Below are 57,671 nucleotides of genomic sequence, written 5' to 3' on the forward strand. Positions count from 1 at the left end.
AACCCCACCGACCAAACCAATTCCGCAACAGCCCGGTGGGGCCGGTGAATTGTGCACGTTCGGCGGAGACGGGGAGCGGCTACAGCTTGACCAGGTCGTAGTCGCCGAGCCGGTCGATCAGCACGTGCAGCTGATCCTGGGAGGACCCCAGGGTGTGCTCGATGGCGGTGAGCCGGGCCGCGTAGTGCCCGACCGGGTACTCCCAGGTCACGCCGATCCCACCGTGCAACTGGATGGCCTCCTGGGCGATGTGGCGCCCGGACCGGCCGATCTGCAGCTTGGCCCGGGCCGCGATAACCGGGTCGAGGTTGTCGTCGGCGATCGACATCGCGGCGTACATGCTCATGCTGCGGGCCAACTCCAGCGACACGTACATGTCGGCGGCACGCTGGGTCAGGGTCTGGAAGGTGTTGAGCGTGACGCCGAACTGCTTGCGGGTCTTGAGGTATTCGGTGGTCAGCCGCAGTGCCTCCTCCATCGCCCCGACCGCCTCGGCGCACAGCGCCGACGAGATGCGGACCAGGGTGCGCTCGATGACGGCGCTCGCGTCACCACCGGTGCCCAGCGGCTCGGCCGGAGTGTCGGCCAGGTCGATCTCGGCACCGCGCAGCCCGTCGAACATCCGGAACGGCCGACGGGTCACCGCGGCGGCGTCGACCAGGAACAGGCCGGTGCCGCCGTCGGGCAGTGCGGCGCTGACCACCAGGGTGTCGGCGCAATCCCCGGCCGGCACCGGGTTCTTCTTGCCGCTGAGCAGCCATGAATCACCCTGCTGCACGGCCGAAGTCGACACCGTGGCCGTGGTGCCGCGCATGCCCGGCTCGGTGTGTGCGAATGCCAGCAGCCGATCGCCGGCCACCACCTCGTCGAGCAGTTCCCGCTGTGCGTCGCTGCCGGCCTCGACGATCGCCGCACCCGGGCCGAGGGCGGCGTGCACCACCGGCTCCGGCGCCAGCTGACGGCCGATCTCGGTGAGCACCACCATGACCTCGATCTGGCCGCCCACCTCGGGCTCCAAGCCGAGCCCGAGAATCCCGGTGTCGGCCAACTGCTTCCACATCTCCCGATCCCAGCCGGGGTCGGTCTCGATCACCCGGTTGCGGGTTTCGGTGTCGTACCCGGCCAGCATCGCGCGGGTGGTGTCGCGCAGCAGAACCTGTTCGTCGCTCAGTTGAAAGTCCATGGCTGCCTCACAATCCCAGAATCGTCGAGGAGATGATGTTGCGCTGCACTTCGTTGCTGCCGCCGTAGATCGACGTCTTGCGGTAGTTCAGGTAGTGCGGGGCGGCGGCTTGAGCCCACCGCGGGGAGGCGAGGTCGTCGCCCGCCTCGAACGGCAGCGCGTCCGGGCCGGCGACCTCGACGAGCAGTTCGGTGGCCGCCTGCTGCAGTTGGCTGCCGCGCAGCTTGAGCACCGACGACGCCGGGTTGGGCTTGCCGTCGGCGGAACCGGCCGCCACCCGAGCCTGGGTGAGTTCCAGTGCCAGCAACTCGTTTTCGGCTTCCACCAGCCGGGCGGCGAACAGTGGATCGGTCAGCAGGCCGCTGTCGGCCGCGCGCGCCTTCACCTCGGCCAGGGCGACCTTGGTGCGGGTCACCCCGGCGATCCCGGTGCGTTCGTTGCCGAGCAGGAACTTCGCGTACGCCCAGCCGTGGTTCTCCTGTCCGACCAGTTGATCGGCGGGCACCCGCACGTCGGAGAAGAACACCTCGTTGACCTCGTAGCCGCCGTCGATCAGCTTGATCGGCCGCATCGTCACCCCGGGGGTGTCGACGCGGAACAGCAGAAACGAGATGCCGGCCTGCTTCTTCGGCGCCTGCGGATCGGTGCGCACCAGGCAGAAGATCCAGTCGGCGAACTGGCCCAGCGTCGTCCAGGTCTTCTGCCCGTTGACCACGTAGCTGTCGCCGTCGCGCACCGCGGTACAGCGCAGGCTCGCCAGGTCGGAGCCGGCGTCCGGCTCGGAGAAGCCCTGGCACCACCAGATGTCCAGGTTCGCGGTGGCCGGCAGGAACCGTTCCTTGAGTGCTTGCGAGCCGAATTCGGCGATCACCGGCCCGACCATCTTGACGTTGAAGTTCAGCGGCTCGGGGACACAGGCCAACTGCAACTCGTCCAGCCAGATCTGGTGCTGGATCGTCGTCCAGTCCTTGCCGCCCCACTCGACCGGCCAGCCCGGCACCGCCAGCCCGTGGGCGTTGAGGATCCGCTGGGCGGTGATGACGTCGTCGGGCCAGTTCAGTTCGGCGCGGCGCGCCCGGTCCCGGATCTCGGCCGGAATCTCGGTGGTGAAAAAGGTGCGCAGTTCGTCGCGGAATGCGGATTCTTCGTCGGTGAGTGCCAGTTGCACGGCGGACTCCTGGTATCGGGGTGGACACGCAAGCTGGTATGCACCCTAATCTGCCTCGCGCCGGTGTGGAGCGGGACCACCTTTTGTAAGGTGGCCTACATGAAAAGGTCGCTGGCGGCACTGTCGGCGTGCGCCGCGCTGCTCGCCGGGTGTGTCACCCAGCCGCCGCAGGCCACCGCTCCCGCCGGCACCCCGTCGCAGTCACCGGCGCCCAAACCGGTCGCGCACGTCGGGCAGACCCTGGATCTGATGCGGATCGGCGGGCAGAAGATCGCGGTGACGCTGACCGAGGTCGTTTCCCCGGCCACCGTCCCCAACGACTGGGGCGCCCCCGGTAAGACCTATGTCGCCACCAAGCTGCGGATCGAGAACACCGGCACGACGACGATCGTCGGCAACAGCAACAGCGACGTGTCGGTGATCGGCTCCAACAACGAGACCTACCAGGCGGATTTCGCCACCGCCGTCGAGTGCCAGGACTTCACCTACGGCTGGTTCCTGCTGGCTGCGGGTTCCTCGGCCTCCGGGTGCGTGGTGTTCGCGCTGCCGCCGGGGGTGTCGGCGACGAAGGTCCGGTATTCGCCGTCGTCGGGGATCTCCCGCGACGTGGGGGAGTGGCTGAACCCCTGACCGGTGGGTTCACAGTCTGCAGTTGATCCACAGACCCGGCCCCGTAAGGGCTTTCGGTGGCGGGCTGCGACGGCCCCGGTGCCTACGTTCGGCCCATGTCAACAGAACTGCCCGGGGAACGGCTGCAGCGGCGGCTCGGTCTGCTCTCCCGCGACGACGACGCCGCCGACCCGCACACCGGCCCGGACACCGCCGAAGAGGATCCGAATTCGCTGCTGCCGAAGTGGCTGCCCGACGCCGCGGACGGTGACGGCTTTCTGAGCCGGGTGCGCGCCGACCCCGGTCGGGCCGGCGGGATCGCCCTGGCCGGGATCGCGGTGATCGCCGTGCTGGTCACGGTGTTCACCGTGGTGCGGGACCGGCCGGAGCCGGTGATGTCCGCGAAATTGCCTGCGGTGGAGATGGTTTCGACCTCTAGCCCGCGCACCGACACCGACCCGCCCGGCGCCGACCAGGTGGTGGTCAGTGTGGTGGGGTTGGTGCACAAGCCGGGCCTGACCACACTGGCGCCGGGAGCCCGGATCGCCGACGCGCTGACCGCCGCCGGCGGGCCGCTGGACGGCGCCGACACCATCGGGCTGAACCTGGCCCGCCCGCTCATCGACGGGGAGCAGATCGTCGTCGGGATCGCCCCGCCGTCGGGGCGGCCACCCGCCCTGGGCAGTTCGGTGAGCGCCGGTACCCCGGAACCGGACACCCCTCGGACCAGCAGCCCACCGAGCCCGGCTAAACCCGGTGCGAAACCGGGTGCACCGGTCAACCTCAACACCGCGACCGTCGACCAGCTTGATGCGCTGCCCGGGGTCGGACCGGTGACCGCGGCGGCGATCGTGGCGTGGCGCGATAAGCACGGCCGGTTCGCCAGCGTCGACCAGCTCGGCGACGTCGACGGGATCGGACCCGGGCGGCTGGAGAAACTGCGGGCCCTGGTCCGCGTCTGATCGTGACGCAGCAACCAGCGCCCGCGGGACTGCAGCCGGCGGCCCGCCTCGACATCCGACTGGTGCCGGCGGCGCTGACCGGATGGGCGGTGGCCGCCGCCGGGATCGTCTGGCCGATCGGCGGGGTGCTGGCGCTGCTGTGCGCGCTGGCGGCTGCGGCGGCGGGACTGGTGTGCTGGTGCGGGCGACGGCTGCACCGGCCCGTGCTGCGACTGGCCGGCACCGTGGCGGCCGCGGCGGCGGTGACCGGCGCGGGATTCGGCTGGGCCGTGGCGCTGCGGACCCATGCGATCGCCGCCCACCCGATCACCGCGGCGTTCGGCGCCACGACCGAGGTGACGGTCACCCCCACCGAGAGCGCGCTGCAGTCCGGCGCCCGGCGGGTGCTGTTCCGCGCCACCGTGCAGCGGTTCGACGGCCGGGCGACCTCCGGCCGGGTGGTGGTCTTCGCCGCCGGCAGCGACTTCGACGACGTCATGGTCGGCCAGCCGCTGACCTTCCCCGCCCGCATCGCCCGGCCCACCCGACACGACCTGACCGTGGCCACCCTCACCGCGGCCGGGCACCCGGTGCGCGGCCCGGCCGGGCCGGTGGCGCGTACCGCGCATCGGGTGCGCGTGCGGTTCGCCGCCGTGGCCGGGCAGGTGCTCCCCGTCGAACAGGCCCGGCTGCTGCCGGCGCTGGTGCTCGGCGACACCGCCGCGGTCAGCGCGGCCACCGGCCGGGAGTTCAAGGCGTCCGGCCTGACGCATCTGATGGCGGTCTCCGGTGCCAACGTGACCATCGTCTGCGGCGCGGTGCTGTTCGCCGCACGGCTGATCGGGCCGCGGGCCGCCGCGGTGCTGGCGGCGGTGGCCCTGGTGGCGTTCGTGATCGTCGTGCAGCCGACGGCCAGTGTGCTGCGGGCGGCGGTGATGGGCGCGATCGCACTGCTGGGGGTGCTGTCGGCGCGGCGCCGCCAGGCGATCCCGAGCCTCGCCGGCAGTGTCCTGGTGCTGCTGGTGCTGGCGCCGCACCTGGCCGTCGACGTCGGGTTCGGGCTGTCGGTGATCGCCACCGCGGCGCTGGTGCTGATCGCACCGGTGTGGTCGGCGCGGCTGGTGGCGCGGGGCTGGCCGAAGCCGCTGGCGGCCGCGGTCTGCGTGGCGTGGGCGGCGAACCTGGTCACCGCCCCGCTGATCGCCGGGATCTCCGGGCGGGTCAGCCTGGTCAGCACGCTGGCCAACCTGGCGGTGACGGCGGTGATCGCCCCGATCACGATTCTGGGCAGCGCCGCGGCGGTGCTGTGCGGATGGTGGCCGGCGGGCGCGCAACTGCTGATCCGGTTCACCGGGCCGGAACTGTGGTGGGTCGACGCGGTCGCGCACTGGACCGGTGGGACACCGGCGGCCACCGTGCCGGTTCCGGCCGGGCTGCCCGGCGTGCTGGGGGTGAGCGGCGCCGCGGTGCTGATCGTGCTGGCGTGGCGGTTCAGGTGGGGCCGCCGGGTGCTGGCGGTGCTGGGTGCGTGCCTGCTGGCCTGGTCGCTCGCCGAGGTGTTGACCGGGTGGGCGGGTGTCGGCACTGCGTGACACGATTGCCGGGTGAGCCAACCGGTGTCGCCGCTGCACCTGATCCTCGGCGATGAGGAACTGCTGGTCGAACGCGCGGTCGCCGACGTGCTCCGGGCGGTGCGCGGCCAGGCCGCCACCCCCGACATCCCGGTGGATCGGCTGCGGGCCGGTGAGGTCGCGGCCGGTGAACTGGCCGAGCTGCTCAGCCCGTCACTGTTCGCCGACGAACGGGTGGTGGTGCTCGAAGCGGCCGCTGAGGCTGGCAAGGATGCGGTCGCGCTGATCGGTTCGACCGCCGCCGACATCCCGGAGGGCACCGTGCTGGTGGTGGTGCACTCCGGCGGCGGGCGGGCCAAGGCGCTGGCCGGACAGCTGGAGAAGCTCGGCGCGCAGGTGCACCGCTGCGCCAAGATCACCAAGGCCGCGGAGCGCACCGACTTCGTCCGCGCCGAATTCCGTCGCGCCAAGATCAAGGTCGACGACGCCACCGTCACCGCGCTGCTCGACGCCGTCGGCTCCGACATCCGGGAGTTGGCGGCGGCCTGCTCACAGCTGGTCGCCGACACCGACGGGCACGTCGACGCCGCCGCGGTGCGCCGCTATCACAGCGGCAAAGCCGAGGTGAAGGGCTACGACATCGCCGACAAGGCGGTCGCCGGTGACGTCGCCGGCGCCACCGAGGCGCTGCGTTGGGCGATGATCCGCGGTGAGCCGCACGTGGTGCTCGCCGACGCGCTGGCCGAGGCGGTGCACGCCATCGCCCTGGTCAAGCCGCAGTCCGGTGACCCCTACCGGCTGGCCGGTGAGCTGGGCATGCCGCCGTGGCGGGTGCAGCGGGTGCAGAAGCAGGCCCGGCACTGGTCGCGGGACGGCATCGCCGACGCGGTGCGGGTGGTGGCCGCGCTCAACGCCGACGTGAAGGGGATGGCCGCCGACGCCGGCTACGCGCTGGAGTCCGCGGTGCGCAAAGTCGCCGAACTCGCCGACCACTGAGGTCAACCGACACGAAAGCCCCCGTTCCTGGGAACGGGGGCCGGTGTGCGCGGTCGCGCGAGATCAGATCCGGTTGAGGGCCTGCGCCAGCGCCGACTTCTTGTTGGCGGCCTGGTTCTTGTGGATCACGCCCTTGCTGGCGGCCTTGTCCAGCTTGCGGCTGGTCGACACCAGCAGCTCGCCGGCCTTGTCCTTGTCACCGGACTCGGCGGCCTCGCGGAAGGCGCGGATCGCGGTGCGCACCGCCGACTTCACCGACTGGTTGCGCAGCCGAGCGCGCTCGTTGGTCCGGTTGCGCTTCACCTGCGACTTGATGTTGGCCACGGAGTAATTCCTTCGTAAAACTTATGAGTTGGGTTCAACCGCCAGTACAGCGGGCAACGGCTGTTCAGGCTACCAGTTGCCGCGGCAACTCCCAAAAAGGTGTAGCCGGCGACGCGGCGATACGACCGTAGCAATCGGCGCCGATCACCGTCGACCTCGACGAGGATGTGCTGGCCGCGGTGCGTGAAGTCGCCGCCGTCTGACCGCCGGTTCCCCGATCAGCGCCCACAGCCAGGGGAATCGCCGTAACCTGGTGTGAAGCAGATCACTACCGTGGAGGCTCCGATGCGGATCGCGGACGTATTGCGGAACAAAGGCGCGGCGGTGGTGACCATCCACCCGGAGGCCACCGTCGCAGAACTCATCGCCGGACTGACCGAGCACAACATCGGCGCCATGGTGGTGACCGGACCGGACGGCGTCGCCGGGGTCGCCTCCGAGCGGGACGTGGTGCGCCAGTTGCACGCGCACGGCGCCAGCGTGCTGGCCCGGCCGGTGTCGGCGATCATGACCCGGCTGGTCGCCACCTGCACCAAGGCCGACTCCGCCGACGACGTCAGTGTGCTGATGACCGAGCACCGGGTGCGCCACGTGCCGGTGCTGGAGAACGGCCGGCTGGCCGGGATCGTCAGCATCGGCGACATCGTCAAGTCCCGCATGGAGGAGTTGCAGGCCGAGCACGCCCAGCTGCGCGACTACATCGCCCAGGGCTGACCGGCTTCAACTCCACGAGTAGTCGCGGCGCAGCCGAGCGGCCACCGTGTCGAACACCGGACGCGCCAGGACGGCGCCTTCGCGGCGGATCGACTCCTCGGGCACGTCGAGGATCCGGTCCAGACGCACCCAACTGGCCCGGTGCTCCCCGTCCCAGTCGCCAGAGCCGATGCCCACCCAGTTGGTGTCGTCGGCGTGCCGGTCCTGGCTGGACAGCATCAGCCCGAGCAGGGTGGTGTGGTCGCGCCCGACGACCAGCACCGGCCGGTCCTTGCCCTGGTTCGGGTCGTCCTCGTAGGCCACCCAGGTCCAGACGACCTCGCCCGGGTCGGCCCGGCCGTTGAGGTCGGGGGCGTAGACGAGCCGACGGGCCCGGTGCGCGGTCGGGACGCTGCTGCGGGTCACCGGCCGGCCGGCCGGGATCTCCGGTGACGACGGGCCGGCGGCACCGGCCAGCACCTCCAGGCCGATCTTGATGCCCTGTTCGATGCCCTGCTGAATGCGCTGCTGCACGAACGGAACCTGTTCGAGTTGGCGGAGCAACCGGGGCGCGTCGTTGAACACCAGGTTCTCCGCGAACCGCTGCACCGATCGCCATCGGGGCTTGCGCGGGGACGCCATTTACGCAGCATAGCCAGCGATTCCGGGTGCCGCCGGTGCGTCGTCGGACACCCGGACGCAGCGTCGTCCAGCTGAGCGAGGAACCGACAGGAGGCTGACAGGAAGATAAGCATTGCCTCGAGTTAACGACGAGCGTAGTGTTCTGAATCACTCATTAACATCGAGGTTTTCGAAGCGGGGGGAGTCGGCGGGGGCCGACCCGAGGCGGAAACCCACTGCTCGGAGTGTTCTCCGGCATGAGTCAGGGGGTGCCTATTAAGTCATCGCGATTCGACACAGCACAGGTCAATCAAGATTTCGCTACTTAAGGGGCTGAAGTTATGACTGCACAACACGGGCGACGGGGAGTCGCCGCTCTCACCGGACTGACCGCCGCCGCACTCGGCGTGGTCGGGGTCGCCGACCACGTGGACGCGGACGCGCAGCAGCAGGACGTTGCGCTGATGACGTCGTGGGTTGCGCCGAACCCGGGGTACGACGACGCGCACACCGCGCTGATCCATGCGCAGGTCGGCCAGGACAACAGCCTGTTCAACCATGACGTCGCGATGCAGGAGAACATCTACTACTGGGTCGGTCAGCAGCTCAACATGGACCCCAGCAAGGTGCTGTTCTCGGGTGATGCGACCGACCCGCAGGACAGCATCTTCAACGGGGCGTTTTCCCGGTTCACTGAGGCACAGCTGGTCAGCCAGGCGATGACGCAGGTCCAGCTTGATCACATGCTGGGGCTGAACCAGACGCTGGGGGCCGGCGGGTATGAGACGCAGATCGCCGACTCGCTGTACACCAACCTGAGCGGCGCCGGGATTCCGGCCACCGGCGGGCTGCACGACGCGATCGAAGCGCTGAACATCGGTGCCACCGGGGCTGTCGATCCGACGAGCTTCAGTGCCTTCAGCGGCGCTCTGTCGGATCTGCAGGGCGCCCTGATGTCGTCCGCCTGGTCCGACCTGCTCGGGATGTTCTCGATCAGCGATGCGGCGCCGTAGTCGAGTGCTCTAACCCCCATCGGGACGAGCCGGGTGCCTAGCGCCCGGCTCCTTCTGTGGCCGAGATGGTCAGCCCGAAGGTGCGGGGCTTGGCCCCGGTTGACGGACACGGGATTTGTGGTTAGACGGCTACGGGCAGCGTGACTGAACCGGGCTGGCCCGACCGGCCGGCGTCCTGCCGTCGGGCGTTGTCGGCGGGCGCTCGACCCCGGTTGGACGCGCACCGAACGTGCCATCCGCCGACTGGGTCGCAGAGTGGGGGTGGACACATTCATGTGAACTTTCTTGCGTTCGACTTGAAGAAAAGATATTTCAATCGATCATGCATTAACTTGAATGTTCGATGTCAAATTGCTGGCAATGGTGATCGTGCTGCGAATGGCCTGTTCGGCCGGTGGGGTGCGTGCGGATCTGGCGGGGGAGTTCATTCCGCTACGTCGGATCTGAAATGTCTGAGACGTGTGGACACGGTGACGCCAGGGGTGCGGGAGGCGCTGGGCTGGTTTGTCCCTCATGTCGCCGCCTGTTGTCGCATCGCCCCGGTCGGAATTAAGGGACTCCGACACTTGGCATGAGAGCCCGCGCAGGTCAACGAACCGTTGACGGCACCTCATGGTGCTGACCGTCGGCGCGCAGAGCGTTCTTTATTGACAACTAGCTGAATACATTCTGGAAGCGCGCTGAATATGGGAAATCATCCTGAGTTTTGTGTGCGCGGAGGTGTCAACTGCCTGCTGGAGCGTGATGATCGCCACTGGCTGACGGTAAAAGTCCATGAAATAGACGGATCGCATGGACGACGCATGAGTTTTTCGCTTGCCGGAGATTTAACGAATCGTTAGTCTCGCTCAGGCTTTCGGCAACACGCTTGGGGGCACACCGGCGGCGGGGAATCGGCAGCCGGTCAACATCGTGAAAGGCATGAACATGGATATTCGTAAGATCGGTGTCGTCGGCACCTTCGCCGCCGGCGCAGCCCTGGCCTTGGCGCCCCTGGCGGCCGCGGACACCCCCGCCGCGCCTGACCTGAGCAGCCTGGTCTCGGCCGAGCAGCAGTCGATGAACTTCCTCTTCGAAGCGAACACCGCGATTGCGGGCGACTCGAAGGACGTCGTCGCGGCCTCGGCCACAAACCCGTTCGACACGATCAACGCGGCAGACATCGACACGGTCCAGGGCACCACGGTGGCTGATGGCACCACCAGTACCGTCCCGACCACCTTCGACTACCTCACCTACGGTGTCGACCCGGTCAATGCCGGCCTGGCCGGTGACCCCGGCTCCTACAACGACCTCAACGGCGCGCTGGTTCAGTTCGATGACGCGCTGAACACCGAGCTGTACGGCCTGGAGAACAACAACATGCTGGACGCCGGTGTGCTGACCGACCTGTTCGGTTCGGACAAGTCGATCGACGCCGCCCTGTACGACTCGACCGGCGCTTTCAACTCCGTTTCGGACACGGCGGACGCGTTCCTCCACAACGGCATGGGCGACCTGGCCGGCTTCTTCGACCTCGGTGCGCTGTAACACCAGCCGGAGAGCGTGACGAAACCCCCGGAGGCGTGCCTCCGGGGGTTTTGTGTTGAAGTCGTCGCTTCTGGAACCTCCTTGCCCGACCGGCGGGAGGTTCCCAGCGCTCTCGCTGTGTCGATGGTGTGGTTTGAAGGTGTTTGACAGGGACGTGGACCGTGACGATCGTCACTCGTCAACGGCAAAACCCCACGAAAAGGACTGCTTCTGCGACTACCACATAAGAGTGGCATTTGTGGCAGATTCACCGATTCGTTATGTTCATTCAGGGTTTCAGCAGGATACTGGGGGGCAATCGACAGCGGGAATCCGTCAGTCGGTCAACATCTGAGAGGCATGAACATGGACATTCGCAAGATCGGCGTCGTCGGCGCCTTCGCCGCCGGTGCAGCACTGGCCCTGGCGCCTTTGGCGGCAGCTGAGACTGAGACTCCCGCCTTCGACTGGGCCCCAGTGCTCAACAGTCAGATCCAGTCGATGAACTGGCTCTTCGCCACCGGTGCCTCCCTCGGAGGCTTCGGCAGCGACGACTTCGTGCAGGTGGGCACCGGCAAAGTTGCCGACGGCGGCGAGGCGTTCGACACCATCCTCAAGTCCACCATCCTGGGTGACGACGACAACACCAACAACCTGTTCGGGTCCTTCCTGGGTGGCGTGAATTGGGAGGATCAGTTCGGCTCGACCATCGGTTCGTTCCACGTGTTCAACGGAGCACTGGTGCAGTTCACCGACGCCAGCAATGTGCTGCTGTACGCGTTGGTGAACGACGGTGCTCAGATCGACGCTGCGGACGCGAGCAACTACCTGTTCGGGAACGCGGGCGGGACGATGGGTTGGGATGCCGCGCTGAGCGGTGACTCTGTCTGGGCTGACGCGTCCAACTTTATGGAGAACGGCATCAACGACATGATGGGCTACTGGGGCTTGGACTCGATCGACTTCTCGTAGGTCCAAGCCACGACGAACCCCCGGAGGCTCCGCCTCCGGGGGTTTCTTTTCATGTTGCTGTAAGTTTGCTGTGATCATCGGTCCGATAACGGTAAATTATTCACTTGCATGGTTGTGCGGCTGGTTTTTCCAACCGTGACCAGCGTGATCGCTGCTCATGTCCATCGCATCAGACTGCGTCAAATGTCCACGGAAAAATTATGTGAACGTAGCCTTGTGCCGTGTGTCAGCCGAGCGTAGTGTTCTGAATCACAGTTTCATGTGGGCTTCCGAGCCGCAGCGGCCGAGCTATTCGGCCCACGGTCAACCTGTCGGGGGGCGGGTGGGTCCGACGGCACCACGCAGTGGGCGCGGTGCCGCCGGATTCCCCGATCGACACCGCTGAACCGTCGCGACGCCGGAGGGTCCGCCCGGTGGGCAGGGGGTTCGTCACATCGCACAGTTCATCGCCGTACGGCGCATCACCAGCGATCACCACAACCCTGACTAAGGACCTCGATCATGGACGGTTTGCAGAACACCACACAGCGACGCCGCCGGTTGGCCGGTATGGGCGTCATCACCGGAGCCGCGGCAGCCGCGGGCGCATTCGCCGTGCTGTCGGCAGGGGCCGCGTACGCTGGGCCGGACACGACGATCCCGTTCGACCCGTTTACCGGGTCGAACGCCATCGTCCCCGGTGGGGCGCAGACCCCGGTGGCGGTGAGTGGGATGGACGGCTTCCCGCCGCCGGCGCAGAACTTCATGTACGACCAGGGCGGCAGCTACCTGCTGCCCGTGTATGAAATGGGCAAGAACGGGGCGCTGACATACGAGGGTGGTACCGAGTCGGTTTCGGCGGTCCCTACCCCCACCAATACTGATGACCACCTGCTATGGGACCAGACCAACGGCGGTGGCTCCTCCACGAACCTGCAGGTCTTCGACCCGAACACCGATACCACCTGGGACACCTGGAATTCCGGCAGCGGGATCGTCAACCAGTTCTTCAACAGCCCGGAGTTGATGTCCAGCGGAAGCCCGGGGCCGGAAGCGGTCATCGACAATTTCCTCTTCGAGAACTCCAGCGGCGACGTCCTGGGCGGGTTCAGCTGGAACAGCGCGCTCGGCGAGTTGGACTTCCTGGGCGCGAATAGTGTCGTCGAGGGGACGATCCCGTTCGATCTGTCCCTCTGAGACAGCGGGGGTGCGCCGGGGGCGCCGAGTTCGGCGCAGCGTGATTGGGCTGATCAGGTGTGGTCTGGATACCCTGGTATGCACCGCGCACCGGCGCACCACCCGTCGTCCCAGGAGATTCCCATCAGCAGTTTCGCCGACCAGACCTTCACCGCGCCGGCGCAGATTCGGAACTTCTGCATCATCGCCCATATCGACCACGGCAAATCGACCCTGGCCGACCGGATGCTGCAGCTCACCGGCGTCGTCGACGACCGTTCGATGCGCGCCCAGTATCTCGACCGGATGGACATCGAACGCGAGCGCGGCATCACGATCAAGGCACAGAACGTCCGGCTGCCCTGGAAGGTCGGTGACGAGGAGTTCGTCCTGCACCTGATCGACACCCCCGGCCACGTCGACTTCACCTACGAGGTGTCCCGCGCGCTAGAGGCCTGCGAGGGCGCGATCCTGCTGGTCGACGCCGCGCAGGGCATCGAAGCGCAGACGCTGGCCAACCTGTACCTGGCGTTGGACCGGGATCTGACGATCATCCCGGTGCTCAACAAGATCGACCTGCCGGCGGCCGATCCGGAGCGCTACGCCGCCGAACTCGCCCACATCATCGGCTGCGAGGCCTCCGATGTGCTGCGGGTCTCCGGCAAGACCGGGGAAGGCGTGGCCGAACTGCTCGACGAGGTGATCCGGCAGGTGCCGCCCCCTGTCGGTGACCCCGACGCCCCCACCCGGGCGATGATCTTCGACTCGGTCTACGACATCTACCGCGGCGTGGTCACCTACGTCCGCGTCGTCGACGGCAAGATCACCCCCCGCGAGAAGATCGCGATGATGTCCACCGGCGCCACGCACGAACTGCTCGAGGTCGGCATCGTCTCCCCGGAGCCCAAGGCCAGCAAGGGACTCGGCGTCGGCGAGGTCGGCTACCTGATCACCGGGGTGAAGGACGTCCGCCAATCCAAGGTCGGCGACACCGTCACCACCGCCCGCAAGGGCGCCACCGAAGCGCTGACCGGTTACCGCGAACCCAAGCCGATGGTCTACTCCGGGCTGTACCCCGTCGACGGCTCGGACTACCCGAACCTGCGTGAGGCGCTGGACAAGCTGCAACTCAACGACGCCGCCCTGACCTACGAGCCGGAGACGTCGGTGGCGCTGGGCTTCGGGTTCCGCTGCGGCTTCCTGGGGCTGCTGCACATGGAGATCACCCGGGAGCGCCTGGAGCGCGAGTTCAACCTGGACCTGATCTCCACCGCGCCCAACGTGGTGTACCGGGTGATCAAGGAGGGTAAGGGCGGCGTCGAGGACGAGATCGTCGTCACCAACCCGTCGGACTGGCCAGAAGGCAAGGTCCGCACCGTTTTTGAGCCCGTCGTCAAGACCACCGTGATCTCGCCGAGCGAATTCGTCGGCACCATCATGGAGCTCTGCCAGTCCCGTCGCGGTGAGCTCGGCGGCATGGACTACCTCTCCGAGGAGCGCGTCGAACTGCGATACACGATGCCGATGGGCGAGATCATCTTCGACTTCTTCGACTCGCTGAAATCCCGGACCCGCGGCTACGCCAGCCTCGACTACGAGGAGGCCGGTGAGCAGGAGGCCGACCTGGTCAAGGTCGACATCCTGCTGCAGGGCGAGGCCGTCGACGCGTTCAGCGCGATCGTGCACAAAGACAGCGCCTCGGCGTATGGCAACAAGATGACCACCAAACTCAAGGAGTTGATCCCGCGCCAGCAGTTCGAGGTGCCGGTGCAGGCCGCAATCGGCTCGAAAATCATTGCGCGGGAGAATATTCGGGCGATCCGCAAGGATGTGCTGTCCAAGTGCTACGGCGGTGACATCACCCGTAAGCGCAAACTGCTGGAGAAGCAGAAGGAGGGCAAGAAGCGGATGAAGACCATCGGGCGGGTCGAGGTTCCGCAGGAGGCGTTCGTCGCGGCGCTGTCCACAGATGCGGTCGGGGATAAGGCCAAGAAGTGAGCCGGCGCGGCGCCCGTATCGGTGCCCTGCTGGTGCTGTCGCTGCTGCCGGTGGCCGCGCTGACCGGGTGCACCCGCGTCGTCACCGGCAAGGTCCGGCCGGCCCCCGGCCTGGCCCCGACACCGGTCACCGGCACCGCGGTCCGCCAGGTGCTGCTCGACGACGCCGAGCTGACCAGCCTGCTGCACAGGCCGTTCCTCAGCGACCCGAACCTGGCGCCGCGCTTCGGCGGCGTCGACAAGCTGCCCAACGGCTGGGCGTCGGCGGGACCGAAATCCTGCATCGGCACCGCGGTGGGCGGCCAGCGGGTCGTCTACGACGGCAGTGACGTGCAGGACGTCGCCCATGAGTTCTGGAACGTCGCCCGCTCCGACCCCTCGTCGATGACCGGTGTCGCCGAGGGTGTGATGGCGTTGCCCACCGCCGCCGACGCAGAGGCGCTCTTCACGAAGTTCGCCGACCAGTGGAGCCACTGCGACGGGGTGACGGTGATCCGCCACGACGGCTACAACAGCGACGCCAGCGGTGAGATCACCGCAGCCTCCGACGACGGTTCGGTGCTCACCGCGACCGTGCAGACCACCGTCGACGGCGACCCGGGCCTGATGGTCACCCGGGCTCTGAGCGTGCAGGTGAACTGCGTGGTCGACGTCGACGTCTACTGGCTCACCGGCGTTTTCGAGCCGGGCGCTCCGGCCGGGGACACCACCGCGGTCGACATCGCCCGGGCCATGAACGAGAAGGTCCGCGGTATCACCGGCTGAGCAATGCGTGACACGTCACTACGGCAGGTCGGTGAAGATCGCCGCCGGAGCGCCGTACTCGCGGCTCCAGCCGTCCCAGGCGACATCGGTCGGACCGACCCTGCTCGCCGTCAGATCCCAGGCATCGCCGTTCTGATGCAGGAGCGCGGCGTACATCTTCGACTTCCCGCCGTTCGCGGCCGCCACCGCGAACGGCGTTCCGCTGTAGTCGATCAACTGCCCGTCGGGCTGAAGGATCTGCGCCCAGAGGAACGCCCAGCCCTGGGAAACCCTGAGGGCCTTGACGTTCGGCTTCGCCGGCTTGCCGAGCTGACCGGTCAGGTCGGCGCCGGCGGCCCGCAGGATGGCCGTGCCCTCCGGGGACGACGGGTCGGGCGAGCTGACCGGGTCGGCAGAGGCGAAGGAGGAAGTCAGCACACTGGCGCACAGGGCCAGCGGAGCGATGAACCAAGGTCGCATGTCATACCCTCCAGCCGGGATCGGATTTTCAACGCTGATGCGCCGGACGAACGTCGGCGTCCGTCACCCCCGCTACATCGGCGCGTTCGCCGGCTGGAACACCCCGGTGGAGTCCGCCTCCTCCTCGGCGCGGATCACGTGCACCACGGCGTTGATCAGTGCCAGGTGGGTGAACGCCTGCGGGAAGTTGCCCAGGTGGCGTCCGGTGCGCGGCTCGATCTCCTCGGCGTAGAGGTGCAGCGGGCTGGCGAACGACAGCAGCCGCTCGCACAGGTGCTTGGCCTGGCTGACCTCACCGATCTCCACCAGCGCCGACACCAGCCAGAACGAGCAGATCGTGAACGCGCCCTCCGCACCGGTCAGCCCGTCGTCGGTCTCGTCGGTGCGATAGCGCAGCACCAGGCCGTCCTCGGTGAGTTCCTCGGCGATCGCCAGCACCGTCGCGCGCACCCGCGGGTCGTCCGGCGGCAGGAACCGGGTGAGCACCGCCAGCAGCAGCGAGGCGTCCAGCGCGGTGCTGTCGTAGCTCTGGGTCAGCACCCCGCGGGTGTCCACCCCGTTGGCCAGCACGTCGGCCTTGATCTCCTCGGCGATCACCCGCCACTGCCGTGCGTAGGAGATCTCGCCCTGCAACTCGGCGAGCTTGGAACCGCGGTCCAGCGCCACCCAGCACATGATCTTCGACGAGGTGAAGTGCTGCGGCTCGCCGCGCACCTCCCAGATGCCGCGGTCGGGTTCGCGCCAGTGCTCGATCGCCTCGTCGACCTGCTTCTTCAGCACCGGCCACAGCGTCTCGGGGATCTGCTCACGTGACTTGGCGTGCAGATACACCGAGTCGAGCATGGTGCCCCAGATGTCGTGCTGCTGCTGGTGGTAGGCGCCGTTGCCGATCCGCACCGGACGGGCGTTGTCGTAGCCGGAGAGGTGGTCGAGCTCCTCCTCCTTGAGCTCGCGCTCCCCGCCGACGGCGTACATCACCTGCAGCGGCAGCTGCTCGTCGTTGTTGGCGCCGGACACGTCGGCGATGAACGAGAAGAAGTCGTCGGCCTCCCGGTCCAGGCCCAGCGTGTACAGGCCCCACAGTGCGAACGTCGAGTCCCGCACCCAGGCGTAGCGGTAGTCCCAGTTGCGTTCGCCCTGCGGTGTCTCCGGCAGCGAGGTGGTGGACGCGGCCAGCAGCGCACCGGTCGGCGAGTAGGTCAGCCCCTTCAGCGTCAGCGCGCTGCGCTGCAGGTACACCCGCCACGGGTGGTCGGGGAAATTCCCGACGTTGATCCACTGCCGCCAGCACTCGGCGGTGTTCCACATCTTGGAGGAGGCTTCCTCGAAGGTCTGCGGCGGCGGCGTCTTCGACCAGCTCAGCGCCACATAGACGTTGTCGCCCTCACTGAGCCGGGTGCGGGCCCGCGCCTCCCGGCCCTCCAGACCGAGCCGCATGTTCGTCGTCAACCGCAGCGTCGGGAAGGCATCCGGGTTCTGCCGGGCGCGGGCGACGGCCTCGCTGTACCCGGTCGACGAGTACTCCCAACTGGCGCTGTTGCGGTGGTAGTCGAACGCCGGCTCGCAGTTCATGGTCAGTTCGACGGTGCCGCTGACGCACTTGACCGTGCGCAGCAGGATGTGTTCGGCATCCCAGTCGGTGGGAGTGCGGCGATGGGTGTGCGAGCGGGTGTCGACGTCGTGCCATTTGCCCATCACCAGGGCGTCGCGCACGATCACCCAGCCGGTGTGGGTCTGCCAGGTGGTCTCCATGATCTGGCCGCCCGGCAGGTAGCGCCGCGCCGCCGGCACCGACACCCCGTAGGGCCCGAGCCGGAAGTGGCCGGCGCTGCGGTCCAGGATCGACCCGAACACGCTGGGGGAGTCTGGTCGGGGCAGGCACATCCACTCCACCGACCCGGCCGCCGAGATCAGGCAGGTGTTCTCGCAGTCCGACAGGAACGCATAGTCGGCGATCGGCGGGAACGGGTTGCTGAACTGTCCGGCCGCCGCGGCATAGGGCACCGGCGCGGTGACGGTCAGTGCCGGCGCGGCCGGCTTCTGCAGGCTTGTCTCCAGCGCGTCTTCCACGTCTTTTGAGGCTTCCTGTTCGGTCTTCTCGGACGCCCGGTCCGGTTGGGTGTGCAGGACCATCCCGACATCATCGCCGGTCCCGCGACTCGCAGTCCAATTGACCCGCCGCTTCTTGGCTTCCGGTTGCCCTCCGCATGCGTTCCTGTGCGGCGACCCGCTTCGCCCGGCTTCGCCGAGCTTGCGATCACCGCTAAGGTAAGCCGGGTGGATGGCTTCCTGAGCTGGTGGGACGGCGTGGAGCTGTGGCTTTCCGGGCTCGGCTTCGTAGTGCAGACCGCGGTGGTGATGCCGGTGGTGCTGGCCGTGGCCTTCGTGCTCGCCATGGTGTTCGACGCCGTGCTGGGCCAGGGCATCCGCGCGCTGCACCGGGTGCGCCACGACGACGGGGCCCGGTAGATGCCCCGCTCGCAGGTCACGCTGATCCTGGTCGCCCTGCTGGCCCTGGTGATCGTCAGCTGGCTGCTGACGCGCTGAGCGGTCCAGCTTCGGCTCTCCTTCGTCGAGCCTCGCTAACCGCTGGATCACATGAGCGGTCCAGCTTCGGCTCTCCTTCGTCGAACCTCGCTAACCGCTGGATCACATGAGCGGTCCAGCTTCGGCTCTCCTTCGTCGAACCTCGCTAACCGCTCTGTTAGGCTTCCCCGCATGTTCGCAGCCCACGGTGATTCGCCGCGCCAGTTCGTGGCGTGCCCCGTGCTGTGCTGTTGTCGCTGACGACTCGCCCCGTCGGCGCTCTGGAGTCGCTGTATCCGATCTAGCGGATACCGAACCATTGAGTGATCGCTCCTGTGTACCGACGGATACCCCCGCCATCTCGGTTCCCACGGAAAGGTCATCCATGCCGAAACGTCTCGCCCGCGACGCCCTGTCGCTGGCCCTGATCCCGGCCCTGGCCCTGCTCGCCGGGTGCGGCGGCGGCCCCAGCGACGTGGTCGGCGGTGACGGCAAGTCCGGCGCACACACCACGCTGACGCTGGTGGCCTACGCGGTGCCGGAACCCGGCTGGAGCAAAGTGATCCCGGCGTTCTACGACACCGAGGCCGGCGAGGATGTCGAGATCGTCACCTCCTACGGTGCCTCCGGCGACCAGTCACGCGGTGTGGCCAACGGCAAACCCGCCGACCTGGTGAACTTCTCGGTGGAGCCCGACATCACCCGGCTGGTGAAAGCCGGCAAGGTCCCCGAGGACTGGAACACCGATGTGACGCACGGCATCCCGTTCGGTTCGGTGGTCAGCCTGGTGGTGCGCCAGGGCAACCCCAAGCACATCAAGGACTGGGACGACCTGCTGACGCCGGGCGTCGAGGTGATCAGCCCGAGTCCGCTGAGCTCGGGTTCGGCGAAATGGAATCTGTTGGCGCCGTACGCCGCCAAGAGCGACGGCGGCAAGAACCCGCAGGCCGGACTGGATTTCGTCGAGAAGCTCGTCACCGACCACGTCAAGCTGCGCCCCGGGTCGGGCCGGGAGGCCACCGACGTCTTCCTGCAGGGCAGCGGCGATGTGCTGATCAGCTATGAGAACGAGGCGATCGCGATCGAGCGGAAGGGCAAGCCGACCGAGCACGTCAACCCGCCGCAGACCTTCAAGATCGAGAATCCGCTGGCGGTGCTGACCAGCGGCAACCATCTCGACACCGCGACCGCCTTCAAGAACTTCCAGTACACCCCGGTCGCCCAGCGGCTGTGGGCGCAGGCCGGCTTCCGCCCGGTCGACCCCGGGGTGGCGGCGGAGTTCCGCAGCGCGTTCCCGGAACCGCAGAAGCTCTGGCAGGTAGCCGATCTCGGCGGTTGGGAGACCGTCGACCCGCAGCTGTTCGACAAGAACAGCGGCAGCATCACCAAGATCTACACCGAGGCCACCGGATGACCGCCGTCGTTGTCACCGAAGCGACCCGGCCCAGCGAAGGCGGGCCGGTGGGGGAGCCGAAGTTCCGCAGCGACGGCATCGGCCTGCGGGTGGGCGCCGCGGTGGTGTGGCTGTCGCTGATCGTGCTGGCGCCGCTGGCCGCGATCGCCTGGCAGGCGACCGGTGGCGGCTGGCAGGCGTTCCGGTTGGCGGTCACCTCCCACGCCGCGCTGGAGTCCTTCCGGGTGACGCTGACGATCTCGGCGGGCGTCACCGTGGTCAACCTGGTGTTCGGGCTGCTGATCGCCTGGGTGCTGGTGCGCGATGACTTCCCGGGCAAACGGTTCGTCGACGTGATCATCGACCTGCCGTTCGCGCTGCCGACCATCGTCGCCAGCCTGGTGATGCTGGCGCTGTACGGGCCGGCCAGCCCGGTGCACCTGCACCTGCAGCACACCGCCTGGGGTGTGGGCCTGGCGCTGGCGTTCGTCACGCTGCCGTTCGTGGTGCGGGCCGTGCAACCGGTGCTGCTGGAGATCGACCGCGACGTCGAGGAGGCCGCGGCCTCGCTCGGCGCCTCCGGGGTGACGATCCTCCGGACCGTGGTGCTGCCGTCGCTGCTGCCTGCGCTGCTCACCGGGGCGGGCCTGGCGTTCTCCCGGGCGATCGGCGAGTTCGGTTCGGTGGTGCTGATCGGTGGGGCGGTGCCGGGTAAGACCGAGGTGTCCTCGCAGTGGATCCGCACCCTGATCGAGAACGACGACCGGACCGGTGCCGCGGCGATCTCGATTGTGCTGCTGGGTATTTCGTTCCTGGTGCTGCTGGCGCTGCGGGCGGTGGGAGCCCGGGTGACCCGACGACAGGAGCGTTCGGCATGACCCCGACGCGCACAGTCCGCTGCCTGACCCGGTTCCTGGCCCTGGGTTACATCACGCTGCTGCTGGTGGTTCCGGTGTCGCTGATCCTGTGGCGCAGCTTCGCACCGGGCCTCGGGCAGTTCTTCGCCTACATCAGCACCCCGGCGGCGATCTCCGCGCTGCAACTGTCGCTGCTGGTGGTGGCGATCGTGGTGCCGCTCAACGTGATCTTCGGTATTCCGATCGCACTGGTGCTGGCGCGCAACCGATTCCGTGGCAAGGGTGTGCTGCAGGCGATCATCGACCTGCCGTTCGCGGTCTCACCGGTGATCGTCGGTGTCGCACTGGTGGTGCTGTGGGGCTCGGCCGGGCTGCTCGGCTTCGTCGAGAACGACTGGGGCATCAAGGTCATCTTCGGGCTGCCCGGGATCGTGCTGGCCAGCATCTTCGTCACGCTGCCGTTCGTGATCCGCGAGGTGGAACCGGTGCTGCACGAACTGGGCACCGACATGGAGGAGGCCGCGGCGACACTGGGATCGACCTGGTGGCAGACGTTCTGGCGAATCACGCTGCCGTCGATCCGGTGGGGCCTGACCTACGGCGTGGTGCTGACGGTGGCGCGCACCCTGGGCGAATACGGGGCCGTGCTGATCGTGTCGTCGAACCTGCCGGGGAAATCGCAGACGCTGACGCTGCTGGTCTCCGACCGGTACAACCGCGGCGCCGAATACGGCGCCTATGCCCTGGCCACACTGCTGATGGCGGTGTCGGTGCTGGTGCTCATCGTTCAGGTGGTGCTCGATATGCGACGGGCGAACAAGGGAGCTTCCTCATGACCAACTCGGGTGCGAACGCGATCACGGTGCGCGGCGCCAACAAACGCTACGGCGACTTCGTCGCGCTGGACAACGTCGACTTCGCGGTGCCGTCGGGTTCGCTGACCGCGCTGCTCGGCCCCAGCGGATCGGGCAAGTCGACGCTGCTGCGTGCCATCGCCGGCCTCGACCACCCGGACAGCGGGACCGTGATCATCAACGGCCACGACGTGACCGGGGTGCCGCCCCAGCGGCGCGGGATCGGCTTCGTCTTCCAGCACTACGCGGCGTTCAAGCACATGACGGTCCGCGACAACGTCGCCTACGGGCTGAAGATCCGCAAGCGGCCCAAGTCCGAGGTGAAGGAGAAGGTCGACAATCTGCTGGAAGTGGTGGGCCTGGCGGGTTTTCAGACCCGCTACCCCAACCAGCTCTCCGGCGGGCAGCGCCAGCGCATGGCGCTGGCGCGCGCGCTGGCGGTGGACCCGCAGGTGCTGCTGCTCGACGAGCCGTTCGGGGCGCTGGACGCCAAGGTGCGCGAAGACCTGCGCGCGTGGCTGCGCCGGCTGCACGACGAGGTGCACGTCACCACCGTGCTGGTCACCCATGACCAGGCCGAGGCACTGGACGTCGCCGACCGGATCGCGGTGCTCAACGCCGGCCGCATCGAGCAGCTGGGCACCCCGACCGAGGTGTACGACGAGCCGGCGAACGCGTTCGTGATGTCGTTTCTGGGGGCGGTGTCCTCGCTGAACGGGGTGCTGGTGCGCCCGCACGACATCCGGGTGGGGCGCAACCCCGACCTGGCGGTCAGCGGTATCGACGGCAGCGCCGAAACCCCGGCGGTGCTGCGGGCCGTCGTCGACCGAGTGGTGGCGCTGGGCTTCGAGGTTCGCGTCGAACTGACCAACGCGGCCACCGGCGGGACGTTCACCGCGCAGATCACCCGCGGCGACGCCGAAGCGCTGCGGCTGGTCGAGGGCGACACGGTCTACGTGCGGGCCACCCGGGTCCCGCCGCTGGCCAGTGATTCGGCACCGGCCGCGTCGGATGCGGTGGGGGAGTCCGCGCTGGCGTAGCCCGATCGGTCGCGCCGATGTCGGTTAATCGGGGCCATCGCCATAAAACCGGACCCAGTTATCGAAAGAGTTTCTCGCCCTGGGATCTCCGGTTCTCAGAGTCAGTCCCAGCAGGCGAAAAGGTGTGGTTAGTTCGACGTCGCTGTCGAGTTGGATTTGGTAGCCGACTGTCGCGGAATCCTCGGGTTTGACCCGGTGCGGGCGGTGAACCCAGCGGGAGGGGGCGCCGCGGCGCAACATTTCGCCGAGATACCAGGAGGCCCCGTCGACGAAGTCGGCGTTGGCCGGGTTGTTGAAATCCTCGAGGGTCGGTGTGGTGTGGCGCATCAGGTCGGTGAGGGTGTCGATGGACTCGGGGCTGAAGTCCCAGGTGCCCGGGTAGCGGGTGGCCCAGGAGGGGAAGTCGTGCTCGCGGTCGGCCAGCCAGGCTTCCAGGGCGGGTGATGGCGGCGGGGTGTCGAAGATGTCGATGCCCGGGACCCCACGCGGTGGGCGGCTGGGTGCCTTGCCCTGCCATGCGGCATGGATTCGTGTGCACGGGCCGTCGGACGCGGACCGTTCGGCGACGGTGGCCAGCAGCAGATGCAGGGGGGAGACCGGCTTAAGTCCCAGGTTGGAGCCGGGGAGGACGACCGGGATTCCGGGATGTGCGCCCGGGGGGTGGTTCTCCCACGTCCACGATGTGTTGGTGATCCGCTCGGTCAACGCCGCATCGCCCAGCGTGGGTTGGGCGCGCTGGGCGAAGCCGGGTTGATCATCCCAGTGCCAGGCGCCGGTGCTGAGTTGTATGAGCGTCAGTCCGATGTAGGCGATCAGTGCTTGTGCCAGTTGCCGATCGGAGTCATCGAGTAGGTCTTCGGGAGCGTTGAACAGGCGCAATGTCAGTGTCTCGACCGCGCGCAGTGAGGCCGGCGAGTAGTCCAACGTCAACCCGGAACCATGTGCGGAGTCGATCAACCCGCCCACCGCGGGGATAGCCCCGTCCTCCCAATACCCGGTCAGCCGTTGCCGATCCACCACCGCTCCCGCCCTCGACGACAGAGGGACACCCTATCCGTAGCTGGAGTCCACTTGGCCTGGTGGAACGACTAAGCCTGAGGTGCATGCATACGAATTCCGCCCGAACTGTCAATGTGCTGTCAATATTGCTGTGACATTGCTGGTAGGGTGTCCGGATAGGTGTGCCGGGAAGTCTGGTCGGCGTGAGTTGCCCCATGGACCAGAAGTTACCGCTATCGGCAGTTGTCGGATGTCGGCACAGCCAGCAGAGGAGTTGCACAGCAATGGATTTCGGGCTGCTGCCCCCTGAAGTGAATTCCGGCCGGATGTACGCCGGCCCCGGTTCGACGCCGCTGATCACCGCCGCGTCGGCCTGGGACGGGCTGGCGGCCGAACTCGGCTCGTCCGCCGCGGCGTACCAGTCGGTGCTCGCCGAACTGGAAGCAGAATGGACCGGCCCGTCGTCCGGCGTGATGGCGGCCTCCGCCAGCCGCTACGTGACCTGGCTGCAGGGCACCGCGGGGCTGGCCGAGCAGACCGCCGGGCGGGCTCGCAGCGCGGCCGCGGCTTACGAGTCGGCGTTCGCGGCGATGATCCCACCACCGGCGATCGAGGCCAACCGCAGTGTGCTGGCGGCGCTGGTCGCGGGGAACGTGCTGGGGCAGAACACCCCGGCCATCGCGGCCACCGAGGCCGCCTACGCGGCGATGTGGGCGCAGGACGCCCTGGCGATGTACGGCTACGCGGCCGCCTCGGTCGGCACCACCGCACTGACCCCGTTCGCACCGCCGCCGCAGACCACCAACCCGGCCGGGGGCGCCGATCAAGCCGGAGCCGTGGGTCAGGCCGGCGCCAACCAGGCGCAGAAGCTCACGACGGCGCTGTCCTCGGCCATGCAGGGCCTGGCCGGGCCGGGCACGGCGGGGTCGGCGGCGGTCGAACCGATGACCGGGGCGCTGTCGGCGGCCGCTGCGGACCCGGCCCTGTCCATCGCCTACGCCGGCCTGATGGCAACCCTGTTCGGGGTGTTCGTCATCGACACCGCCGGCTCGTTCGGGATCGACTCGGCGGGTTCGTTCGGCATCGACTTCATCGGTCTCGACGTGCCCGCCCTGCTCGCCGGCGGCCCGCAACTGGCCGCTGCGCTGCCGGCTGCCGGGCTGGGGTCGGCGCCGGTGGCGGCCGCCGTCGGGCAGGCCGCCCCGCTGGGCGGGCTGTCGGTGCCGCCGGCCTGGACTGCCAAGGCGCCGCCGCCGGTCCAGTTCGCCAGCACCACAACCGCGCTGGCCGGCGCGGGGGACGGGGCGGGCGACTTCACCGGCGACGGGCCCGGCATCTCGTTCGGTGAACTGGCGACCGTTGGTGCGGCGGCCGGCATGCTGTCGACCGCGGTCCGGGGCCGGGCCGGCAAGGGCGGGTCGCCGCGCCGCCGGGTCCCCGGGCAGGTGCGGGGGGCGGTCACCGGCATCGCGCCCGAACTGCGGGAGCTCGCCGAACTGCACCGCACCGGAATCCTGACCGAAGCCGAATTCGCCGAACAGAAACGACTCCTGCTCGGCCATTGACCCCGCTGCCGCTGGCACCGTGGTCGATGGTCGGGACTATCAAAGGAGTTGAACAGCAGTGGATTTCGGTATGAATCCGCCAGAGGTCAACTCGGCGCGGATGTACTCCGGCCCGGGCGCGGGCCCGATGCTCGCCGCTGCGACCGCCTGGGCCGGGCTGGCCGTCGATCTGGAGCTGTCGGCGAACGGCTGGCAGTCGGTACTCGGTGACCTCGCGGTCGACTGGGTGGGCCCGTCGGCGCTGGCGATGTCGGCTGCGGCCGCGCCCTACGTCGCCTGGATGCACGGCGCCGCCGCGGTGGCCGAGCAGACCGCCGTGCAGGCCCACGCCGCGGTCACCGCGTTCGAAACCGCCTTCGCCATGACCGTCCCGCCGCCGGTGGTGGCCGCCAACCGCAGCCTGCTGCTGGCGCTGATCGCGACCAACTTCTTCGGCCAGAACACCCCGGCTATCGCCGCGACCGAGACGGCGTACGCGGCGATGTGGGCGCAGGACGCCACCGCCATGTACGGCTACGCCGGAGCCGCGGCCGGCGCCACCGCACTGCCGCCGTTCACCCCGCCGGGGCAGACCGCCGATGCGGCCGGGTCGATCGAGGAACTCGCCGAGGTCGGCCGCAGCATCGGCACCTCGGGTGCGACCACCGCCCAGCAGATGCTGGCGAAGCTGACCGCGCAGGCCGGCAGCGGCTCGGCAGCCGGCCCGAGCGCGGAGCTGCCCACCAGTGCGCTCATCGAACTGGGTTTGATTCCGTTGCATCTGGGCCTGAGTCTGTTCGGCGCCGTGGTGATCGACGGGCTCGGTGTGGTCGCCATCGACCTGCCCGGTGCGGTCGGGGCGACGCTGCTCAAGGAGATCGCCGCTGCCGGCGCCAGCATCCCGTCGGTGCTGGCCACGGTCACCACACCGAGTGCGACGCCGATCGCGGTGACCGTGGGTCAGGCGGTCCCGCTGTCCGGACTGTCGGTGCCCGGTTCGTGGACGACCGCGACCGGTGTCGAGCGTCCGGTCACCAATTCGAGCGCCGATCGGGACGACACCGGGGAGCACGCCGACATGGTCGTCCCGGCACTGGCGGGGATGGCCGGGCTCCGTGCGCTGTCCGGGCTGGGGGAGACCCGGCGCGATGCGGCGCCGGCCGCTGGGAGGCGGCTCAAAACGCCTCGGGTTGAACGTGATTCGGAGATCGACATCGCCACTGAACTGCGTGAGCTGATGGACCTGCACGGTTCGGGTGTCTTGACCGACACCGAATTCGCCAAGGAGCGCGAGCGGATCTTCGCCGAGTGAGCGCCCCGGGTCAGAGTTCGGCCAGGGTGTTGACCCGCCGCCGGACCTGGAAGGCGTCGATGATTTCCACCACCCCGATGGCGATCAGCCACCCCCCGGTCATCAGCGTCAGGAATGCGATCGAGTCGAACGGATAGCTGATCAGCACACTGCCGCCGACCGCGATGACGATGCCGGAGAAGATCTGCCAGCCGCGTGCCGGCATGACCGGCGAGGACAGCGCCGCGATCAGCAGCGTGACACCGCGGAACACCCAACCGATTCCAATCCAGATCGCGAGCAGCAGAATCGATTCCAGTTTGTCGCGGAAGCAGAACATCCCCAGGATCATCGACACGATCCCGCTGACGAAGGCGAGCACCCGCAGTGCGGCACTGAGATGGGTGCCGAAGGCGGTGAGTAGCTGCATGATTCCGGACACCACCAGGTAGGCGCCGAACAGGGCGCCGGCCACCACCAGGGTCTTGCCCGGCCACGCCAGGATGGCGACGCCGAAGACGATGGTCAGTGCGCCGAGCACAAGCAGTGCCTGCCAGGCGTTTCGGGCGAACTGGTGCAGCGGGCCCTCGAATTCAGCCGGTGCTGTGGTAGTCATGTGTCCGGACGCTACGCCGGCGGCCCCGCGGTCGGACGTTTGTTTGCCAACTTGTTTCGCAACGTTGACACGATCGCGCTGTCAGGCAGCCAGTTCCGCTGCTACCGCCGCTTCGAACCGGTCCAGCACGGTCGCCGCCACCAGTCGGTGCGCGCCGAGCGGCTCGGCCATCGGGATCCCTTCCCGGCGTGCGTAATCTGCGACTCCGTCGGTGATCCGGCCGTGCGCCAGAAACCACGGGGCGATTACCAGGCGAGTGGCGCCGCGCTCCCGCAGCCGCTGCACGGCCTGCGGCATCGACGGCGACGGTCCGGTGGCGAATGCGACCTCCACACCGGCCCAACGGGTTCCGTGGGCCAGTCGCCCCGCGATCCGTGAAGTCCGGGCGTTGGCTTCGACATTCGACGAGCCCACCGCCACGGCGACCACGCCCAGGTCAGGGTCGAAGCGCGAGGCCCCGGTGGCGGCCAGTCGCTCTCCGAGCACACCCACCAGCCGGTCGTCTTCGCCGAGCGCTGCGGTTTGGCGCACCCGCGCACCCGATTCGGCGACCAACGCCGGAATGTCGGTGCGGGCGTGATACGCGCTGGCCAGCAGGAACGGCACGACGGTGATGTCACCGGTCAGCCCGCCCAGCACATCGACCAGGTTGGGGGTGCTGTGCTCGCAGAACGCCACGTGCACATCGAGTTCCGGGGCGACCCGGCGCAGATGCCCGGCGATCGCCCGCGTGTTGGCGGCCGAGCGCGGATCCCTGCTGCCGTGCGCGGCCAGGACCAGGGTGCTCACGAGGGAACGTGCAGTCCGCACTCGGTGTGGGTGCTGCCCGCCCAGCGGCCGCTGCGCTTGTCGGCGCCCGGCTCCGGCTTGGAGGTGCACGGCTGGCAGCCGATCGAGTAGTAACCCTCCTCGACCAGCGGGTTGACCAGGATGCCGTTCGCCGCGATGTAGGCGTCCATCTCGTCGTCGCTCCACGCGGCGATCGGGTTCACCTTCACCAGACCGAACTGCTCGTCGTAGCTGATCAACGGGGCCTTGGCGCGGGTCCACGACTCCACCCGGCGGATTCCGGTCGCCCACGCCGAGTAGCCCTGCAGCGCCTTGCGCAGCGGCTCGACCTTGCGCAGTCGGCCTTGCAAGGCGGCGTTGCGGGCGCACAGATTCGCGCCGTGTTCGGCTTCGTGCTCGGCAACGGTCTGTTCGGCGCTGATGGTGACCAGTCGCACGTCGTACATCATGGCCACCGCATCGCGGGTGCCGATCGTCTCCGGGAAGTGATAGCCGGTGTCCAGGAACAGGATGTCCACTCCGGGACGGACTTTCGCGGCCAGATCCACCAGCACCGCGTCCTGCATGTTCGACGCCGCCGCCCACTCACCGGCGAACGTGGCGTCGGTCCACGCCAGCAGTTCGGTGGCGGTGGCGCCGTCGAGTTCGGCGGCGCCGCGTTCGGCGAGCTCGCGCAGCTGTTCCTCGGTGCGGCTTCTCATCGCAGGGCTTCTTCGTCGGCGCGGACGGTCCACTGCGCGAAGCGCTCACCGGGCTCGCGGCCCAGGATGAAGTTGCGCACCACCCGCTCGATGTAGTCGACCATCTCGTCGTTGGTCACCTTGTGCTGGCGCAGCTTCCGGCCGAAGCCGCTGTCCTCGCCGAGGCTGCCGCCCAGGTGCACCTGGAAGCCGGGCACCGAGTTGCCGTCGCCGTCGTCGACCATCTGGCCCTTGAAGCCGATGTCGGCCACCTGCACTCGGGCGCAGGAGTTCGGGCAGCCGTTGATGTTGATCGTCACCGGCACGTCCAGCAGTGCGTTGAGGTCGTCCAGCCGCGCCTCCAACTCCGGCACCAGGGTCTGCGCGCGCACCCGGGTCTCGGTGAACGCCAGCTTGCAGAACTCCAGGCCGGTGCACGCCATCACGTTGCGCCGCCACGCCGACGGCCGCGCCGACAGCCCCAGTTCGTCCAGGTCGGTGATCAACTGCTCGACCTGGTCGTCGGGCACGTCCAGGATGATCAGCTTCTGGTACGGGGTGAGCCGGGCCCGGTCCGAACCGACCCGCTCCATCAGGTCGGCGACCTTGGTCAGGATCTCGCCGTTGACCCGCCCGGAGATCGCGGCCAGCCCGATCGCGTTGAGGCCGTTCTTGGTCTTCTGCACCCCGACGTGGTCGATGGTGGCGGTGGGCTTCTCCGGCGCCGGGCCGTCGATCAGCTTGCGGCCCAGGAACTCGTCCTCCAGCACCTGCCGGAACTTCTCGGGCCCCCAGTCCTTGAGCAGGAACTTCAGCCGGGCCTTGGACCGCAGCCGGCGGTAGCCGTAGTCGCGGAACAGCCGGGTGACGGCCTCCCAGACCTCGGGCACCTCGTCCAGCGGCACCCAGGCGCCCAGGCGCTGCGCCAGCATCGGGTTGGTGGACAGCCCGCCGCCGACCCACAGGTCCAGGCCGGGGCCGTGCTCGGGGTGCACCACCCCGATGAACGAGATGTCGTTGACCTCGTGGGCGACGTCCTGCAGGCCCGACACCGCGGTCTTGTACTTGCGCGGCAGGTTGGCGTAGTCGGGATTGCCGATGTAGCGGCGGACGATCTCGTCCAGCGCGGACGACGGGTCGATCACCTCGTCGAGGGACTCGCCGGCCAGCGGGGAGCCGAGCATGCCACGCGGGCAGTCGCCGCAGGCCTCCATCGTCTGCAGGCCGACCGTCGCCAGCTTGTCCCAGATCTCCGGGACCTTCTCGATCTCGATCCAGTGGTACTGGATGTTCTGCCGGTCGGTGATGTCGGCAGTGCCGCGGGCGTAGTCGATGGAGATCTGCCCCAGCGTGCGCACCGCCTCGGCGGAGAGCGCCTTGCCGTCGCAGCGCACCCGCATCATGAAGTACTTGGCTTCGAGCAGGTCGGCGTTCTCGTCGCCGGTGAAGCTGCCGTCGTAGCCCTGCTCACGCTGGGTGTACAGGCCCATCCAGCGGAACCGGCCGCGCAGGTCGTCGGCGCTGATCGCGTCGAACCCCTGCTTGGAGTAGACGTCGAGGATCCGGGCTTTGACGTTCAGGGCCGGGTCGTCGAGCTTGAACTGCTCGTTGGCGTTCTGCGGCTCGGTCTCGCCGAGCGCCCACTGCGCCTCGCTGCGCTTCGGGCGACTGGACTTCGCCGGGGCGGGCGGGGTGACAGTCATACGGTTCTCCTTCACAAAGGAGCTGGCTGGACCACGCAATCAACCGGGGGGTGTCCGGCTGCGCAGATCCTCACAGCCAGCTGGGAAAGTGCAGTTGGGTGGGCCTACGTCAACAAGGCAGACAGCAACAGCTGCAGACACGCTTGAGATCGATATGCCGCCGGGCAACAAGAGCGACACCGGATTCGGTGCAGTGGGCGGCAGTCACCCGGCAATTATGCCATGGATACCCAAAATCTTCCTTACCGGGGCGAAGTTGTGATCAGCGTGCGTGAAACTCGATTCGGGCTCGTCGGGGAGGCGGTCGGGCCGAGCCGACGGCGGAGCACAGTCGCCGCGGGGGACGACTGATCGGAAGGCGGGTGTGGCCGTGAGTGTGGTGGATTACGCGTGGGAGACGGCATGGGAGCCGCTGCCCCCGCCCGTTCCCGAACCGCAGCCGCGGATCAACGGGCGGGCGGTGATCCGGCGGTGGCTGGCGGTGCTGACACTGCTCGCCGCGGTGGGGTGCGGCGGTTGGGTGGCCGTGCAGCATTACGAGACCCATCTCGCCGGGGAGCAGGCGCTGGCGGCCGCGGAGGCATACGTGTTGCGGCTGACCGACATCGACGCCGACAACGTCGACGCGAACCTCGCCGGTATCGCCGACGGTTCGACCGGGGAGTTCCAGGGCAGGCACGCGCGATCCGGTGCCCGGCTGCGGCAGGCGCTGGTCGACAGCAAGGCCAGTGCCCGCGGACACGTCACCGAGGCGGTGATCAAATCCGCCACCCGAAATCAGGTGGTGGTGGTGCTGCTGGTCAACCAGGCGGTGCGCAACGCGGACAACCCGCAGCCGGTGATCGACCGCAGCCGGATCCGGATGACGATGGACCACGTCGGTGGGCGCTGGCTGGCGAGCAGGGTGGAACTGCTATGAGGAACCTCACAGTGCTGACGACCGCCGTGCTGGTGTTCGGGGTCGCGGATCTGGCCGGCGCGGCCAGCGCCGACCCGATCAACTGGCAGGCGATCGCCAAATGCGAATCCGGCGGGAACTGGGCGGCCGACACCGGCAACGGTGACTACGGCGGCCTGCAGATCAGCGAGGCGACCTGGGCGGCCAACGGCGGGGTCGGCCTGCCGTCGCAGGCCAGCGAACAGCAGCAGATCGCGGTCGCACAGCAGATCATGTCCAAACAGGGTCCCGGCGCCTGGCCGTCCTGCGCCTCCCGCGGCGCCGACGGCGGCGGTGGCCCCGCCGGTGCGGTGACCGGCGCCCCGGTCGGATCGCTGACCCACTACCTCAACCTGCTGATCGAGGACGCCGAAGGCGCGGGCACCCAGGCGTACTGACCGGCCCCGGCGTGGGCGGCGTGGGATGATCGGGCCTCATGACGCTCACCCCGACCGCTGTCGACCTGCCCGACTTGGAGTTGCGGGCCGGCGGGCAGTTCGGGCTGTACATCCATGTGCCGTTCTGCTTCACCCGCTGCGGCTACTGCGACTTCAACACCTACACCCCTGCCGAACTGGGCGGCACCAACCCCGACAGCTGGGTCGCGGCGGTGACCGTCGAACTGGAACTGGCCGCGGCGCGGCTGGGGGCACCGACGGTGAGCACGGTGTTTTTGGGTGGCGGAACACCGTCGCTGCTCGGTGAGACGCGGCTGGTCCGGGTGATGGACGCGGTGCGGGCCAACTTCACCCTGGCACCCGATGCGGAGATCACGACCGAGTCCAACCCCGAATCGACATCGCCGGAGTTCTTCGAGGTGATCCGGGCGGCCGGCTTCACCAGGGTGTCGCTGGGCATGCAGTCGGTGTCACCGAAGGTGCTGGCGGTGCTTGAGCGGATCCACTCGCCGGGGCGGCCGGTGGCCGCGGCACGCGAGGCGCGCGCAGCCGGATTCGAGCACCTGAACATCGACCTGATCTACGGCACCCCCGGCGAGACCGACGACGATCTCGCCCGCTCGGTGGACGCTGCCCTGGAAGCCGGCGTCGACCACGTCTCGGCGTACGGGCTGATCGTGGAGCCCGGCACCGCGCTGGCCCGCCGGGTGCGCAAAGGGGAGCTGCCCGCGCCGGATCCCGATGTGCTGGCGCACCGCTACGAACTGGTTGACGCGGCACTGCGGGCGGCCGGGATGGACTGGTATGAGGTGTCGAACTGGAGCCGTCCCGGTGGGCAGTGCCGGCACAACCTGGGTTACTGGGGTGGCGGGCAGTGGTGGGGTGCCGGGCCGGGGGCGCATGGCTACATCGGTGACCTACGGCTGTGGAATATCAAGCACCCGAACGCCTATTCGGAATTGCTCGGAAAGCGACTGCTGCCGGTGACCGGCTTCGAGAAGTTGTCCGACGCCGACCGGCACACCGAGGACGTGATGCTGCGGCTGCGGATGCGCGACGGCCTGCCGCTGTCGCTGCTCGACGCGGGTGAGCGTGAGCGGGCCGAGGTCGCCGTCGCCGACGGGCTGGTGTTCTCCGACGGTGCCCGCCTGGTGCTCACCGATCACGGCCGGCTGCTGGCCGACGCGGTGGTCCGCTCGGTGCTGGGATAGCCGGCTGACCCGTCCGGTCAGCCGCTGAACCAGCCGCGGGCGCCGTCCCAGCTGCCGCAGACGTTGCCGATGCAGCCGTGACCGAAACCGCCCTGGCCGGGCAGGAATCCGCCGCAGCCCTGCCAGCCGCGGTCATTGCCGCAGCCGCCGCCACCGCCGTTCCCGTCCGGGCCGCCGGCGCCGTGCGGCTGGGCGATGACCGCCTGGTTCGGCGCGGCCATCAGTGTCATGCCGGTCGGTGCGACGGTGATCGCCGCGGCCGCACCGGCTACGAACAGTGCTCCAACGAACTTTCTTAAGGTCGTCATAAGACCATGCTCGGTAGCCGCCGGTACGGCTGCCAACCCTCGTGTGCGTACCGATATCGAATCGTGAACGGCCGTAACACGATCGACAGATCGACGCGACCTGCTAGCGGCCGCCGCCGATGTCGCGCTGCACCCGGTGGATCCCCGAACGCCAGGCGAGTAGCCCGCTCCGCTGACGCGTGGAACGACCCGGATGATCAACAGCAGATGAGGATTTAATCCTGGTACGAAATCCGCAGTTGCATATCTGTCGAAGTACGATACTCTGACCTTCGACGACGTGATATCTCGTCATGTCGAGCTGTAGTCGACAACGGTTGCAGCTGGGAAAACGGGACATATAGCCGTGTCTCGCCGCCGCTGGCCGGGGGCCGGATGGCGACGAGACACGGGCCGCGGTGTTGTCCGATGCGCGCCGCGACAATCCGCATGTGCGGAGAAATAACTTCTTCACCCGGTGCTGTGCGGCGCCGGGGCCGAGACGAGTTGACGAAGGGCAGGAAGTGATGGGTGAACGGGCGCACGGCGCGGGCGGTCGGGTGTTGGATTTCCTCGGCCGGCAGGAGTGGCTGGACCGGCCCAGTTATCGGCTGGAGAACGTGCTGAGCTTCGGATTCAACGCATTCGGGGGTGCGCGCAACAAGGTCACCAACGCGCTGAACGGTGTGTGGCTGGGGCATCCGGTGCATCCGCCACTGGCGTCGCTGACCAGTGGTGCGATCGGGACGACGGTGGCCCTGGACGCCCTGAGCCTGCTGCCCGGGAAGTCCTCGACCCTCGACGCGTCCCGGTTCGCCGAACATGCACTGGGCCTGGGAATCCTGGCCAACTTCGCGTCCGCGGCCACCGGCGTCACCGACTGGCAGCACACCCACGAACAGGACCGCCGGATCGGGATGGTGCACGGCGTGCTGAACCTCGTCGCGACCGGCCTGTACATCCAGTCCTGGCGGGACCGCCGCCGGGGCCGCCGACTGCGCGGGATCGTGACCAGTGCGATCGGCTACGGCATCACCAGTGGCAGCGGCTTTTTGGGTGGTGCGCTGGTCTTCGGATCGGGAATCGGCATGGACCAGTCCGGTGACCGGCTGCGCATCCACGACTGGACACCGGTGCTGCCGGCGGCGGAGTTGCCGGCCGATCAGAAGCTCAAGCGGGTCGACGTCGACGGTGTGGGTGTGGTGCTGTGCCGCGACGGTGACACCGTGTCGGCGTTCGCCGGCCTGTGCCCGCACCTGGCCGCGCCGATGGAGGACGGCTGGCTCGACCGCGGCCGGGTCGTCTGCCCGTGGCACGGCTCGCAGTTCGACGTGCAGACCGGCGCGGTGGTACGCGGCCCGGCCGCCGCGCCGCTGCCCTGCTACCAGACGCGGGTGCGGGACGGCCAGGTCGAGTTGCGCGACGGTGCGCCGACGCCGCTCGGGGTGGCCCGGGAGAAGTACCTGGCCCCGAAATCGCCGAATTCCGTTGAGATTTCAGAGCAGGAGGAGATCGCCTGATGAGTGACGCCTACCAGGTCCTGCGGGACCACCACGACGTGCTGCGCGGACTGGGGACCCGGTTCAAAGCCGCGCCGGTCGGGTCCGTCGAACGCCAGAAGATCCTCGATGAGCTGCTGCAGGAGTTCAACATCCACATGCGCATCGAGGACGACATCTACTACCCGGCGCTGGCGGCGGCCAGCAAGCTGATCGCGGTCGCGCACGCCGAGCACCGGCAGATCTACGACCAGTTGGCGGTCGCGTTGCGGACCCCGGCGCACTCGCCGCACCATGTGGCCGAGTGGGATTCCTTTCTCACCGTGCTCGAAGCGCACGCCGACGAGGAGGAACGCGACCTGATCCCCCCGCCGGCCCCGGTCGATCTGACCGCCACCGAACTGGAGGACCTGGGCGCCCGAATGGCTGCGGAGATGGTGCGGCTGCGAAACTCCAAGCTGGAGCGGATGCACGTGAAGGCGCGTGCTGCGCTGCTCGGGGTGTTCTGAGCGGACGCTACCGCTAGGGGGTGCCGCCGATGCCGCGCTTCACCCGGTGGGTCACCGAACGCCAGGCGGTCGGCGAGTAGTGCGTGGTGACGTCGCCGTGCCGCTCACTGCGGTGCACGGTGAGCACCCCCGAGTCGGCGATGACCAGCCGGTCGGACCCGGTGACGTGAATCTCCTCGCCGTCGAGCATGCGAATCACGAACACGATGGGAGTCCTTTCAGTGCACGATGCCGGAAAGTTGTCGGTGAGCGTACTGCGGCACCGACCGTGAAAGGTAGCCGATGGTGGGCGAGTGCGTGAACGACGCACCAACATTCGGTGACCGGACGGGGTGCGACCACACCGGGTCGCGGTGCGTTCATAGGTTAGGCTACATTTACTAACCGTGCTGAGGGGTGGCGTCGAAACAGTCTCGGGGAATGCGGTGTCGGTCCCACTGCCCGCGGATATCGCGCCGGCAGACGTTGCGGCGGCGCTGGCCGCGGCGCTAGGGGAGCGTGAGGAGCATCTGCTCTACGAACGCTGCGGAACCTGGACGCTGGCCTGCGGGGTGCGCGCGGCGATCGAGTTGGACAGTGACGAACTGCGCGTCGTACGCGACGGGGTGGTGCAGCGGCAGAACTGGGTGGGCGGGGCCGCTGCGGCGCTCGGCGAGGCGGTCGACCGATTGTTGCTGGAGACCGACCAGCTGTTCGGCTGGGTCGCCTTCGAATTCGGCGCCTACCGCGTCGGATTGGCTGACCGGCTGCCCGTCGGAACCGTGCTGGCCCGGGTGTTCTGGCCGCGCATGCGGATGGTCGTCACCGCCGATCGGGTCGAGCTGACCGGCGCCGATGAACACCACGTCGCGTTGCTGAACCGGCTGCTGGCCGACGGTCTGCCATCGTGCGCCGCGCCCCGGCCGGTGCCGGTCGACGCCGACCACACCGACTACCGGGCGCGGGTGGCGACAGCGATCGCCGAGATCGCCGCCGGACGCTACCGCAAGGTGATCCTGTCCCGGGCCGTCGATGTGCCGTTTGCCCTCGACTTCCCGGCGACCTACCGGCTGGGCCGCCGGCACAACACACCGGTGCGCTCGTTCCTGTTGCGGCTGGGCGGAATCCGGGCGCTCGGGTTCAGCCCCGAACTGGTCGCCGAGGTGCGCGCCGACGGCACGGTGATCACCGAGCCGCTGGCCGGGACCCGGGCGCGCACCGGGGACGCCGCCGTCGACCGGGCCGCCCGGGTGGACCTCGAGTCCGACGACAAGGAGATCGTCGAGCACGCGATCTCGGTGCGCACCTCGATGGCCGAGGTCACCGAGATCGCCGAACCGGGCACCGCGGCGGTGGCCGACTTCATGGGCGTGCGGGAGCGCGGCAGCGTGCAGCACCTGGGTTCGACCGTCTGCGGCCGACTGGACGCGGCCCGCGACCGGATGGACGCGCTGGAGGCGCTGTTCCCCGCGGTCACCGCGTCGGGCATTCCCAAGGCCGCCGGGATCGACGCCATCATGCGGCTCGACGAGTCGCCGCGGGGACTGTATTCCGGTGCGGTCGTGACGTTCTCCGCCGACGGGGGCCTGGACGCCGCGCTGACACTGCGGGCGGCCTATGAGTGCGACGGCCGCACCTGGCTGCGGGCCGGCGCCGGCGTTGTCGCCGCGTCGCGCCCGGACCGGGAGTTCGAGGAGACCTGCGAGAAGCTGGCCACGCTGGCGCCGTACCTGGTGCCGCGACACGTCGCGCCGCCGCTGTGATACCCGCCAGGGTATGATAGGGGCCTCGTGGAGAGGATCTGATGTGGTAGGCAACGAAGACAGCGTCAAGGCCGTCGTGAACCGGCTGCGCCGTGCGCACGGTCAGCTCGCCGGGGTCATCTCGATGATCGAGAGCGGCCGCGACTGCAAGGACGTGGTCACCCAGCTGGCCGCGGTCTCACGAGCGCTGGACCGGGCGGGCTTCAAGATCGTGGCCAGCGGGCTGCGGGAGTGCCTGAGCGGCGAGTCCAGCGACGGCGGCAAGCCGATCTCCGAAGACGAGCTGGAGAAGCTCTTCCTCGCGCTGGCCTGACCCCGGCTATCGGCCGTAGAGGATCCGGCGCACGATCTCCTTCTTGTCGACCTTGCCGAACGCCGTGACCGGTAGCGCCGGCAGCGGCGCCAGCGCGTCGCAGCGGGTGTGCGTGGCGGCCCCGCGCTGCTCCAGATGCCGGTTCAACTCGGCTATCGTCACCGGCTCCGCCCGGAAAACCACAGCGGCACAGATCTTTTCACCCAGATGCGGATCCGGCAGCGCGACCGCGGCCACCGCCGCGACACCGGGGTGGGTGCGCAGATGGTCCTCGAGGTCCGCGGCCGCCACGCTCTCACCGCCGCGGTGGATGACGTCTTTGACCCGGCCGGTGACCTCCAGGTAACCGCCGTCGAGCAGGCGCACCCGATCCCCGGACCGGAAGAAGCCGTCGGCGGTGAACGACCGCTGGTTGACGGCGTCGTCGTTGAAATAACCGTTCAGGGTGTACGGGCCGCGCACCAGCAGTTCGCCCTCCGCCCCGGGCGGCACGTCGGCGCCGGACTCGTCGACCACCCGCACCTCGTCGGCGTCGCAGAGCGGCCGGCCCTGGGTGGTCTCCAGCACCTCGGCCGCGTCGTCGAGCCGGGTGAAGTTGAGCAGGCCCTCGGCCATGCCGAACACCTGCTGCAGGCCCGGGGTGAGGGCGGTGCGGACCAACCGGGCGTCCTCGGGAGCCAGTTTGGCCCCGCCGACCTGCAGCAGTCGCAGCGTCCGCGGTGTCACCGGCTCCCAGTCGCAGGCCTGCGCCCACAGCCGGGCCAGCGTCGGCACCAGCGCGGTGACCGTGATGCCGTGCCGGTCGATGACGCCGAACGCGGCGTCCGGGCTGGGGTCGGCGGTGAACACGGTGGTGGCGCCGACGCTGATCGCCCCGAGCAGACCGGGGCAGGCCAGCGGGAAGTTGTGCGCGGCCGGCAGCGCCACCAGATACACGTCGTCCCCGGTCAGCCGGCACAGCCGGGCGCTGGCGGTGGCGTTGTAGACGTAATCGTCGTGGGTGCGGGGGATCAGCTTGGGCAGGCCGGTCGTGCCGCCGGACGCCAGCAGCAGCGCCGGCGATCGCGGGTCGACGGCCACCTGCGGCGGCTCGCCGGGCGGCAGCGGCTCGTCGTCGATCACCGTGTGCCGCAGCCCCAGTGGTTCGACGCCGGTGTCGGCGACGATCCCGACGGCCCCGCTGACCTCAGCGAAATGGCTCAGTTCGGCGGACCGGTGCCCCGGCAGGCAGAGCACCGGGACGGCGCCGGCGCGCAGCAGGCCGAACAGCGCCACCGCGAACCGGCAGGAATTCGGCAGCTGCAGCAGCATCCGATCGCCGGGTGCGACGCCGAGCGCGGCGTACCCGCCGGCCGCCCGGTCGACGCGCGCGTCGAACTCGGCGTAACTCAGGGTTTCGGCGGCGTCGATGACGGCGGCGTGGCTGGGGCGGGTCTGGGCGGTCCGGTGCAGCAACTCGTCGAGGCTGTGACCGGCCCAGTAGCCGGCCGCCCGGTAGCGCTCCGCCCGGTCGGCCGGGAACGGCACGAAGCCGGTGACGACGGACATTCGGCACATCCTCTCGGTTCCCACGGGTGCTCCGACCCCGGTGCGGAGCCGTCGTGTAGCGTACACAAAGTTAGGGCAGCCTGGGCTAATCGGGGAGGTGCGGTTGTGGGTGCTGGCCACCGCGTTTCCCGTCCGCTGAACACAACGGTTGCGGCTTCGTGAGCCCGACTTTGGCGGTCGTGGGGGCCGGCGCCAAAGCGGTGGCGGTCGCAGCGAAAGCGGCCGCGCTGCGTGAGCTGGGCGTCGAGACCGTCGACGTCGTCGCCGTCGAGCGCAGCGGCGTGGCGGCGAACTGGCGTGCCGAAGGCGGCTGGACCGACGGGCGGCAGCGGCTGGGGACCAGTCCGGAGAAAGATGTCGGCTTCCCCTACCGATCGACGCTGGCGCCCGGGCGCAACGCCGAACTGGACGCCGCCATGATGCGGTTCAGCTGGCAGTCATATCTGGTGGCGAGCGGTCAGTTCGTCGGGTGGATCGACCGGGGCCGCCCGGCACCCGCCCACGACACCTGGGCGCAATACCTGTGCTGGGTCGCCGATCTCGCCGGCCTGCGAGTCGTGTCCGGGGAGCTGACCGGGGCCTCGATCGACGGCGCGCGCTGGCTGCTCGACGTCAGGGACTCCCGGCTGGCGGCCGACCAGTTGATGATCACCGGCCCGGGTCAGCCGGAGCGGTCCATGCTCTCCGGCGACCCGCGGGTGCTGTCGATCGCGCAGTTCTGGCGGGCCGCCTCGGCCTCCGAGCGGATCGCCGCCGAGAGTGTCGCGGTGATCGGCGGCGGAGAGACCGCGGCATCGATGCTCAACGAGCTTTTCCACCACCGGGTTTCGACGATCACCGCGATCGCCCCGCAGGCCACGCTGTTCACCCGCGGTGAGGGCTACTTCGAGAACTCACTGTTCTCCGACCCGACGAACTGGCGGGGCCTGACCCGCCCGGAGCGGCGGGACTGCATCGCCCGGTGCGACCGCGGCGTGTTCTCCGCGCGGGTGCAGGAGTCGCTGCTGGCCGACGAGCGGATCGAACATCTGCGCGGCCGGGTCGCCGACGTGACCGATCGTGACGGCCGGGTCTGGGTCACCCTGCGCACCGACCGGCACGGCGAGTGCGTGCCGAGCGAGCACGGATTCGACCTGGTGATCGACGGGTCCGGCGCGGACCCGCTGTGGTTCCTGAGCCTGCTGGACGGCGACGCGACCCGGACGCTGGAGTCGGCGGTGGGCGGGCCGCTCACCGGTGAACGCCTGGAGGAGGCGATCGACTACGACCTGGCGGTCGGCGGCGTCGCACCGAAACTGTTCCTGCCCAACCTGTCCGGGCTCAACGAGGGACCGGGCTTCCCGAACCTGAGCTGCCTGGGGCTGCTGTCCGACCGCATCCTGGGGGCCGGGGCAACGGACCAGGATGCCCCGATCGAGAGAAGCCATGAGTACCAATCCGTTTGACGACGACAGTGGCGTCTTCCACGTCCTGGTGAACGACGAGGGCCAGCACAGCCTCTGGCCGGAGTTCGCCGAGGTGCCGGCCGGCTGGCGGGTGGTGTTCGGCCCCGGCGGCCGGGCGAGCTGCCTGGCCTACGTCGACGAGAACTGGACCGACATGCGCCCGGCGAGCCTGCGGGAGGCGATGACCGGCGACTGACGCGGTTGCGTCAGGTCGTCATGCCGCCGTCGACGGGGAAGTACGTGTTGGTGTAGAAGCCCTCGGCGTCACCGGCGAAGAACGCGACGGCGCGCGCGACGTCCTCGGGCCTGGCGATCCGGCCGACCGGCGTCATCGCGCCGATGTGCGCGGTGACATCGCCGAAGTTGGCGGTCCGGTCGGTCTGCACCATGCCGGGGGCGACGACGTTCGAGGTGATGCCGTGCCGGCCCATCTCGACCGCGACATACTGGGCGAACGCCGCGATGGCCGCGCGGGAACTGCCGTGGTGGGCCACCCCGGGAGACGGTCGGCGACTCGACGCCGACCCGACGTAGACGATGCGGCCGCGTCCGCGCTCGATCATCGTGGGCAGCACCGCCTTGGTGCTGAAGAACGCACACTTCATGTCCGCATCGAGATTGCCGCCGAGATCAGCCCAGGTCATCTCGATGATGGGGATGGGCCGAAACAGTGGTCCGGCGTTGCTGACCAGGATGTCGATGCCGCCGTAGGTCGAGATCGCCGCGTCGGCAAGGGCCGCCGCGCCCTCCTCGGTGCCGGCATCGGCGTGCACGACGACGGCCTCGCCGCCGGCCGCGGTGATCTGATCGCGGACCTTCCCGGCGGCGTCGGCGTTGTTGAGGTAGTTCAGCACCAGTCGCGCACCGCGACCGGCTAACTCCAGGGCGGTCGCGGCGCCGATGCCGCGTCCAGAACCGGTGACGATCGCCGACAGGCCTTGCAGGGGGGCATGATCCGACATGGGCATTGATTCCTTCGTCGAGGGCTTCCGAAACCCAAGATTAGCGGATCTAAGAACAATGCGGACGCCGGGCGTCAGCCGCCGGCCGACGCCCTGATCCGGCCCAGTACGTCCGCGATCGACGCACCGCCGAGCAGATCGGCCACCGCGAGGTCGTGATCCAGTTCGGCCTTGACCCGCCGATGAAACTCCAGCGCCTGCAACGAGTCCAGACCGATCGCCACCATCGGCAGACCGGTGTCGATGTCGGCGACGTTCTCGACTCCGATGGCACCGGCGAGCAGGTGCAGCAGGCGATCTTCGAGATCACCACCGGTGAGCATCGGGGGAGCCGGTGATGCTGCGGGCAGGTCGGCGTCGCCGTCGGGGTCGAGGTCCGCCAGCAGCAGGCCGTACCCGTAGGCACTCAACACCGGCCGAGCGCGCGTCAGATCGAACGCGGCGACCACCGTGTTGCGTCGCAACCGATTCAGCCCCACCGCCAGTGCATCGCGGGGCGGCATCGGCAGGATCCCGGTCGCGGTCAGCTTGGCGAAGCCCGCCGGGGACAGGTCCAGCGTCGACCACTGCCCCCACTGCACCGAGACGCAGTCCACGCCGTCGGCCCGCAGGTGATCGGCGAGCGCGTCGAGCATCCGGTTGGCCGCCGCGTACAGGACCTGCCCGCGGCCGCCGATCGTCGCCGCCAGCGATGAGCACAGCAGCACCCGGCAGTGCCCGGTCCGCGGCACCGTGTCGATGATGTGCTGGGCTGCAACGACCTTCGTCTGCAGCATCGCGGCCGCATCCGGGGCGGTAATCGCAGCGGAGTCCAGATCCCGGTAGGCCATCGCCGCGTGCACGATCAGATCCACCGGGGCGTCCCGGCAGCGGTCGGCCAATTCAGCGGTCGCGGCCGGGTCGGTGATGTCGCAGGCCACTACGTCGACCGCCGTCTTGGTTGCGGCCCGGAGGCGCTCGACGCGCTCACCGGCGGCACCGGATCGGTTCACCAGCGTGAGGCGCCGGGCGCCGAGCCGGGCGAAGTGCTCGGCGAACTCCAGGCCGAGATTGCCGGTGCCGCCCAGGATCAGCGCGTGATCCGGCGGAGGAGCCGCACCGCCTTCGGTTTCCGCGGGCGGCTCGACGATCCGTTTGACGTGTAGCGCGCCGTCGCGCAGCGCCAACTCCGATTCGCCGGCGGTGTGCAGGGCCGCGATCACCGCGGTCGGGTCGATCGGACCGATCGGCAGATCCAGATGCCGGAACGCCACCCGGGGATGTTCGGCGCCGACGCTGCGGAACCCGGCGGCGATACCGGCTGCTCCCGCGCACGGCGCAGTGTTCTCACCGACCGGTTCACCACCGACGGTCACCAGCCAGCAGTCGGTGACTGCGGCGGTCAGCGCATCCGCCCAGGGCCGGTCGACGAAGAACCTCGCCACCGCGTCGGTGTCGGCATCCGCCGGGACGAATACCACCAGCGTCGGGTAATCCCCACTGCCGGATTCGATTCGGCGGGCGGTGGCACCCAGATCCGCGGCCGCGTCACACAGGCCGTCGGCCAGGTCGGCGCAGCGCCCGGTCCAGTCGAGCAGCCCGAGCGAGCGCGGCGGGGTCAGCGATCGGCGGGTCAGCCGGTCCCAGCGTTCGATCAGCAGCCGGGGTGTCCCGGATTCCGGTTGGCGGTTCTGTTGGGCTGGTTGGGCCGGGCCGCTGTCGTAGGGCAGCCACAGTGGCATCCGGCTCATCGCGCTGGTGGGGAAGTCCGGGAGCGGCCGCGTCGGCACCCCAGCGGGTTCGCCTGCCAGCAGCTCCCACCGGTACGCCGGATTGCGCAGTGCCACCCGGATCAGGTTGCGGCTGAACGCCGACAGATCGGCCGCCGTGCGCTCCGAGGTGCCGACCACCAGGCCGTCGACGCCGGCCGCGGCCAGGTTCTCCTCGACGGCCAACTGCAGGGTGGGGTGTTCGGAGAGCTCCACCAGCGTCGACACCCGATCCGCGGCAGCGGCCGCGACCGCCCGGTCGAAGCGAACGGTGTTGCGCAGGTTCGCAAGCCAATACTGTGCGGCGGACAATTCGGGATCGGCCGGGCCACCCAGGGTACCGCCGAACCAGCTGATCCCGGTGTCGGCGAACCTCGGCTGCTCCAGCGACGCGGACAGCAACCCCAGCACCCGGTCACCGATCCGGTCGATCCAGCTGGTGTGCGCCGGATAGCCGACCCGCAGCAACCGGGCGAACGTTCCGGCGGCGGTGAACGAATCCACCACGGCGGCAACCGTGTCGCGATCGCCGGAGATGCCGGTCAGCCCCGGCGAGTTCACCACGGACACCTCCGCCCACCCCGGCTGCCCGGCCAGTGCGGCGGTGCAGCGATCCTGATCGGCCGCGATCACGGCCATCGCGAAGTCGTCGGTGGCCGCGGCGTCGACCGCCGCAGCCCGCACCATGACGGCCCGCGCGGCGTCGTCGAGGGTGACCGCACCGGCGACGTAGGCGGCGGCGATCTCACCCTGACTGTGCCCGATCACCGCCGCCGGCGCGATGCCGCAGTCGCGCCACATCGCCGCCAGCGCCGCCATCTGGATGAACAGCGCCGGCTGCACCAGTCCGGCGCGGCCGGTGTCCGGGCAGTCGTCGTCGAGCAGATAGCGCAGCGGGGCCGCCGGGAACGCCGCCGCGCAACGATCCGCCTCGGCCCGGTAGGCCGGCACCGTGTCGTAGTACAGCCGGCCCATCCCCGGACGCTGCCCACCCTGGCCGGGGAACACCAACCCCACCCGCCCGGCGGTGGCGACGGCGAAGTGCACCCCGGGGTGATCGCGGCCGTCGACCACCGCCTGCCAAGCCGTGAGCAGTTCGGCACGGTCGCGGACCAGCGCCACCGTGCGGTGCCGCCGGACGTCACGGGTGCGAAACAGCATGGCGGCAACGGCATCCGGGGTCACACCCGGATGCTCGGTCAGGTAGTGGAGCAGCGCCGCGACGTCGGCCCGCAGCAGGTCAGGGCTGGCGGCCGAGACCAGCACCGGGACGGTGCCGTCCGGCAGTCGGTGGCTCACGGTCGCACCTCCGGCATGGCGATGATCGCGTGGGCGTTGGCGCCGCCGGCCCCGAACGACGACACCGCCCCGTAGTGCATGCCGTCCACAGCCGGGAAGGGCTGCGTGGTGTCGGCCAACCGCAGACCGGTGCGGGCCCAGTCCACCTCGGTGGTGGGCCGGTCGGCGAACAGGGTGGGTGGGATGCGGCCGTGCCGGCCGGACAGCAGCAGTTTGGCCAGGCCGAGGATGCCGGCGGCGGCCTGGGCGTGCCCGGCGTTGGATTTGATCGAACCGATCCTCGCGGTGCTGCCGGCGGCGCCGTAGGTTCCGGCCAGCGCCAACAACTCCACCGGGTCGCCCATCGGCGTTGCCGTGCCGTGGCCTTCGATCATCCCGATGTCCGCGCCGTCGACACCGGCCGCGGACAGGGTCTTCTCGATCAGCTTCCGCTGCGCCTGCAGGCGGGGAACCAGGATCGGCTGGCCGGCGCCGTTGTGGTTGGTGCGCACCGCCCGGATCTCGCCGAGCACGTCGTGGCCGAGTCGGGTTGCCCGCGAACGCCGTTCGATCAGCACCAGCGCGGCGCCCTCACCCCACACGGTTCCGGTGGCGCAGTCGGAGTAGGCCCGGCAGTGCCCGTCGGTCGACAGGCCGTTGAGCCGGGAGAACTCGTAAAACGCTGCCGGCGAACCCATCACGCAGGTGCCGCCGGCCAACGCCCACTCCACCTCGTCGGACGCCACGGCGTTGCAGGCCAGTTGCAGCGCGGTCAGCGACGACGCGCACGCGGTGTCGACACTGATCGACGGCCCGGTCAGGCCGAGGCTGTGTGAGATGCGGCCCGCGGCGCCCAACTGGCCGAGGCTGGTGATCCGGTGCCCGGTGTGCTCGTCGGCCACCGCCACCCGCGGCCCGTACTCCATCGGCGAGATGCCGATGAACACACCGGCTTCGGCGCCGCTGACCGTGGCCGGGTTGATCCCGGAGCTCTCCAGGACCTTCCACGCCAGTCGCATCGCGACCCGCTGCTGCGGCTGGATCACCAGCGCCTCACGCACCGTGATCCCGAACAGGCCGGGGTCGAATGAGGCTGCGTCATCAAGGAATCCACCGGCGTCGCAGACCCGCCCCCAACCGTCCATCCGGTCCAGCGTCAGCAGGTCGTCCAGCGGCCAGCCGCGGTCGCGGGGGAGCGGGCCGATCAGCTCCCGGGATTCGGTGAGCGCGGTCCACAGCGCCGCCGGGGTGTCGATGCCGCCGGGAGCCTCCACGGCCAGCCCCGCGATGACGACCGGATCGGTCACGCGGGCTGCCCGCACGACATCAGCAACTCCGCCACCGCGGACTGGTGGTCGCGCAGGAAGAAGTGACCGCCGTCGAACACGGTGATGTCGACGCTGGGCGAGTGGCCGTTCCAGCCGTACAGGTCGGCCAGGGTGACGTAGGGGTCGGCATCGCCGCCGAGCACCCGGATCGGGGCGGCCACCGTGACGCCGTCGGCGCAGCTGTAGGCGTCGAACGCGGCGTAGTCGGCGCGGATCGCCGGCAGCGCCAGCCGCATCAGGTCGGGGTTGGCGAACACCGCGCTATCGGTGCCCTCCAGGCCGGCCAGGTGAGCGAGGATCTCGTCGTCGCCGGTCGGGTGCGGGGGTTTGGCGGCGACCCGCGACGGCGCGACGGCCGCCGAGACGGTCAGCCCGCGCACCGGGAGGCCGGCGGCGTCGGCGAGCCGGGTGAACTCGAACGCGACCAGGCCGCCCATGCTGTGCCCGAACGTCACCAGCGGGGTGCCGGTGTTGTGCTCGGAGGTCTGGAAGTCCGCGAAAGCGCCGGCGGCCAGCTCCGCCAGCGACGTGCACGCCGGCTCGGCCGCCCGGTCCTGGCGGCCCGGGTACTGGACGACCAGAACGGTGAAGTGCGCGCTGAGCGCTTTGGCGAAGTCCCGGTACGCCGAGGCGCCCGCCCCGGCGTGCGGGAAGACCAGCAGGGTGGGCAGACCGTCAGCCGCGGGGCGGTGGAACCGCCGGACCCAGCTCACCACCCGCGCCATCCCCGACCTTCCTCCGACACAACCCCGTTGAACTTAGCGAAGGCTAACATTACTCGCGATCGCGGATCAGCAGCGCTGCGCGCTTGTGCGGGAGCTCGAGGATCCCGGCGCGGTGGAATCCGGCCAACTCCGCCGTCTTGATCAGCCGTTCGTTGCCGGCGTCGGGCTCACCGACCACCCGGGTGGCCAGCGGGTCGGCGTCCAGCTGCCAGCCGGCGACCGCCCGCAGCAGGTCGGCGGCGAGCCGGCGCCCGCGGCACTCGGCCGGCCCGACCAGGAAGTGCACGCCCGCGTCGTGCGGGCGGGCGGCGTAGTGCTGCGCCAGCGGGTCGAGGTCGGCGCGGTACAGCTCCCAGTAGCTGATCGGAACCTCGTTCAGCGCGCCGACGTACGGCGTGGAGTGGGTGGTGTCCTGCTGTTCACGCAGGTAGGCCTCGATCTGGTCGCGTGGCCACGCCTTGTGCCAGAACTGCGCCACCTCGGGGTCGTTCATCCACGCGTGCAGCAGATCGAGGTCCTGCGCGATGTCGAGCGCCCGCAACGTGAACGCCCCGGACAGGCCCGGGAGGTCCAGCGTCAGCCGACGCTCCTGCAGGTCCTGCGTGTCCATCCCGGCTGCCTCCCGACCCGATCGAAACCGATGGTTAGCCTAGCCTATGCTAAGCGGCGTGGATTCCCGGGCCGTGCACGATCGCCGTCGCGAACTGCTGCGTCGCCGTCTCGCCGAGCGGGGCCTGGTCGACGTGGATCCGACCGCGCAGGAGACGCCCGCCGCGGCGCCGGCGCTGCGCGCGGGGGAACGCTACCCGCTCTCACCCGGTCAGCGCCGGATGTGGTTCCTGCAGGCGCTCGACGCCGCCGACACCACGCTGAACATCGGGGTCTGCTACCGGCTGATCGGCGCGGTGGACCCGGCGCGGCTGCGGCGTGCCTTCGACGACGTCGTCACCCGGCACAGCATCCTGCGCACCCGCTACGGGGTCGACGAATCCGGTGAGCCCTACCAGGTTTTCGGCGACGTGCCGCTCGACTGGGCACAGCAGGATCGCAGCGACTGGCGGGACGCGGTTACGCAGGACGTCGACCGACCGTTCGACCTCACCGCGGACCCGCCCATCCGGATACTGCTGATCCGCACCGGCGCAGCGGAATTCGTGCTGTCACTGGTGGTGCACCACATCTGCTGGGACGACGACTGCTGGGCGGTGTTCTTCGACGAGCTCAGCCGCGCCTACAACGGCGCCGTGCCGGACGGCGCCGCGCCGCAGTACGCGGCGGTGTTCGACCGCATTCCGGTACCCGACGACACCGATCTCGACCACTGGCGGCAGGCGCTGCACCCGCTGCCCGACGCCGTCGAACTGCCCGGGCATCGCGCCGCGCAACCGACCCGCCGGGCCGACCACCGGACCCAGGCGGTGCCCGCCGACCTGTTCGCGGCGGTGGAGGAATTCGCACGATCCCGGTCGGCGTCACCGTTCATGGTGCTGCTCAGTGCATTCGGTGCCCTGGTCGGTCGCTACGCCGACGCGTCGGACTTCCTGGTCGCGGTCCCGGTGACCGACCGCCCGGCGGGCACCGAGACGGTCCTCGGCTACTTCGGGAACACGCTGCTGCTGCGGCTGACCGGCGATCCGGCGGCGACGTTCGCGTCATCGGTCGACGCGGTCCGCGGCACCTGCCTGGCGGGTTTCGCCCACTCGTCCGTCGGCATCGACCGGGTGATCGGCGCGGTCAACCCGGACCGTGCCGCCGGACACGACGGTCTGGCCGGCATGGTGCAACTCGGATTCAGCATGCGCAAGAGCGCCAACGGTTTCGCGTTCGACGGCATCACCGCCGAGCAACTGGAGCCGGCCGCGGGCAGCGCGCCGATCCCGCTGTCGCTGGCGGTCGTCGCCGAACCCGACGGGGCGTACCTCGAACTCGAATATCAGGCCGATGTGCTCGACGGCGCCCTGGTCGAGCGGTTCGCCGATCACTACCTGCGGCTGCTGGGAGCGGCGCTGCGCGAACCGGACCGGCGCCTGGCCGGCCTCGACATGCTCGGTCCCGACGAGCGTGCCGCGATCCTCGCGCAGTCACACGGCACGTCCGCGGTCGTCGGTGATGTCACGATGATCGCCCTGCTGGAGGCGACTGCAGCGGCCCGCCCCGATGCGACGGCGCTGGTCGCCGCCGGCACCGAACTGACCTACCCCGACCTGCACCGGCGAGCGAACCGGTTGGCCCGCTGGCTGATCGGGGGTGGCGCCGGGCCGGAGGACGTGGTCGGGCTGCAGCTGGGCAACTCCACCGAGTTCATCGTCGCGATGCTGGCGGTCCTCAAAGCCGGCGCGGGGTATCTGCCGATCGACCCGGGCTACCCGGCTGACCGCATCGCCTACCTCCGCGACGACGCCGCGCCCCGGATCACGCTCGACCCAGCCGCGTTGCAGGCCGCTGAGCGGGCGGCGGCCGGGCTGCCCGACACCGCGGTGTGCGACGCGGATCGGGTGCGACCGCTGCGGCCGGACAACCTCGCCTACGTCATCTACACCTCCGGCACCACCGGGCGGCCCAAGGGCGTCGCGGTGACCCACGCGGCCGTCGCCGACCACATCCGGGGTTTCGCCGCCGAATGGAGCATGACCGCCGAGGACCGGCTGCTGCAGATGGCGTCGGTGAGCTTCGACGCCTCGGCGGCCGAGATCTTCCTGACCCTGTATCTCGGCGCGACACTGGTGCTGCCCGACCCCGATGCCCTCGGGGACGTCGACCGGATCGCCGAAACCGTTGAACGCCAGCGGGTCACGGTGCTGCAGATGGTGCCGTCGCTGCTGGGCACGCTGCTGAAGCTGCCGCCGAACGGGGTGTGGCGGCAACTGCGGCACCTGCCGGTGGGCGGGGAGGCGCTGCCCGGTCGGCTCGCCGACGACTTCGTCGCGCAGCACCCCGGGGTGGGGCTGCGCAACCACTACGGCCCCACCGAGGCGGTGATCTGCGCGACCCATCAGCCGGTGGACCGCGAGTACGGCACCGCGACCGTGCCGATCGGCGTGCCGAACCGCAACGTCCGCGCTTACGTCCTGGACCGGCAGCTGCAACTCGTGCCGACCGGGGTCGTCGGCGAGCTCTACCTGGGCGGACCGCAGCTGGCCCGCGGCTACCTGCACCGGGCCGGCCTGACCGCACAACGCTTCGTCGCCGACCCGTTCGATCCCGGTGCGCGACTGTACCGATCCGGTGACCTGGTGCGCCGCAACAATTCCGGCGAACTGGAGTTCGTCGGGCGCAGCGATGAGCAACTCAAGGTCCGCGGCATCCGGGTCGAACCCGGTGAGATCGAGTCGGTGCTCGCGGGACACCCGGGGGTGCGGGACTGCCGCGTCGTCGCCGACGGGGGCGCCCTGAGCGCATACCTGGTCGGTGACGCGGACCTCGACGTCGGCGGGGTTCGGGCGCACGCCGCCGCGGCGCTGCCGGAGTACCTGGTGCCGGGTGCGTTCGCGGTGCTCGACGCGCTGCCGCTGACGGTCGGCGGGAAACTGGACCGCCGGGCGCTGCCGGCCGCCATCGCGGCGCCGTCCGGCGACCACCGCGAACCGGGCACCCCCACCGAACGCCGGATCGCCGCGATCTTCGCCGCACTGTTCGAGCGGGACCGGATCGGCGCCGACGACTCGTTCTTCGCGCTCGGCGGGCACTCGCTGCTGGCCGCCCGGCTGGTGGCGCAGCTGCGCGCGGAATTCGGTGTGGAACTGGCGATCCGGGCGGTGTTCGAGACACCGACACCGGCCGGGCTGGCGGCGCGGCTGGTCGAGCAGTTCCGGACCGAATTCGACCTGGACCTCGACGACCTGGACGGCCTGGACGCCGCCGAGGACCTGGCTCCGGGACGCCCCGAACTGGTTGCCGCGCATCGCTCGGACCGCATCCCGCTGTCCTACTCGCAACTGGCCGGCTGGTTTCAGTACCGCCTCGAAGGCGCCCGCGAGGCGTTCGCCATGCCGCTCACCCTGCGGATCAGCGGCCCGCTCGACGACGACGCGCTGGAACGGGCGCTGAACGACGTGGCCGCCCGCCACGAAGCGCTGCGCACCACATTCGTCGAACACGACGGGGTGCCCTACCAGGTGATCCACTCCGCGGGGCCGGTCCGCCTGACCCGGCAGCCGGTGGCGCCGACCGGGGTCGACGCGGCCGTCGCCGAACTGCGCCGCGGGGGGCTGAACCCGCAGACCGGGCCGCTGATCGCCGCCGCCCTGCTCACCGTCGACGCGCAGACCCACACCCTCGCGATCATCGTTCACCACCTGGTCTGCGACCACGTCTCACTCGGTGTGATCGTCGACGACCTGTGCGCCGCCTACCGCGCCCGGCGGGCCGGACAACTCCCGAACCTGCCGGATCTGCCGCTGCAGTTCGCCGATTACGCACTGTGGCAACGGAACGCCTTCGACACCGGCGACGGCTGGGGGCAGGCGGAACTCACCGCCCGGCGCGACGCGCTGGCCGGCCTGCCCGACGAGGTGTCGATCCCGCCGGACCGGCTGCGCCGGCTCGCGCTGAGCCGGCAGAGCGAGATCGGCGCGTTCACCGTGCCCGCGGCGCAGCGGATCGCGTTGCTGCGCCTCGCCGACGACTGCGGCGTCACCGAATTCATGGCCTGCCACGCCGCCGTCGCGGTGTGGTTGCAGGCGCTGGGCGCCGGGAGTGACATCGCGATCGGCAGCCCCGCCGCCGCACGCGTCGAGCCGGGAACCGAGCACCTGGTCGGTCTGCTCGCGAACGCGGTGGTGCTGCGCACCGGCCTGACCGGCGACCCGAGTCTGCGCGACGTGCTCACCCGCAGCCGGGACGCGGTCCTCGACGCGTTCGCCCACCAGGAGGCGCCGATCGAACGGCTCGTCGACGCGGTGAAGCCCGCGCGATCCGGATTCCGGAACCCGCTGTACCAGACGATGATTCACTACCGTGGTCCGGACTGGTCGACGCAGCCGCGGGAACTGGTCCCGGGCACGACGCTGACCGGCGTGCCGGCAGAGTTCACCGGGTCGCTGATGGACGTGGACCTGGGCATGACCGTGACCGCTGCCGGCGAGCTGGCGGTACGGGTCGTCGCCAACGCCGACCTGTACGAGCCGGCCACCGTCGCACACCTGGCCGACGCGCTGCAGGCGGTGTTCACGGCGTACGCCACGCACCCCGATCTGCCGCTGTCGCAGCTGCGGCTGCTGCCCGACGACGTCCTGGCCCAGGTGCTGGCCGAACCGGCCCCGGTCATCGTGGAATCGGTGTCCCGCGCCGTGGATTCGGCGGCGGCGGAACGGATCCTGATCGCACTGCTGGAGGAGTTGCTGGAGATCGACGACGTGGACGCCGAGGACAACTTCTTCGCGCTCGGCGGCGACAGCATCACCTCGATCAAATGGGCGGCCGCGGCCGCCACGCACGACCTCACGATGACGCCCGCAATGGTGTTTGAGCACGCCACGATCGGTGAACTCGCCGTCGCAGTCGGCGGCCCCGCCGCAGCGGCCACCGACGACCGATCCCACGCGCCGATGAGCGCGTCCGGACTGGACGCCGACGCACTCGCACAACTCACTTCGGCCTGGAACGGCCGGCAGTGAGCGAGCAGCAACCGCAGATCGAAGACGTCCTGGCGCTGAGCCCGCTGCAGGAGGGACTGTTCGCGCTGCACAAGGTGGCGCGGGACGGTGCTGAGGATGCCATCGACCTGTACAGCATGCAGTTCGTCGTCGACATCGACGGCCCGGTCGATCTGGAACTGCTGCGGCGCAGCGCCAATGCCATGCTGGTGCGGCACCCCAACCTGCGGGCCGCGTTCTGGGACGCCGACCTACCGCGGCCGGTGCAGATCATCCCCACCGTCGCGGACCTGCCGTGGTTCGAGCGGGTCGGCAGCGCAGTCGAATTCGACGCGATCGCCCGTTCGGAGCGGCGCCGCGCGTTCGACCTGAGCCGCGGCCCGGCGATGCGGGTCACGGTCATCACCGTTCCGGGCGAGAGTCGGCGGCGGATGATCTTCACCGCCCACCACATCCTGGTCGACGGCTGGGCGCTGGCGGTGTTCTTCGCCGAGATGCTCGCCGTCTACCGCGGCGGTGGTGAACTCACCGGGCTGCCGCCGGTGCGCCCCTACCGCGACTACATCGGCTGGCTCGCCGAACAGGATCGGCCGGCCGCCCTCGCACAGTGGCGCGACTACCTGGACCGAATCTCCGGCCCGCTGATGCTCGCCGAACGCGCCGTCGTCGCCGGCGAGGGTGTCCCACGCAAGGTTCAACTGCTGCTGCCCGCTGATGACACCGCCCGCCTGACGGACTGGGCCGCGACGACCGGGATCACGCTGAGCACCGCGGTGCAGTTCGCCTGGACCGTGCTGCTGGGCCGGCTCACCGACCGGCGCGACGTGGTATTCGGCACCGTGGTGTCCGGCCGGCCGGAGCGGATCACCGGGGTCGCGGGCATGGTGGGGCTGTTCATCAACACCGTCCCGGTGGTGCATCGACTGGACGAGACCGCGTCGGTGATCGAGCACTGCCGGCGGCTGCAGCGCGAACTGTCCGCGATGCGCGACATCGGCTACGTCAGCCTCTCCGAACTGGGCGGCGGCGCCGTGTTCGACACGCTGTTCGTCTTCGAGAACGCACCGATCGATGACGCGATCCAGCCGACCGAGACCCCTGACGGCGTCCGGTTCACCCCGGTGGAGATGGAGAGCCTGACCCACTACCCGCTGACCGTGGTCGCGCACCGGCACGGCGATCAACTGATGGTCGTCATCGAGGCGATTCCCGAAGCGCTGCCACACTTCCCGGCGGATGTGATCGGCCAACGCCTGCTGGGGCTGCTACGCCAACTGCCCTCGGCGTCGGCCGGTCCCGACACACTGGATGTGCTGACCGACGCCGAACGCGCCGAACTCGCGGGGGCGGATGCGGCACCCAACCCGGTGGACGGCACCGTCTGGGAACTGTTCGAGCGTCAGGTGCAGGCCACCCCGGATGCCCCCGCCCTGAGTTTCGGTGCCGACCGGCGCTACAGCTACCGTGAACTGCACACCGCCGCGCTACAGCTGGCCCACGAACTGACCGCGCACGGAGTGCGAACAGAAGACGTTGTCGCACTGGCACTGCCGCGCTCACCACGGTCGATCATCGCGATCCTGGCGGTGCTGGCCGCCGGTGGCGCGTACCTGCCGATCGACCTGGATCTGCCCGCCGCCCGGGTCGCGTCGATGCTGCGACAGGCCGCCCCGGTGCTGATCCTCACCGACGCCGGGCGCCCCGGACCCACCGGGTACGCCGTACTCGACCTCGACGATCCGGCTGTCGCGCAACGCATTGCAGGGCATCCCGCCGACGCACCGCCGGCACGCCGGCACCCGGGGCAGGCCGCGTACGTCATCTTCACCTCCGGATCGACCGGGGAACCCAAGGGCGTGGTCGGCACCGATGCGGCGCTGACCGGGTACCTCGCCGACCACCGAGACCGCGTCTACCGCCCGGCAACCGCCCGGCTGGGCCGGTCGCTGCGGATCGCGCACGCGTGGTCGCTGAGTTTCGACGCATCCTGGCAACCGATGATCGGACTGCTCGACGGCCATGCCCTGCACCTGTTCGACAGCGAGGAGATGCGCGACGCCGACCGCCTGGTGGCCGGCATCGCCGCCCAGTCCATCGACATGATCGACACCACCCCGTCGATGCTGATCCAACTGCGGGCCGCCGGACTGTTCGATCACCGACTGTCGGTGCTGGCTCTGGGCGGCGAGGCGATCGATCCCGCCCTGTGGGAAGACCTGCGCGCGCAGTCGCACCTGGCGGTCTACAACTGCTACGGCCCGACCGAGACCACGGTGGAGGCGGTGGTCGCCCCGGTACGCGCCTACACCGGCCCGACGATCGGTACCCCGAACACCGGAACCGTTGCCTGCGTACTGGATTCACGACTGCGGCCGGTACCGCACGGCGGCGTCGGGGAGCTGTACCTGTCCGGGGTGCAGCTGACCCGCGGCTACGCCGGCAGCCCGGGGCTGACCGCGACCCGGTTCGTCGCCGACCCGCTGCGCCCCGGCGAACGGATGTACCGCACCGGTGATCTGGTGCGCCGGCTGCCGCACGGCGGCTACGCCTACCTCGGCCGCGCCGACGACCAGGTGAAGATCCGCGGCTACCGCGTGGAGATCGGCGAGATCGAGGCGGCGCTGCGCACCCGACCCGAGATCGCCGACGCCGCGGTGTCCGTGCAGCGGCGAGCCGGCGGCGCCGGTCTGGTGGCGTTCGTGGTGTGGCGCACCACCGGCGATCCGATCCGGCTGCGGCTGGCGCTCAGCGAACGGCTGCCCGCCTACATGATTCCGGCTCGGATCATCGACCTGCCCGGACTTCCGGTGAACGCCAACGGCAAACTCGACAACCACGAACTGGACCGACTGGCAGTCGCAGCGTTCACCCGGACCGCGGCCGACGACGACAGCGCGCTCACCGACACCGAGCGAGCGCTGCGGGACATCCTCACCGAACAGTTCAACGGCGTGACCCCGCACCGCGACGACGATTTCTTCGAACTCGGCCTGGACAGCGTCGTCGCGATCGCGCTGGTACACCGGGCCAGGCGGCAGGGACTGCCGCTCAGCCCGCGCATGGTGCTCGCCGCGCCCAGCATCACCCAACTCGCCGTCGTCATCGACCGGACGATCACCGGCGACGTCGAGACCGTCGACGCCGACTACGGGGTGGTGCCGCCGCTGCCGGTGGTGTCCTGGCTCTACGAATACGGCGACTACCGCCGCTTCACCCACACCGTGCTGCTGCGGCTGCCCGCCGGAATCGACCGCGGCGCAATTGAGTCGATGCTGCAGCTGCTGCTCGACAGCCACGACACACTGCGAGCGACCCTCGCCGGGACACCGGACGGCCCGCGCTTGGTGACGCGGCCGCCCGGTGCGGTGATCGCAGCGGACGTGCTGACCCGACTGGACTGCCCGGCGGCCACCGCAGCCGGCACCGTGACCCAGGCGGCGCGCGCGGCCAACGACCGGATCGACCCGGCGCAGGGCAGCATGGTGCAGGCGATCTGGCTGCGCGAGCCCGACTCCGCCGGGGTGCTGCTGCTCAGCGCACACCACCTGGTGGTGGACGTGGTGTCCTGGCACATCATCCTGGGCGATCTCGCCGAAGCCTGGCGGGCCGCGCAATCCGGTGCCGCCCCGAAGCTGCTGCCGGAGTTCACCTCCTACCGGCGCTGGTCGGAGCTGATCCAGCAGCGCGCCGCGTCACCGGAGACCGCCTCGCAGCTTGACTACTGGCGGGGCCGGGTGCGCGGCGCGGACCCGGCCCTAGGTACCCGGCATCCCGACCCGACGCTCGACACCTGGTCGACCCTGCGCGCCACCCGGGTGATCACCCCGGCGGCGGTCACCGAGCGACTGCTGGCCGCAGACGGCGGTGTCGAGGAGGTCCTGCTGGCGGCGGTGACGGCGGTGACCGCGACCTGGCGAACCCGCAGCGGCGCAGACCCGGCCGCCGGGACGCTGATCGCGCTGGACAGCCACGGTCGCGCCGACGCCGAACTCGACACCGACACCACCAACACGGTCGGCTGGTTCACCAGCATGTTCCCGGTGCGGCTCGGCGTCGGTGGCACGGTCGGCGTCGCCGAGGCGGAAGGCGACCCGGTGCGGGCGCACGCCCTGCTGGCGTCGGTGCGCACCGATCTGGCCGGGATTCCGGCCGGCGGGCTGGATTACGGGCTGCTGCGCTATATCCGGGGCTGCACCGATCTCGACGACGAACCGCAGATCATGTTCAGCTATCTGGGCCGGCTGGACCTGGGCCCGGTGTCGGATCAGCCGTGGTCACTGTTGGCCGGCGACGCCCTGGAGGCGCTGCCGATCGACCCGGAACCCGATCTGCCGCTGCGGTTCGCGCTGTACGTCTCCGCGGCGGTGCGCACCGGGGTGGACGGGCCGGAACTGGTGACGACGCTGCTGTACAGCGACGCGCTGTTCACCGACGAGGATCTGGCCGACTGGGCGCGGCTGTGGGAGCGCGGCGTCGCGGCACTGGTCGCCGACCGCCAGGGGGGATTGCGATGAGCGACGTCGAACCGATCACCGGGGACGAGATCCGGACCGCGGTCGCCGACCAGCTGGGTTGCCCGGCAACTGATATCGCCGACGACGACGATCTGATCCAGTGCGGACTGAACTCGATCGCGATGATGGCGATGGCCGGCGGCTGGCGCAAACGCGGTGTGCACATCACTTTCGCGCAGTTGGCCGCCGAGCCGACGGTGGCGGCCTGGCAGCAGCTGCTCGGCTCCCCGGCCCCGGCGGCGGTCGAGGAGCCGGCTGCGACAGTCGGAACCGACGACGACGAACCCTTCCCGCTGGCCCCGATGCAGCACGCGTACTGGATCGGGCGTGCCGATGAGCAGCAGCTCGGCGGGGTCGCGGCGCACCTCTACGTCGAATTCGACGGCGGCCCGGTGGATCCGGCCAGGCTGGAGCGTGCGGTCGCCGATCTGGTCACCGCGCACCCGATGCTGCGGACCCGGTTCCTGCCCGACGGCACCCAGCAGACCCTGGCCGGCCCCGGCCGGCCGGTGTTCCACCAGCTGGATCTGCGCGGCCGGCCGGTCGGCGAGGTGGAGTCGCAGCTGGCGCAGGTGCGGGACCGGAAAACCCACCAGCGCTTGGCGATCGAGGACGGCGAGGTCATCGACGTCACGCTGACCCGCTACGACCCCGACCGCAGCCGACTGCACCTGGACATCGACATGCTCGCCGCCGACGCGATGAGCTACCGGATGCTGATCGCCGACCTGGCGGGGCTGTACCGAGGCGCGACGCTGCCGACGCCGGGCTACAGCTACCGCCGCTACCGCACCGAACGCGCCGCGGACAGCACCGCCCACGACCGCGACCGTGACTACTGGCAGCACCGCCTCGCGGAACTGCCCGGCGCACCGCAACTTCCGACCGTCACCGCCACGGCCGCACCGCGCACCGCGCGCTGCGCGCACTGGTTGACGCCGCAGGCCAAGGAGGCACTGGTCGCCGGCGCGCACACCCGGGGCATCACGCCGGCGATGGCGGTGGCCGCGGTGTTCGCCGACACCATCGCCGCCTGGTCGGGCGACGAACCGTTCCTGTTGAATGTGCCGCTGTTCCACCGGGAGCCGGTGCACCCGGGCGTCGATCGGGTGGCCGGCGACTTCACCTCGTCGATCATGCTCGACATCCCCGCGCTGCAGCGGCCGGTATCGGTGGCCGACCGGGCGCGTGACATCCAGCGTCGCATGTACGAAAGCGCATCGCACAGCGGCTATTCCGGCCTTGAGGTGCTCCGTGACCTGGGGCGACTGCACGGTGAGCCGGTGCTGGCGCCGATCGTGTTCACCAGTGCGCTGGACCTCGGCGAACTGTTCGGCGAGACGGCCGTCGCCACCTTCGGGGAGC

General features: G+C 69.6%; 50 protein-coding genes (1 of these 50 running past the window's edge). 30 read left to right on the forward strand and 20 right to left on the reverse strand.

Annotated elements, in window-relative coordinates; translation table 11 throughout:
- Positions 1 to 79: 79 nt before the first annotated feature.
- Positions 80 to 1,183 (reverse strand): acyl-CoA dehydrogenase family protein, encoded by a 1,104-nt coding sequence (locus KIH27_RS12995; protein ID WP_214093375.1) that lies wholly within the window; start codon positions 1,181 to 1,183, stop codon positions 80 to 82.
- A gap of 7 nt (positions 1,184 to 1,190) precedes the next feature.
- Positions 1,191 to 2,351, reverse strand: a complete 1,161-nt coding sequence (locus KIH27_RS13000; protein WP_214093376.1) for an acyl-CoA dehydrogenase family protein — start codon at positions 2,349 to 2,351, stop codon at positions 1,191 to 1,193.
- A gap of 99 nt (positions 2,352 to 2,450) precedes the next feature.
- Between KIH27_RS13000 and KIH27_RS13005 the strand changes: the two genes are divergently transcribed.
- The 4 genes from KIH27_RS13005 to holA all read left to right on the forward strand — a co-directional run bounded on the left by KIH27_RS13005 (position 2,451) and on the right by holA (position 6,468).
- Positions 2,451 to 2,981, forward strand: coding sequence for a DUF4352 domain-containing protein (locus tag KIH27_RS13005; RefSeq protein WP_214093377.1), 531 nt, complete (start codon positions 2,451 to 2,453; stop codon positions 2,979 to 2,981).
- Positions 2,982 to 3,076: 95 nt separating this feature from the next.
- On the forward strand, positions 3,077 to 3,922 hold the full coding sequence (locus KIH27_RS13010) for a ComEA family DNA-binding protein (RefSeq protein WP_214093378.1): 846 nt from the start codon (positions 3,077 to 3,079) through the stop codon (positions 3,920 to 3,922).
- A 53-nt stretch (positions 3,923 to 3,975) separates the two neighbouring features.
- A complete protein-coding gene (locus KIH27_RS13015; protein ID WP_214093442.1) occupies positions 3,976 to 5,493 on the forward strand; it encodes a ComEC/Rec2 family competence protein in 1,518 nt (505 codons plus the stop codon).
- Between the two features lie 12 nt (positions 5,494 to 5,505).
- On the forward strand, positions 5,506 to 6,468 hold the full coding sequence (gene holA, locus KIH27_RS13020; protein ID WP_307856870.1) for a DNA polymerase III subunit delta: 963 nt from the start codon (positions 5,506 to 5,508) through the stop codon (positions 6,466 to 6,468).
- 63 nt (positions 6,469 to 6,531) lie between these two features.
- On the opposite strand, the gene rpsT is transcribed toward holA, so the two are convergent.
- Entirely contained in the window at positions 6,532 to 6,792 is a 261-nt protein-coding gene (gene rpsT, locus KIH27_RS13025; RefSeq protein WP_214093379.1) for a 30S ribosomal protein S20, read from the reverse strand.
- A gap of 285 nt (positions 6,793 to 7,077) precedes the next feature.
- Between rpsT and KIH27_RS13030 the strand changes: the two genes are divergently transcribed.
- Positions 7,078 to 7,506, forward strand: coding sequence for a CBS domain-containing protein (locus KIH27_RS13030; RefSeq protein WP_214093380.1), 429 nt, complete (start codon positions 7,078 to 7,080; stop codon positions 7,504 to 7,506).
- Between the two features lie 6 nt (positions 7,507 to 7,512).
- Here the strand turns inward: KIH27_RS13030 and KIH27_RS13035 are convergent, their stop codons facing one another.
- Positions 7,513 to 8,127, reverse strand: a complete 615-nt coding sequence (locus KIH27_RS13035; RefSeq protein WP_214093381.1) for a type II toxin-antitoxin system PemK/MazF family toxin — start codon at positions 8,125 to 8,127, stop codon at positions 7,513 to 7,515.
- A gap of 320 nt (positions 8,128 to 8,447) precedes the next feature.
- Between KIH27_RS13035 and KIH27_RS13040 the strand changes: the two genes are divergently transcribed.
- From KIH27_RS13040 to KIH27_RS13065, 6 genes are all read left to right on the forward strand, one after another.
- Complete coding sequence (locus KIH27_RS13040; RefSeq protein WP_214093382.1) at positions 8,448 to 9,119, forward strand: hypothetical protein; 672 nt, start codon at positions 8,448 to 8,450, stop codon at positions 9,117 to 9,119.
- A 927-nt stretch (positions 9,120 to 10,046) separates the two neighbouring features.
- Positions 10,047 to 10,649 carry a hypothetical protein gene (locus KIH27_RS13045; protein WP_214093383.1) on the forward strand — a complete coding sequence of 201 codons (603 nt, stop codon included), beginning with the start codon at positions 10,047 to 10,049 and terminating at the stop codon, positions 10,647 to 10,649.
- 345 nt (positions 10,650 to 10,994) lie between these two features.
- Entirely contained in the window at positions 10,995 to 11,600 is a 606-nt protein-coding gene (locus KIH27_RS13050; protein ID WP_214093384.1) for a hypothetical protein, read from the forward strand.
- Positions 11,601 to 12,101: 501 nt separating this feature from the next.
- Positions 12,102 to 12,776 carry a hypothetical protein gene (locus KIH27_RS13055; RefSeq protein ID WP_214093385.1) on the forward strand — a complete coding sequence of 225 codons (675 nt, stop codon included), beginning with the start codon at positions 12,102 to 12,104 and terminating at the stop codon, positions 12,774 to 12,776.
- 78 nt (positions 12,777 to 12,854) lie between these two features.
- Entirely contained in the window at positions 12,855 to 14,753 is a 1,899-nt protein-coding gene (lepA, locus tag KIH27_RS13060; RefSeq protein ID WP_250150078.1) for a translation elongation factor 4, read from the forward strand.
- A complete protein-coding gene (locus tag KIH27_RS13065; RefSeq protein WP_307856871.1) occupies positions 14,750 to 15,517 on the forward strand; it encodes a sensor domain-containing protein in 768 nt (255 codons plus the stop codon). The genes lepA and KIH27_RS13065 overlap by 4 nt, the downstream gene beginning before the upstream one ends.
- Positions 15,518 to 15,535: 18 nt before the next feature.
- Here KIH27_RS13065 and KIH27_RS13070 read toward each other — a convergent pair whose 3' ends face one another.
- Entirely contained in the window at positions 15,536 to 15,976 is a 441-nt protein-coding gene (locus KIH27_RS13070) for a hypothetical protein (protein WP_214093386.1), read from the reverse strand.
- A 72-nt stretch (positions 15,977 to 16,048) separates the two neighbouring features.
- Positions 16,049 to 17,998 carry a glycoside hydrolase family 15 protein gene (locus tag KIH27_RS13075; RefSeq protein WP_372451374.1) on the reverse strand — a complete coding sequence of 650 codons (1,950 nt, stop codon included), beginning with the start codon at positions 17,996 to 17,998 and terminating at the stop codon, positions 16,049 to 16,051.
- Between the two features lie 255 nt (positions 17,999 to 18,253).
- Here KIH27_RS13075 and KIH27_RS13080 point away from each other — a divergent pair, with 255 nt between their 5' ends.
- From KIH27_RS13080 to KIH27_RS13100, 5 genes are all read left to right on the forward strand, one after another.
- Positions 18,254 to 18,445, forward strand: a complete 192-nt coding sequence (locus tag KIH27_RS13080) for a hypothetical protein (RefSeq protein WP_214093388.1) — start codon at positions 18,254 to 18,256, stop codon at positions 18,443 to 18,445.
- Between the two features lie 442 nt (positions 18,446 to 18,887).
- Positions 18,888 to 19,916: an extracellular solute-binding protein gene (locus KIH27_RS13085; RefSeq protein ID WP_214093389.1), complete on the forward strand. Its 1,029-nt coding sequence runs from the start codon at positions 18,888 to 18,890 to the stop codon at positions 19,914 to 19,916.
- Positions 19,913 to 20,773 carry a sulfate ABC transporter permease subunit CysT gene (cysT, locus tag KIH27_RS13090; RefSeq protein ID WP_214093390.1) on the forward strand — a complete coding sequence of 287 codons (861 nt, stop codon included), beginning with the start codon at positions 19,913 to 19,915 and terminating at the stop codon, positions 20,771 to 20,773. Before KIH27_RS13085 ends, cysT begins: the two co-directional genes overlap by 4 nt.
- The gene (gene cysW / locus KIH27_RS13095; RefSeq protein WP_214093391.1) at positions 20,770 to 21,588 is read left to right on the forward strand and encodes a sulfate ABC transporter permease subunit CysW; all 819 of its coding nucleotides are present in this window, start codon (positions 20,770 to 20,772) and stop codon (positions 21,586 to 21,588) included. Before cysT ends, cysW begins: the two co-directional genes overlap by 4 nt.
- Positions 21,585 to 22,646, forward strand: a complete 1,062-nt coding sequence (locus KIH27_RS13100) for a sulfate/molybdate ABC transporter ATP-binding protein (RefSeq protein ID WP_214093392.1) — start codon at positions 21,585 to 21,587, stop codon at positions 22,644 to 22,646. The genes cysW and KIH27_RS13100 overlap by 4 nt, the downstream gene beginning before the upstream one ends.
- A 24-nt stretch (positions 22,647 to 22,670) precedes the next feature.
- On the opposite strand, the gene KIH27_RS13105 is transcribed toward KIH27_RS13100, so the two are convergent.
- A complete protein-coding gene (locus tag KIH27_RS13105) occupies positions 22,671 to 23,576 on the reverse strand; it encodes a hypothetical protein (protein WP_214093393.1) in 906 nt (301 codons plus the stop codon).
- 353 nt (positions 23,577 to 23,929) lie between these two features.
- Here KIH27_RS13105 and KIH27_RS13110 point away from each other — a divergent pair, with 353 nt between their 5' ends.
- Positions 23,930 to 25,210, forward strand: a complete 1,281-nt coding sequence (locus KIH27_RS13110; RefSeq protein ID WP_214093394.1) for a PPE family protein, SVP subgroup — start codon at positions 23,930 to 23,932, stop codon at positions 25,208 to 25,210.
- 58 nt (positions 25,211 to 25,268) lie between these two features.
- Positions 25,269 to 26,501, forward strand: coding sequence for a PPE family protein (locus tag KIH27_RS13115; RefSeq protein WP_214093395.1), 1,233 nt, complete (start codon positions 25,269 to 25,271; stop codon positions 26,499 to 26,501).
- Positions 26,502 to 26,511: 10 nt separating this feature from the next.
- Here the strand turns inward: KIH27_RS13115 and KIH27_RS13120 are convergent, their stop codons facing one another.
- The 5 genes from KIH27_RS13120 to KIH27_RS23290 form a co-directional block, all read right to left on the reverse strand.
- A complete protein-coding gene (locus KIH27_RS13120) occupies positions 26,512 to 27,096 on the reverse strand; it encodes an HdeD family acid-resistance protein (protein WP_214093396.1) in 585 nt (194 codons plus the stop codon).
- A gap of 81 nt (positions 27,097 to 27,177) precedes the next feature.
- Positions 27,178 to 27,885 (reverse strand): sirohydrochlorin chelatase, encoded by a 708-nt coding sequence (locus KIH27_RS13125; protein WP_214093397.1) that lies wholly within the window; start codon positions 27,883 to 27,885, stop codon positions 27,178 to 27,180.
- Entirely contained in the window at positions 27,882 to 28,586 is a 705-nt protein-coding gene (locus tag KIH27_RS13130) for a phosphoadenylyl-sulfate reductase (RefSeq protein WP_214093398.1), read from the reverse strand. Before KIH27_RS13130 ends, KIH27_RS13125 begins: the two co-directional genes overlap by 4 nt.
- A complete protein-coding gene (locus KIH27_RS13135; protein ID WP_214093399.1) occupies positions 28,583 to 30,268 on the reverse strand; it encodes a nitrite/sulfite reductase in 1,686 nt (561 codons plus the stop codon). Before KIH27_RS13135 ends, KIH27_RS13130 begins: the two co-directional genes overlap by 4 nt.
- Positions 30,269 to 30,377: 109 nt before the next feature.
- Positions 30,378 to 30,476 (reverse strand): Ms4527A family Cys-rich leader peptide, encoded by a 99-nt coding sequence (locus KIH27_RS23290; RefSeq protein WP_372451370.1) that lies wholly within the window; start codon positions 30,474 to 30,476, stop codon positions 30,378 to 30,380.
- 162 nt (positions 30,477 to 30,638) lie between these two features.
- Between KIH27_RS23290 and KIH27_RS13140 the strand changes: the two genes are divergently transcribed.
- The 3 genes from KIH27_RS13140 to hemW are packed head-to-tail and all read left to right on the forward strand — an operon-like array spanning position 30,639 to position 32,814.
- A complete protein-coding gene (locus KIH27_RS13140) occupies positions 30,639 to 31,187 on the forward strand; it encodes an Rv1363c family protein (RefSeq protein WP_307856872.1) in 549 nt (182 codons plus the stop codon).
- Positions 31,184 to 31,603 (forward strand): transglycosylase family protein, encoded by a 420-nt coding sequence (locus KIH27_RS13145; protein WP_214093400.1) that lies wholly within the window; start codon positions 31,184 to 31,186, stop codon positions 31,601 to 31,603. Before KIH27_RS13140 ends, KIH27_RS13145 begins: the two co-directional genes overlap by 4 nt.
- 38 nt (positions 31,604 to 31,641) lie before the next feature.
- A complete protein-coding gene (gene hemW, locus KIH27_RS13150) occupies positions 31,642 to 32,814 on the forward strand; it encodes a radical SAM family heme chaperone HemW (RefSeq protein ID WP_214093401.1) in 1,173 nt (390 codons plus the stop codon).
- Between the two features lie 17 nt (positions 32,815 to 32,831).
- On the opposite strand, the gene KIH27_RS13155 is transcribed toward hemW, so the two are convergent.
- Entirely contained in the window at positions 32,832 to 33,122 is a 291-nt protein-coding gene (locus tag KIH27_RS13155; protein WP_214093402.1) for a hypothetical protein, read from the reverse strand.
- 506 nt (positions 33,123 to 33,628) lie between these two features.
- Here KIH27_RS13155 and KIH27_RS13160 point away from each other — a divergent pair.
- Positions 33,629 to 34,621, forward strand: a complete 993-nt coding sequence (locus KIH27_RS13160; RefSeq protein WP_214093403.1) for a Rieske (2Fe-2S) protein — start codon at positions 33,629 to 33,631, stop codon at positions 34,619 to 34,621.
- Positions 34,621 to 35,109 (forward strand): hemerythrin domain-containing protein, encoded by a 489-nt coding sequence (locus KIH27_RS13165; protein WP_214093404.1) that lies wholly within the window; start codon positions 34,621 to 34,623, stop codon positions 35,107 to 35,109. The genes KIH27_RS13160 and KIH27_RS13165 overlap by 1 nt, the downstream gene beginning before the upstream one ends.
- A gap of 13 nt (positions 35,110 to 35,122) precedes the next feature.
- On the opposite strand, the gene KIH27_RS13170 is transcribed toward KIH27_RS13165, so the two are convergent.
- Positions 35,123 to 35,314, reverse strand: a complete 192-nt coding sequence (locus KIH27_RS13170; protein ID WP_214093405.1) for a hypothetical protein — start codon at positions 35,312 to 35,314, stop codon at positions 35,123 to 35,125.
- A 181-nt stretch (positions 35,315 to 35,495) separates the two neighbouring features.
- On the opposite strand from KIH27_RS13170, the gene KIH27_RS13175 reads away from it, so the two are divergent.
- The gene (locus KIH27_RS13175; protein ID WP_214093406.1) at positions 35,496 to 36,851 is read left to right on the forward strand and encodes a salicylate synthase; all 1,356 of its coding nucleotides are present in this window, start codon (positions 35,496 to 35,498) and stop codon (positions 36,849 to 36,851) included.
- Between the two features lie 43 nt (positions 36,852 to 36,894).
- A complete protein-coding gene (locus KIH27_RS13180) occupies positions 36,895 to 37,164 on the forward strand; it encodes a metal-sensitive transcriptional regulator (RefSeq protein ID WP_214093407.1) in 270 nt (89 codons plus the stop codon).
- A 6-nt stretch (positions 37,165 to 37,170) separates the two neighbouring features.
- Here the strand turns inward: KIH27_RS13180 and KIH27_RS13185 are convergent, their stop codons facing one another.
- Complete coding sequence (locus tag KIH27_RS13185) at positions 37,171 to 38,712, reverse strand: (2,3-dihydroxybenzoyl)adenylate synthase (protein WP_372451372.1); 1,542 nt, start codon at positions 38,710 to 38,712, stop codon at positions 37,171 to 37,173.
- Positions 38,713 to 38,870: 158 nt separating this feature from the next.
- Here KIH27_RS13185 and mbtG point away from each other — a divergent pair, with 158 nt between their 5' ends.
- Together mbtG and KIH27_RS13195 are read left to right on the forward strand one after the other, a co-directional pair.
- On the forward strand, positions 38,871 to 40,157 hold the full coding sequence (gene mbtG / locus KIH27_RS13190) for an NADPH-dependent L-lysine N(6)-monooxygenase MbtG (RefSeq protein ID WP_214093409.1): 1,287 nt from the start codon (positions 38,871 to 38,873) through the stop codon (positions 40,155 to 40,157).
- Positions 40,138 to 40,353, forward strand: coding sequence for an MbtH family protein (locus KIH27_RS13195; RefSeq protein WP_214093410.1), 216 nt, complete (start codon positions 40,138 to 40,140; stop codon positions 40,351 to 40,353). Before mbtG ends, KIH27_RS13195 begins: the two co-directional genes overlap by 20 nt.
- Positions 40,354 to 40,363: 10 nt before the next feature.
- Here the strand turns inward: KIH27_RS13195 and KIH27_RS13200 are convergent, their stop codons facing one another.
- From KIH27_RS13200 to KIH27_RS13220, 5 genes are all read right to left on the reverse strand, one after another.
- The gene (locus tag KIH27_RS13200; RefSeq protein WP_214093411.1) at positions 40,364 to 41,119 is read right to left on the reverse strand and encodes an SDR family NAD(P)-dependent oxidoreductase; all 756 of its coding nucleotides are present in this window, start codon (positions 41,117 to 41,119) and stop codon (positions 40,364 to 40,366) included.
- Positions 41,120 to 41,193: 74 nt separating this feature from the next.
- Positions 41,194 to 44,166 (reverse strand): nocobactin polyketide synthase NbtC, encoded by a 2,973-nt coding sequence (nbtC, locus tag KIH27_RS13205; protein ID WP_214093412.1) that lies wholly within the window; start codon positions 44,164 to 44,166, stop codon positions 41,194 to 41,196.
- Complete coding sequence (locus tag KIH27_RS13210; RefSeq protein ID WP_307856873.1) at positions 44,163 to 45,452, reverse strand: beta-ketoacyl [acyl carrier protein] synthase domain-containing protein; 1,290 nt, start codon at positions 45,450 to 45,452, stop codon at positions 44,163 to 44,165. Before KIH27_RS13210 ends, nbtC begins: the two co-directional genes overlap by 4 nt.
- On the reverse strand, positions 45,449 to 46,198 hold the full coding sequence (locus KIH27_RS13215; RefSeq protein WP_214093414.1) for a thioesterase II family protein: 750 nt from the start codon (positions 46,196 to 46,198) through the stop codon (positions 45,449 to 45,451). Before KIH27_RS13215 ends, KIH27_RS13210 begins: the two co-directional genes overlap by 4 nt.
- Positions 46,199 to 46,247: 49 nt before the next feature.
- Positions 46,248 to 46,808, reverse strand: coding sequence for a GNAT family N-acetyltransferase (locus KIH27_RS13220; protein WP_214093415.1), 561 nt, complete (start codon positions 46,806 to 46,808; stop codon positions 46,248 to 46,250).
- 46 nt (positions 46,809 to 46,854) lie between these two features.
- On the opposite strand from KIH27_RS13220, the gene KIH27_RS13225 reads away from it, so the two are divergent.
- The 3 genes in view from KIH27_RS13225 to KIH27_RS13235 are tightly spaced (each overlapping or abutting the next) and all read left to right on the forward strand, a layout consistent with a single transcriptional unit that may run on beyond the window.
- Positions 46,855 to 51,813, forward strand: coding sequence for a non-ribosomal peptide synthetase (locus tag KIH27_RS13225; protein ID WP_214093416.1), 4,959 nt, complete (start codon positions 46,855 to 46,857; stop codon positions 51,811 to 51,813).
- The gene (locus KIH27_RS13230; protein ID WP_214093417.1) at positions 51,810 to 56,306 is read left to right on the forward strand and encodes a non-ribosomal peptide synthetase; all 4,497 of its coding nucleotides are present in this window, start codon (positions 51,810 to 51,812) and stop codon (positions 56,304 to 56,306) included. Before KIH27_RS13225 ends, KIH27_RS13230 begins: the two co-directional genes overlap by 4 nt.
- Positions 56,303 to 57,671: the 5' end (the start) of a non-ribosomal peptide synthetase gene (locus KIH27_RS13235; protein ID WP_214093418.1), read on the forward strand. It continues 2,045 nt past the right edge of the window; 1,369 of the gene's 3,414 nt are visible here — the first part of the coding sequence; the start codon lies at positions 56,303 to 56,305; its stop codon lies off the right edge, out of view. The genes KIH27_RS13230 and KIH27_RS13235 overlap by 4 nt, the downstream gene beginning before the upstream one ends.

The organism is Mycolicibacter acidiphilus (assembly GCF_018455725.1).
Taxonomy (GTDB): Bacteria; Actinomycetota; Actinomycetes; order Mycobacteriales; family Mycobacteriaceae; genus Mycobacterium; species Mycobacterium acidiphilum.

Excerpts from the sequence above, each read along its gene's own strand:
- KIH27_RS13195 (WP_214093410.1), top strand. The coding sequence starts at position 40,138 with ATGAGTACCAATCCGTTTGACGACGACAGTGGCGTCTTCCACGTCCTG.
- KIH27_RS13135 (WP_214093399.1), bottom strand. The coding sequence starts at position 30,268 with ATGACTGTCACCCCGCCCGCCCCGGCGAAGTCCAGTCGCCCGAAGCGC.
- KIH27_RS13030 (WP_214093380.1), top strand. The coding sequence starts at position 7,078 with ATGCGGATCGCGGACGTATTGCGGAACAAAGGCGCGGCGGTGGTGACC.
- KIH27_RS13200 (WP_214093411.1), bottom strand. The coding sequence starts at position 41,119 with ATGTCGGATCATGCCCCCCTGCAAGGCCTGTCGGCGATCGTCACCGGT.
- cysT (WP_214093390.1), top strand. The coding sequence starts at position 19,913 with ATGACCGCCGTCGTTGTCACCGAAGCGACCCGGCCCAGCGAAGGCGGG.
- KIH27_RS13160 (WP_214093403.1), top strand. The coding sequence starts at position 33,629 with ATGGGTGAACGGGCGCACGGCGCGGGCGGTCGGGTGTTGGATTTCCTC.
- KIH27_RS13225 (WP_214093416.1), top strand. The coding sequence starts at position 46,855 with ATGCTAAGCGGCGTGGATTCCCGGGCCGTGCACGATCGCCGTCGCGAA.
- hemW (WP_214093401.1), top strand. The coding sequence starts at position 31,642 with ATGACGCTCACCCCGACCGCTGTCGACCTGCCCGACTTGGAGTTGCGG.
- KIH27_RS13145 (WP_214093400.1), top strand. The coding sequence starts at position 31,184 with ATGAGGAACCTCACAGTGCTGACGACCGCCGTGCTGGTGTTCGGGGTC.
- KIH27_RS13120 (WP_214093396.1), bottom strand. The coding sequence starts at position 27,096 with ATGACTACCACAGCACCGGCTGAATTCGAGGGCCCGCTGCACCAGTTC.
- KIH27_RS13165 (WP_214093404.1), top strand. The coding sequence starts at position 34,621 with ATGAGTGACGCCTACCAGGTCCTGCGGGACCACCACGACGTGCTGCGC.
- KIH27_RS13070 (WP_214093386.1), bottom strand. The coding sequence starts at position 15,976 with ATGCGACCTTGGTTCATCGCTCCGCTGGCCCTGTGCGCCAGTGTGCTG.
- KIH27_RS13085 (WP_214093389.1), top strand. The coding sequence starts at position 18,888 with ATGCCGAAACGTCTCGCCCGCGACGCCCTGTCGCTGGCCCTGATCCCG.
- KIH27_RS13050 (WP_214093384.1), top strand. The coding sequence starts at position 10,995 with ATGGACATTCGCAAGATCGGCGTCGTCGGCGCCTTCGCCGCCGGTGCA.
- KIH27_RS13130 (WP_214093398.1), bottom strand. The coding sequence starts at position 28,586 with ATGAGAAGCCGCACCGAGGAACAGCTGCGCGAGCTCGCCGAACGCGGC.
- KIH27_RS13215 (WP_214093414.1), bottom strand. The coding sequence starts at position 46,198 with ATGGCGCGGGTGGTGAGCTGGGTCCGGCGGTTCCACCGCCCCGCGGCT.
- KIH27_RS13010 (WP_214093378.1), top strand. The coding sequence starts at position 3,077 with ATGTCAACAGAACTGCCCGGGGAACGGCTGCAGCGGCGGCTCGGTCTG.
- KIH27_RS12995 (WP_214093375.1), bottom strand. The coding sequence starts at position 1,183 with ATGGACTTTCAACTGAGCGACGAACAGGTTCTGCTGCGCGACACCACC.
- cysW (WP_214093391.1), top strand. The coding sequence starts at position 20,770 with ATGACCCCGACGCGCACAGTCCGCTGCCTGACCCGGTTCCTGGCCCTG.
- KIH27_RS13155 (WP_214093402.1), bottom strand. The coding sequence starts at position 33,122 with ATGACGACCTTAAGAAAGTTCGTTGGAGCACTGTTCGTAGCCGGTGCG.
- KIH27_RS13185 (WP_372451372.1), bottom strand. The coding sequence starts at position 38,712 with ATGTCCGTCGTCACCGGCTTCGTGCCGTTCCCGGCCGACCGGGCGGAG.
- KIH27_RS13055 (WP_214093385.1), top strand. The coding sequence starts at position 12,102 with ATGGACGGTTTGCAGAACACCACACAGCGACGCCGCCGGTTGGCCGGT.
- KIH27_RS13100 (WP_214093392.1), top strand. The coding sequence starts at position 21,585 with ATGACCAACTCGGGTGCGAACGCGATCACGGTGCGCGGCGCCAACAAA.
- lepA (WP_250150078.1), top strand. The coding sequence starts at position 12,855 with ATGCACCGCGCACCGGCGCACCACCCGTCGTCCCAGGAGATTCCCATC.
- KIH27_RS13045 (WP_214093383.1), top strand. The coding sequence starts at position 10,047 with ATGGATATTCGTAAGATCGGTGTCGTCGGCACCTTCGCCGCCGGCGCA.
- KIH27_RS13040 (WP_214093382.1), top strand. The coding sequence starts at position 8,448 with ATGACTGCACAACACGGGCGACGGGGAGTCGCCGCTCTCACCGGACTG.
- KIH27_RS13110 (WP_214093394.1), top strand. The coding sequence starts at position 23,930 with ATGGATTTCGGGCTGCTGCCCCCTGAAGTGAATTCCGGCCGGATGTAC.
- KIH27_RS13220 (WP_214093415.1), bottom strand. The coding sequence starts at position 46,808 with ATGGACACGCAGGACCTGCAGGAGCGTCGGCTGACGCTGGACCTCCCG.
- KIH27_RS13035 (WP_214093381.1), bottom strand. The coding sequence starts at position 8,127 with ATGGCGTCCCCGCGCAAGCCCCGATGGCGATCGGTGCAGCGGTTCGCG.
- KIH27_RS13005 (WP_214093377.1), top strand. The coding sequence starts at position 2,451 with ATGAAAAGGTCGCTGGCGGCACTGTCGGCGTGCGCCGCGCTGCTCGCC.